Origin of the sequence: Rhizobium sp. SYY.PMSO (assembly GCF_046840415.1) — a bacterium.
Taxonomy (GTDB): Bacteria; Pseudomonadota; Alphaproteobacteria; order Rhizobiales; family Rhizobiaceae; genus Rhizobium.
This window is the reverse complement of the sequence record NZ_CP177350.1, coordinates 1,315,039-1,371,032: the sequence shown is the minus strand read 5'-3', so window position 1 is coordinate 1,371,032 and position 55,994 is coordinate 1,315,039. Positions and strand designations below refer to the sequence as shown.

Annotated in this window: 55 protein-coding genes and 1 pseudogene (2 of these 56 only partly in view); 38 read left to right on the top strand and 18 right to left on the bottom strand. The window is 62.4% G+C overall.

The genetic code is table 11. The features are described 5' to 3' along the window. Positions 1-854, bottom strand: partial view of a LacI family DNA-binding transcriptional regulator gene (locus tag ACJJVH_RS24630; protein WP_412066218.1) — the 5' portion only. 259 nt of this gene lie to the left of the window's left edge; the window shows 854 of its 1,113 coding nt (coding positions 1-854); its start codon is at positions 852-854; its stop codon lies beyond the left edge, outside the window. Positions 855-1,014: 160 nt separating this feature from the next. Between ACJJVH_RS24630 and ACJJVH_RS24625 the strand changes: the two genes are divergently transcribed. The 6 genes from ACJJVH_RS24625 to ACJJVH_RS24600 all read left to right on the top strand — a co-directional run bounded on the left by ACJJVH_RS24625 (position 1,015) and on the right by ACJJVH_RS24600 (position 7,053). Continuing rightward, entirely contained in the window at positions 1,015-1,881 is an 867-nt protein-coding gene (locus ACJJVH_RS24625) for an ABC transporter substrate-binding protein (RefSeq protein ID WP_112798350.1), read from the top strand. A 54-nt stretch (positions 1,882-1,935) separates the two neighbouring features. After that, complete coding sequence (locus ACJJVH_RS24620; protein WP_412065408.1) at positions 1,936-2,877, top strand: amino acid ABC transporter permease; 942 nt, start codon at positions 1,936-1,938, stop codon at positions 2,875-2,877. Then, positions 2,874-3,635, top strand: coding sequence for an amino acid ABC transporter ATP-binding protein (locus ACJJVH_RS24615; protein ID WP_113434966.1), 762 nt, complete (start codon positions 2,874-2,876; stop codon positions 3,633-3,635). The genes ACJJVH_RS24620 and ACJJVH_RS24615 overlap by 4 nt, the downstream gene beginning before the upstream one ends. An 11-nt stretch (positions 3,636-3,646) precedes the next feature. Then, complete coding sequence (locus tag ACJJVH_RS24610; protein WP_412065407.1) at positions 3,647-4,594, top strand: ornithine cyclodeaminase; 948 nt, start codon at positions 3,647-3,649, stop codon at positions 4,592-4,594. 481 nt (positions 4,595-5,075) lie between these two features. Further along, positions 5,076-5,342 carry a hypothetical protein gene (locus tag ACJJVH_RS24605; RefSeq protein ID WP_412065406.1) on the top strand — a complete coding sequence of 89 codons (267 nt, stop codon included), beginning with the start codon at positions 5,076-5,078 and terminating at the stop codon, positions 5,340-5,342. Positions 5,343-5,361: 19 nt separating this feature from the next. After that, a complete protein-coding gene (locus ACJJVH_RS24600) occupies positions 5,362-7,053 on the top strand; it encodes a dihydroxyacetone kinase family protein (RefSeq protein ID WP_412065405.1) in 1,692 nt (563 codons plus the stop codon). A gap of 99 nt (positions 7,054-7,152) precedes the next feature. On the opposite strand, the gene ACJJVH_RS24595 is transcribed toward ACJJVH_RS24600, so the two are convergent. Together ACJJVH_RS24595 and ACJJVH_RS24590 are read right to left on the bottom strand one after the other, a co-directional pair. Next, positions 7,153-7,761: a DUF2026 family protein gene (locus ACJJVH_RS24595; RefSeq protein ID WP_412065404.1), complete on the bottom strand. Its 609-nt coding sequence runs from the start codon at positions 7,759-7,761 to the stop codon at positions 7,153-7,155. 277 nt (positions 7,762-8,038) lie between these two features. After that, on the bottom strand, positions 8,039-8,236 hold the full coding sequence (locus ACJJVH_RS24590; protein ID WP_113404310.1) for a hypothetical protein: 198 nt from the start codon (positions 8,234-8,236) through the stop codon (positions 8,039-8,041). A 414-nt stretch (positions 8,237-8,650) separates the two neighbouring features. Here ACJJVH_RS24590 and msuE point away from each other — a divergent pair, with 414 nt between their 5' ends. From msuE to ACJJVH_RS24570, 4 genes are all read left to right on the top strand, one after another. After that, positions 8,651-9,211 (top strand): FMN reductase, encoded by a 561-nt coding sequence (gene msuE, locus ACJJVH_RS24585; protein ID WP_112798337.1) that lies wholly within the window; start codon positions 8,651-8,653, stop codon positions 9,209-9,211. A 76-nt stretch (positions 9,212-9,287) separates the two neighbouring features. Further along, positions 9,288-9,464, top strand: a complete 177-nt coding sequence (locus tag ACJJVH_RS24580) for a hypothetical protein (protein WP_412065403.1) — start codon at positions 9,288-9,290, stop codon at positions 9,462-9,464. A 59-nt stretch (positions 9,465-9,523) separates the two neighbouring features. Beyond that, entirely contained in the window at positions 9,524-10,108 is a 585-nt protein-coding gene (locus tag ACJJVH_RS24575; protein ID WP_113370756.1) for an alpha/beta hydrolase, read from the top strand. A 116-nt stretch (positions 10,109-10,224) separates the two neighbouring features. Continuing rightward, positions 10,225-10,884 carry a peroxiredoxin gene (locus tag ACJJVH_RS24570; RefSeq protein ID WP_113370757.1) on the top strand — a complete coding sequence of 220 codons (660 nt, stop codon included), beginning with the start codon at positions 10,225-10,227 and terminating at the stop codon, positions 10,882-10,884. A gap of 63 nt (positions 10,885-10,947) precedes the next feature. Here the strand turns inward: ACJJVH_RS24570 and ACJJVH_RS24565 are convergent, their stop codons facing one another. Then, entirely contained in the window at positions 10,948-11,850 is a 903-nt protein-coding gene (locus ACJJVH_RS24565) for a LysR family transcriptional regulator (RefSeq protein ID WP_113502541.1), read from the bottom strand. 182 nt (positions 11,851-12,032) lie between these two features. Between ACJJVH_RS24565 and ACJJVH_RS24560 the strand changes: the two genes are divergently transcribed. Next, positions 12,033-13,067 (top strand): aldo/keto reductase, encoded by a 1,035-nt coding sequence (locus ACJJVH_RS24560; protein WP_412065402.1) that lies wholly within the window; start codon positions 12,033-12,035, stop codon positions 13,065-13,067. An 81-nt stretch (positions 13,068-13,148) separates the two neighbouring features. Here the strand turns inward: ACJJVH_RS24560 and ACJJVH_RS24555 are convergent, their stop codons facing one another. Then, a complete protein-coding gene (locus ACJJVH_RS24555) occupies positions 13,149-14,180 on the bottom strand; it encodes an aldo/keto reductase (RefSeq protein WP_113392040.1) in 1,032 nt (343 codons plus the stop codon). Positions 14,181-14,437: 257 nt separating this feature from the next. On the opposite strand from ACJJVH_RS24555, the gene recX reads away from it, so the two are divergent. The 3 genes from recX (at position 14,438) to ACJJVH_RS24540 (ending at position 15,902) form a co-directional block, all read left to right on the top strand. Beyond that, the gene (gene recX / locus ACJJVH_RS24550; protein ID WP_412066217.1) at positions 14,438-14,992 is read left to right on the top strand and encodes a recombination regulator RecX; all 555 of its coding nucleotides are present in this window, start codon (positions 14,438-14,440) and stop codon (positions 14,990-14,992) included. 88 nt (positions 14,993-15,080) lie between these two features. Then, positions 15,081-15,656, top strand: a complete 576-nt coding sequence (locus tag ACJJVH_RS24545; RefSeq protein WP_412066216.1) for a DUF922 domain-containing Zn-dependent protease — start codon at positions 15,081-15,083, stop codon at positions 15,654-15,656. Between the two features lie 78 nt (positions 15,657-15,734). Beyond that, the gene (locus tag ACJJVH_RS24540; protein WP_412065401.1) at positions 15,735-15,902 is read left to right on the top strand and encodes a hypothetical protein; all 168 of its coding nucleotides are present in this window, start codon (positions 15,735-15,737) and stop codon (positions 15,900-15,902) included. A gap of 128 nt (positions 15,903-16,030) precedes the next feature. On the opposite strand, the pseudogene ACJJVH_RS24535 reads toward ACJJVH_RS24540, so the two are convergent. The 3 genes and pseudogenes from ACJJVH_RS24535 to araD form a co-directional block, all read right to left on the bottom strand. Continuing rightward, a pseudogene (locus ACJJVH_RS24535) lies at positions 16,031-16,305 on the bottom strand (type II toxin-antitoxin system Phd/YefM family antitoxin). 85 nt (positions 16,306-16,390) lie between these two features. Then, entirely contained in the window at positions 16,391-17,116 is a 726-nt protein-coding gene (locus tag ACJJVH_RS24530) for a ribonuclease activity regulator RraA (protein ID WP_113357663.1), read from the bottom strand. A gap of 18 nt (positions 17,117-17,134) precedes the next feature. Then, a complete protein-coding gene (araD, locus tag ACJJVH_RS24525) occupies positions 17,135-18,871 on the bottom strand; it encodes an L-arabinonate dehydratase (protein WP_113383982.1) in 1,737 nt (578 codons plus the stop codon). Positions 18,872-19,096: 225 nt separating this feature from the next. Between araD and ACJJVH_RS24520 the strand changes: the two genes are divergently transcribed. From ACJJVH_RS24520 to nadC, 5 genes are all read left to right on the top strand, one after another. Beyond that, the gene (locus tag ACJJVH_RS24520) at positions 19,097-19,789 is read left to right on the top strand and encodes a GntR family transcriptional regulator (protein ID WP_113383981.1); all 693 of its coding nucleotides are present in this window, start codon (positions 19,097-19,099) and stop codon (positions 19,787-19,789) included. Positions 19,790-19,899: 110 nt separating this feature from the next. Continuing rightward, complete coding sequence (locus ACJJVH_RS24515) at positions 19,900-20,802, top strand: NrtR DNA-binding winged helix domain-containing protein (protein WP_112798317.1); 903 nt, start codon at positions 19,900-19,902, stop codon at positions 20,800-20,802. Positions 20,803-20,871: 69 nt separating this feature from the next. Further along, positions 20,872-21,837 (top strand): quinolinate synthase NadA, encoded by a 966-nt coding sequence (gene nadA / locus ACJJVH_RS24510; protein WP_412065400.1) that lies wholly within the window; start codon positions 20,872-20,874, stop codon positions 21,835-21,837. Next, positions 21,834-23,375, top strand: a complete 1,542-nt coding sequence (locus ACJJVH_RS24505; RefSeq protein WP_412065399.1) for an L-aspartate oxidase — start codon at positions 21,834-21,836, stop codon at positions 23,373-23,375. The genes nadA and ACJJVH_RS24505 overlap by 4 nt, the downstream gene beginning before the upstream one ends. 1 nt (position 23,376) lies before the next feature. Beyond that, positions 23,377-24,234, top strand: coding sequence for a carboxylating nicotinate-nucleotide diphosphorylase (nadC, locus tag ACJJVH_RS24500; RefSeq protein WP_412065398.1), 858 nt, complete (start codon positions 23,377-23,379; stop codon positions 24,232-24,234). A 66-nt stretch (positions 24,235-24,300) separates the two neighbouring features. Here the strand turns inward: nadC and ACJJVH_RS24495 are convergent, their stop codons facing one another. The 4 genes from ACJJVH_RS24495 to ACJJVH_RS24480 all read right to left on the bottom strand — a co-directional run bounded on the left by ACJJVH_RS24495 (position 24,301) and on the right by ACJJVH_RS24480 (position 26,887). Then, the gene (locus ACJJVH_RS24495; RefSeq protein ID WP_112798309.1) at positions 24,301-24,714 is read right to left on the bottom strand and encodes a type II toxin-antitoxin system VapC family toxin; all 414 of its coding nucleotides are present in this window, start codon (positions 24,712-24,714) and stop codon (positions 24,301-24,303) included. Next, positions 24,711-24,983 carry a type II toxin-antitoxin system VapB family antitoxin gene (locus ACJJVH_RS24490; RefSeq protein ID WP_112798307.1) on the bottom strand — a complete coding sequence of 91 codons (273 nt, stop codon included), beginning with the start codon at positions 24,981-24,983 and terminating at the stop codon, positions 24,711-24,713. The genes ACJJVH_RS24495 and ACJJVH_RS24490 overlap by 4 nt, the downstream gene beginning before the upstream one ends. Before the next feature lie 151 nt (positions 24,984-25,134). Further along, entirely contained in the window at positions 25,135-25,911 is a 777-nt protein-coding gene (locus ACJJVH_RS24485) for an SDR family oxidoreductase (protein ID WP_113392045.1), read from the bottom strand. Between the two features lie 115 nt (positions 25,912-26,026). Beyond that, positions 26,027-26,887 carry a MurR/RpiR family transcriptional regulator gene (locus ACJJVH_RS24480; RefSeq protein ID WP_112798303.1) on the bottom strand — a complete coding sequence of 287 codons (861 nt, stop codon included), beginning with the start codon at positions 26,885-26,887 and terminating at the stop codon, positions 26,027-26,029. Between the two features lie 238 nt (positions 26,888-27,125). Between ACJJVH_RS24480 and murA the strand changes: the two genes are divergently transcribed. The 11 genes from murA to ACJJVH_RS24425 all read left to right on the top strand — a co-directional run bounded on the left by murA (position 27,126) and on the right by ACJJVH_RS24425 (position 41,296). Continuing rightward, positions 27,126-28,382, top strand: a complete 1,257-nt coding sequence (gene murA / locus ACJJVH_RS24475; RefSeq protein ID WP_412065397.1) for a UDP-N-acetylglucosamine 1-carboxyvinyltransferase — start codon at positions 27,126-27,128, stop codon at positions 28,380-28,382. Beyond that, positions 28,379-29,269, top strand: a complete 891-nt coding sequence (locus ACJJVH_RS24470; protein WP_113357654.1) for an N-acetylglucosamine kinase — start codon at positions 28,379-28,381, stop codon at positions 29,267-29,269. The genes murA and ACJJVH_RS24470 overlap by 4 nt, the downstream gene beginning before the upstream one ends. 270 nt (positions 29,270-29,539) lie before the next feature. Then, entirely contained in the window at positions 29,540-30,463 is a 924-nt protein-coding gene (gene murQ, locus ACJJVH_RS24465; protein ID WP_113357653.1) for an N-acetylmuramic acid 6-phosphate etherase, read from the top strand. Between the two features lie 82 nt (positions 30,464-30,545). Continuing rightward, positions 30,546-32,066 (top strand): ABC transporter substrate-binding protein, encoded by a 1,521-nt coding sequence (locus tag ACJJVH_RS24460; protein WP_412065396.1) that lies wholly within the window; start codon positions 30,546-30,548, stop codon positions 32,064-32,066. Between the two features lie 27 nt (positions 32,067-32,093). Beyond that, on the top strand, positions 32,094-33,053 hold the full coding sequence (locus ACJJVH_RS24455; protein ID WP_412065395.1) for an ABC transporter permease: 960 nt from the start codon (positions 32,094-32,096) through the stop codon (positions 33,051-33,053). Beyond that, positions 33,053-33,892 (top strand): ABC transporter permease, encoded by an 840-nt coding sequence (locus tag ACJJVH_RS24450; RefSeq protein WP_112798291.1) that lies wholly within the window; start codon positions 33,053-33,055, stop codon positions 33,890-33,892. Before ACJJVH_RS24455 ends, ACJJVH_RS24450 begins: the two co-directional genes overlap by 1 nt. After that, positions 33,889-35,628, top strand: a complete 1,740-nt coding sequence (locus ACJJVH_RS24445; RefSeq protein WP_412065394.1) for a dipeptide ABC transporter ATP-binding protein — start codon at positions 33,889-33,891, stop codon at positions 35,626-35,628. Before ACJJVH_RS24450 ends, ACJJVH_RS24445 begins: the two co-directional genes overlap by 4 nt. Before the next feature lie 36 nt (positions 35,629-35,664). Then, a complete protein-coding gene (locus tag ACJJVH_RS24440) occupies positions 35,665-36,666 on the top strand; it encodes a serine hydrolase domain-containing protein (RefSeq protein WP_412065393.1) in 1,002 nt (333 codons plus the stop codon). A gap of 10 nt (positions 36,667-36,676) precedes the next feature. After that, entirely contained in the window at positions 36,677-37,792 is a 1,116-nt protein-coding gene (locus tag ACJJVH_RS24435) for an anhydro-N-acetylmuramic acid kinase (RefSeq protein ID WP_112798286.1), read from the top strand. A gap of 107 nt (positions 37,793-37,899) precedes the next feature. After that, entirely contained in the window at positions 37,900-38,850 is a 951-nt protein-coding gene (locus ACJJVH_RS24430) for a lytic transglycosylase domain-containing protein (protein ID WP_412065392.1), read from the top strand. A gap of 175 nt (positions 38,851-39,025) precedes the next feature. Further along, positions 39,026-41,296, top strand: a complete 2,271-nt coding sequence (locus ACJJVH_RS24425; protein WP_412066215.1) for an FdhF/YdeP family oxidoreductase — start codon at positions 39,026-39,028, stop codon at positions 41,294-41,296. 102 nt (positions 41,297-41,398) lie between these two features. Here ACJJVH_RS24425 and ACJJVH_RS24420 read toward each other — a convergent pair whose 3' ends face one another. The 6 genes from ACJJVH_RS24420 to ACJJVH_RS24395 form a co-directional block, all read right to left on the bottom strand. Beyond that, positions 41,399-42,472, bottom strand: a complete 1,074-nt coding sequence (locus ACJJVH_RS24420) for a sn-glycerol-3-phosphate ABC transporter ATP-binding protein UgpC (protein WP_112798283.1) — start codon at positions 42,470-42,472, stop codon at positions 41,399-41,401. Position 42,473: 1 nt separating this feature from the next. After that, the gene (locus ACJJVH_RS24415) at positions 42,474-44,405 is read right to left on the bottom strand and encodes a glycoside hydrolase family 127 protein (protein WP_412065391.1); all 1,932 of its coding nucleotides are present in this window, start codon (positions 44,403-44,405) and stop codon (positions 42,474-42,476) included. Between the two features lie 25 nt (positions 44,406-44,430). Further along, the gene (locus tag ACJJVH_RS24410; RefSeq protein WP_112798279.1) at positions 44,431-45,294 is read right to left on the bottom strand and encodes a carbohydrate ABC transporter permease; all 864 of its coding nucleotides are present in this window, start codon (positions 45,292-45,294) and stop codon (positions 44,431-44,433) included. Beyond that, positions 45,291-46,208 carry a carbohydrate ABC transporter permease gene (locus ACJJVH_RS24405; protein ID WP_112798277.1) on the bottom strand — a complete coding sequence of 306 codons (918 nt, stop codon included), beginning with the start codon at positions 46,206-46,208 and terminating at the stop codon, positions 45,291-45,293. Before ACJJVH_RS24405 ends, ACJJVH_RS24410 begins: the two co-directional genes overlap by 4 nt. A gap of 66 nt (positions 46,209-46,274) precedes the next feature. After that, the gene (locus tag ACJJVH_RS24400; RefSeq protein WP_412065390.1) at positions 46,275-47,513 is read right to left on the bottom strand and encodes an ABC transporter substrate-binding protein; all 1,239 of its coding nucleotides are present in this window, start codon (positions 47,511-47,513) and stop codon (positions 46,275-46,277) included. A gap of 44 nt (positions 47,514-47,557) precedes the next feature. Next, the gene (locus ACJJVH_RS24395) at positions 47,558-48,514 is read right to left on the bottom strand and encodes a LacI family DNA-binding transcriptional regulator (RefSeq protein ID WP_412065389.1); all 957 of its coding nucleotides are present in this window, start codon (positions 48,512-48,514) and stop codon (positions 47,558-47,560) included. Between the two features lie 535 nt (positions 48,515-49,049). Between ACJJVH_RS24395 and eutB the strand changes: the two genes are divergently transcribed. The 8 genes from eutB to ehuA form a co-directional block, all read left to right on the top strand. Beyond that, complete coding sequence (eutB, locus tag ACJJVH_RS24390) at positions 49,050-50,036, top strand: hydroxyectoine utilization dehydratase EutB (protein WP_412066214.1); 987 nt, start codon at positions 49,050-49,052, stop codon at positions 50,034-50,036. After that, positions 50,033-51,049: an ectoine utilization protein EutC gene (eutC, locus tag ACJJVH_RS24385; protein WP_412065388.1), complete on the top strand. Its 1,017-nt coding sequence runs from the start codon at positions 50,033-50,035 to the stop codon at positions 51,047-51,049. The genes eutB and eutC overlap by 4 nt, the downstream gene beginning before the upstream one ends. Beyond that, positions 51,046-52,224 (top strand): ectoine hydrolase DoeA, encoded by a 1,179-nt coding sequence (gene doeA / locus ACJJVH_RS24380; protein ID WP_113392058.1) that lies wholly within the window; start codon positions 51,046-51,048, stop codon positions 52,222-52,224. The genes eutC and doeA overlap by 4 nt, the downstream gene beginning before the upstream one ends. Positions 52,225-52,233: 9 nt before the next feature. After that, complete coding sequence (doeB, locus tag ACJJVH_RS24375; protein WP_113357645.1) at positions 52,234-53,253, top strand: N(2)-acetyl-L-2,4-diaminobutanoate deacetylase DoeB; 1,020 nt, start codon at positions 52,234-52,236, stop codon at positions 53,251-53,253. Positions 53,254-53,355: 102 nt separating this feature from the next. Then, positions 53,356-54,213, top strand: coding sequence for an ectoine/hydroxyectoine ABC transporter substrate-binding protein EhuB (gene ehuB / locus ACJJVH_RS24370; RefSeq protein WP_412065387.1), 858 nt, complete (start codon positions 53,356-53,358; stop codon positions 54,211-54,213). A 93-nt stretch (positions 54,214-54,306) separates the two neighbouring features. Beyond that, on the top strand, positions 54,307-54,972 hold the full coding sequence (gene ehuC, locus ACJJVH_RS24365; protein ID WP_112798267.1) for an ectoine/hydroxyectoine ABC transporter permease subunit EhuC: 666 nt from the start codon (positions 54,307-54,309) through the stop codon (positions 54,970-54,972). Next, positions 54,969-55,661, top strand: coding sequence for an ectoine/hydroxyectoine ABC transporter permease subunit EhuD (gene ehuD, locus ACJJVH_RS24360; protein ID WP_112798265.1), 693 nt, complete (start codon positions 54,969-54,971; stop codon positions 55,659-55,661). Before ehuC ends, ehuD begins: the two co-directional genes overlap by 4 nt. Further along, positions 55,658-55,994, top strand: partial view of an ectoine/hydroxyectoine ABC transporter ATP-binding protein EhuA gene (gene ehuA, locus ACJJVH_RS24355; protein ID WP_112798263.1) — the 5' portion only. It continues 428 nt past the right edge of the window; the window shows 337 of its 765 coding nt (coding positions 1-337); the start codon lies at positions 55,658-55,660; its stop codon lies off the right edge, out of view. Before ehuD ends, ehuA begins: the two co-directional genes overlap by 4 nt.

Genomic DNA, 55,994 nt, shown 5'->3' with positions numbered 1-55,994 from the left:
GCCGACATCAGGCCATCGGCGGTAAACAGCGCGGTCGGCCGCTCGGGCAACTGCAACATGCGGCGTGTCTCCATCCGTGCCGCGTCGGCCGAATAGATGCCGACGCGGCCGATCAGCGCGCGGTCGACAGGCAGGCCGGCATCGCGATGTGCTTCGAGATAGCCGTAGAGGCGCTGCCAGCTCGGGAAGAGGGCGAGGGGATCGATACTGCCGTTTTCCAGTGCATCCATGAACTGGTCGAGGCCGCCGCGCTGCCACCGTTCGAGCTCGGCGACGAGGCCGATGCGACGATGCCCGGCGGCAATCAGCCGCCCGATCGCATCGCGCGAGGCGGTGCGATTGTCGACGGCAACCGAATCGGCGTCGAGCTTCTCGACGATGCGGTCGATCAGCACGACGGGACAACCGTCATGGATCGCCGCATGCAGATGCGGTGAGGCGACGGGATCGCAGGGGGCGATAATCAACCCGTCGACCTGTTTCTCGCGCAGTAGCTGGACTGCTTCCAGCTCGCGGTCGAGCCGCTCGTCGCTGTTCGTCAGCAGCACACCGAAGCCGGCATTGCGGGCGACGTCGGCGATACCGCGCAGGATGCTGGCATAAAAGGGGCTCTGAATGTCGCCGGCGACGACGCCGATTGTCTTCGTCTTGCCGGTGATCAGGCCCCGCGCGAGCAGGTTGGGCCGGTATCCGAGCTCGTCGGCCGCCTGACGGACCTTGTCCTTGATTTCCTGCCGGGAATAGCCGTAGCCGCCGAGCACACGGCCGGCGGTCGCCGTACTGACGCCGGCGCGTTTCGCCACATCGGCAATGGTGATCTTGCCCGTTCCCCGGTCCGCCATGGTTGCCCTCATCATGCTTCATTCTTCCCGCGGAATTTCTCCCTTGACGAAAAAGAAAAAGCAATGCGTATAATGTGAGAACGTTCGCACACGTCGAAGCGCAAGGCAATACCACCCGACAGACACGGATACCGAACGAACCAAAAAACAGGGGAATGGGAGAATGAGGCAGATGAGCTACAGATCGAAGACGATAACCTGGCGTGCAGCACTTCTTGCCGGCGCCATGGTCGGCTTTTCCGCAAGCGCGCATGCCGCCGGCGCCGACAAGGCCCTGCACGACGCCTTGCCCGCCAATTATCAATCCGGCGGCGTCAAGGTCGCCGTCTTCAACGACTGGCCGCCGGACGAATTCGTCGAGAACGGCGAGCTGAAGGGCTGGAGCGTCGACATGGCAAAGGCCATGTCCGAAAGGCTCGGCGTTCCCTTCACCTTCGAGGGCACCAGCTTCGACGTCATCATTCCGGGGCTTGCCAGCAAGCGCTACGACGCCGGCTTCTCCTCCTTCGGCGTCACGGAAGAACGTTTGCAGGCACTCGATTTCATCCCGCAGCGCAAGGAAGGAACCGGCTATGCCTTCCTGAAGGCGAAACCGCTGAAGATCGCGGCGGAAAAGGATCTCTGCGGCCACAGCGTCGCGTTGCTGACCGGCGCCTGGGACTTCCAGTACCTGACCAAGGTCAGCGCCGAACAATGCGCTGGCCGGAAGCCGATCGACCTGCAGCAGTTCACGACGGAGAATGCCGCCGAACTCGCCGTCTCGTCCGGGCGCGTGGAGATCGTCGCCGCCGGCTCTGCCAAGCTCGCCTATCTTGCCAAGCAGACCGGCAAGTTCGACATGGCGCCCTTCGTCAGCAATGCCGTCTACAACGGCATCGGCGTGCGCAAGGGCGATCCGCTGGGGCCGGCCCTGAAAGGCGCCCTGCAGGCCATGATCGATGATGGTTCCTACAAGAAAATCATGGCAAAGTGGGGCGTCGACGGCGCAGGCATGCTCGACAAGGCCGTCCTCGTGACCAAGGACAATCCGAAACCCTGATCGGTCATTCGGCCCGGATACCGGCTCCGGGCCAATTCCACAGAAAGGGCGAGCATGGCTCCCTCCCGCGACAAGATGCCGGCCGGGCGACCCGACATCCACTCGGTCAAGCCAATGGAAGTCTTCCACCCGTCCTGGTGGATCGGTGGCGCCATCCTGCTGATCCTGGTGCTTGCCTTCTCGCACCTGCTCGTCACCAATGAGAATTTGCAGTGGGGCGTCGTCTGGCAATATCTGTTCAGCACCGAGATTATCGCCGGCCTCGGCCGGACGCTGATGCTGACTTTTCTGTCGATGATCCTCGGCCTCGTCATCGGCACGATCGTTGCCGTCATGCGCCTGTCGCGCAACCCGGTGTTCCGCTCGGCGAGCTGGGTCTGGATCTGGTTTTTCCGCGGCGTGCCGCCGCTGGTGCAGCTTGTCTTCTGGTACAATCTCGGCCTGCTCATTCCGGAGGTCTCGATCGGTATTCCCTTCGGTCCGCAATTCTGGACGGGCGAGACAAACCAGCTGATCACGCCGCTCAGCGCCGCCCTGCTTGGTCTCTCCTTCACCGAGAGCGCCTATGCCGCTGAAATGATCCGCGCTGGCATCCAGGCCGTCAGCGCCGGCCAGACGGAGGCGGCCGCCACGCTGGGCATGACGCAGGCGCAGATCCTGCGCCGCATCGTGCTGCCGCAGGCATTGCGCATCATCATCCCGCCGATCGGCAACGACACGATCTCGATGCTGAAGTTTACCTCGCTGGTCAGCGTTCTGGCGCTGCCGGACCTGCTCTATTCGGCACAGATGATCTATTCGCGCACTTATCAGACCATTCCGCTGCTGATCGTTGCCACGTTCTGGTATCTCGTACTGGCCACCATCCTCACCGTCATCGAGCATTATATCGAGCACTCGCTAAAGGACGAGGCCCCTCTCGACTGGAGGGGGATGCTCAAGTCGCTGTTCAAGAGCAAGTTCTGGGGCCTGCGCCGCGGCGAGGTGATGCCATGATGCCGCTTCTCAACGTCGAGCGTCTGTCGAAGAGCTTCGGTACGCATCAGGTGCTGAATTCCATCGATTTCAGCGTTCGGGCCGGTGAGGTCACATGCATCGTCGGCCCTTCGGGCTCAGGCAAGAGCACGCTTCTGCGCTGCCTGAATTTCCTGGAAGTGCCGACGTCCGGCGTCGTCTATCTCGAAGGCGAGCCCGTCGGGCTTCGCTGGAAGCGCGACAGGCTCTATCGCATGTCGTTCAACGAACTTGCGATGCAGCGCCAGAAGATGGGCATGGTCTTTCAGGGCTTCCATCTCTTTCCGCATATGACGGCGCTCGAAAACGTCATCGAGGCCCCGGTTATCGTCAAGGGCAGGAGCCGGGCTCAGGCGCTGGAGGAAGCGATGGCGCTGCTCGAGAAGGTCGGGCTCAGCGAACGGGCACATTATTATCCGAAGCAGCTTTCCGGCGGCCAGCAGCAGCGGGTGGCGATCGCCCGCTCGCTTGCGATGCAGCCGGCACTCATGCTCTTCGACGAGCCCACCTCGGCGCTCGACCCGGAACTCGTCGGCGAAGTATTGACCGTCATGCGCAAGCTCGCCGAAGAGGGCATGACCATGGTGGTCGTGACCCATGAGATGAGTTTTGCCCGCGATGTCGCCGATCATCTCGTCTTCATGGACGGCGGCGTGATCGTCGAGGCCGGCGATCCGCGCGAGGTGCTTTCCAATCCGCGGCACGCACGCACGCGGGCCTTCCTGTCGCGCGTTCTCTAAAGGAAATTCCGATGCGCTATCTAGATGCGGGCGAAGTCCATCGCCATCTCGCTTATCCGGGTCTCGTCGAGGCGCTGCGCGCCGCCCATCGAGACGGCGGCATGCCGCAGACCGACGTCAAGGTGCTGAGCGACAGCGCGAACGAGGGCAACAAGTTCGTTTCGCTGATTTCCTGGGCGTCGGGTGACTCAATCGCCGTCAAGATGGTCGGCGTCTTTCCCGGCAATGCCGCGCTTAAGCCCCCGGTTCCCTCCGTTCAGGGCCTTGTCGTGCTGTTCGACGGCAAGACGGGTGTGCCGGTTGCCAGCTGCGACGGTGCGGCGCTGACCTTCCGGAAGACGGCGGCCGATTCCGCGCTCGGAGCCGATATTCTGGCGCGCGCCGATGCGGAAGTGCTCCTCGTCGCCGGCGCCGGCGGCCTCGCCCCGCATGTCATCGATGCCCATACCAGCGTGCGGCCTGGCATCCGCAAGGTGTTCATCTGGAACCGCAACCCGGAAAAGGCGCAGGCGCTCGCCACCCGCTATGCTGGCTCCGGTCGCGAGGTTGCAGCCGTCGCCGCGCTGGAAGATGCGTTACCTCAGGCCGATATCGTATCATGCGTAACCATGGCGACCGAGCCGCTGGTGCGTGGCGCACTGTTGAAGCCTGGCGCCCATGTGGACCTGATCGGCGCCTATATGCCCGAGATGCGCGAGGCCGATGACGACACGGCGCGTCGCGCCGGCCGCATCTTTGTCGATACCCGCAGCAACAGCGAAAACTCCGGCGATATCGCCGGGCCGCTTGCCGCCGGCATCATCGAGCGCAAGGATATCGTCGCCGACCTTTTCGACCTCTGCTCCGGCCGCCATCCCGGCCGGGAGTGCGCCGATCAGATCACCCTCTACAAGAATGTCGGCGGTGGTCATCTCGACATGTTTACGATGCAGTATCTGGCATCCCGGCTGGAAATCTGATGGCGGGATCGCAGGTTCGGGAATAACGGGATCGTTCCCGGCGCGGCCAGCTGCTTGGCATGATCGCATCGAAAGTGCAGCACGGTCCTCGGGAAGGATCTCAATGCGAAGCGGAGTCGAGCTCATATCCGCTTTCCGCCTAGAAATCGAAAACCAGGGCAGTTCCGGGAAACGTCCGCAGCGGTTTTTCGCGCGCGATTGTGTCAAACCGAAGAGATAGAGTGGTTTCGCAATTCCATGAAGAGACGAACCGCTCGTATGCGGCGCCGATATCGGGATCACCCGCATCAGGGTTTCGATCGTTGATGAGACAGGCGTTTCGCAAAGGACCCGCGCAATTTCGAGGCAGCGAAGCCCTCGTATATCCGGCATTGTCACACAGGCGGTCGATCCGGCCGACTGGTCGAAAACCGCATGGGAGGAATTCGTATCCACAATTGCAATCGAACATCTGGGCAAATCGTTCGGCGCATTTAACGCGGTGGACAATCTCGACCTGATCACCGAGGATGGGGAGTTCGTCGTTTTCGCCGGACCGTCGGGTTGCGGCAAGACAATGGTGATAACGGCGATGCAGATGAACGCGCCCCTGGAAGGCTTCTGCTCAGGCACGACCGGCATCGAGGGCGAAAACATTATCGAGCAGGGTCCTTCCGCGCGAGACGTCGCCATCGTCTTTCATCGAACGAACACCATCCACGTCTTCGACGTTACGAGCGGCCGCTCCGTTCTCGCACATGCTCGATGAGCGCTTTAGGGAGAGAAGTATGAAGAAGCTGATCAACGATCCGTCCACCGTCGTCCGCGACATGCTGGAAGGCGTGGTGGCGCTCAGTCCGGCGGCAATCCTGCTTGCCGATGAAAACGTGGTGATACGGTCTGGTCTTCCCGAGAGCGGGCAACGCAAAGTCGCGGTACTTTCCGGCGGCGGCAGCGGCCATGAGCCGGCTCATGCCGGATATGTCGGCAGCGGAATGCTGACCGCAGCTGTCGCCGGCGACATTTTCACGTCGCCGAGCACCGATGCGGTGCTTGCGGGTATCAAGGCGGCGGCGGGTTCCGCGGGCGCATTGGTGATCGTCAAGAACTATACGGGAGACCGCCTGAATTTCGGATTGTCGGCGGAGCTCGCGCGAGCGGAGGGTATCCCCGTCGAGATTGTCGTGATCGCTGACGACGTGGCGCTGAAGGATACCGTCTCCGCCGATCGGCGGCGAGGCATTGCCGGAACCGTGCTCGTCCACAAGCTCGCCGGTGCGGCGGCGGAACAGGGCCTCCCCCTCGCCGACGTTGCCCGGATTGCGCGATCTGCCGCCGATAAGCTGTCTTCCATGGGAATTTCGCTGGGTTCCTGCACGCTTCCTTCCGTCGGAAAGCCGGGATTCTTTCTCGGCGAACGGGAGATCGAGGTTGGTCTCGGCATCCATGGCGAGCAAGGCGTGCGCAGAATGCCGATCGCATCGGCTGATCGATTGACCTCGCTGATCCTCGAAACGATTGAGGCGGACGGCAGGATCAGGAACGGGGATCGCGTCGTGCTGCTGGTCAACGGCCTCGGGTCGACGCCGCCCATGGAGCTTTCGATCGTTGCCCGTTCGGCAATCGGATTTCTCGAGCAGAAGGGCATCGCGGTCGAGAGGGCCTGGGCAGGGACCTTCCTGTCTGCGCTGGATATGCCGGGCTTTTCGCTCTCGATCATGCACGTCGATGATGCCGCGCTCGGGCTTATCGATGCGCCGACAGATGCCAGCGCCTGGCCGCGGGGCGGCGCGGTGAACCGCAACCGAGTGCTTCCGTCCACGAAGGAGGCCGAGGACGGCGCGCCATCCGGAGCAAAGACGACGATGGCCGGCGAGCGCCTGAGGCAAACCACCGAAATGCTCGCAAAGGCGTTGATCGCTGCCGAACCGCAACTGACGGAGCTCGACAGTATAACCGGCGACGGCGATCTGGGTGCCAGCATGACGCGAGGGAGCGAAGCCCTCCTGGCGCTTCCGAAGGAAAGTTTCGGTGACGTTTCAAGCGGGCTGATGGCCATGGCGAATGCCATGCGAAAGGCGATCGGCGGCAGCTCGGGGCCTTTCTACGCCACCGGGCTGATGCGCGCCTCTCGCCATCTTGCCGGTCTGGAGCAGCCCACGGCCGCGCAGTTGGCCGAAGCCTTCGTTGCGGCCGTTCAGGCGGTTTCGGAGCTCGGCGGAGCAAAGCAAGGCGACCGGACGATGGTCGACGCGCTGTATCCCGCCGCAAAGACTTTCAAGGATAAGGTGGCCGAGGGGCTTTCGGCTGACGCAGCCTGGCGGGCTGCGGTCGAGGCCGGGATGGCGGGTGCCGAGGCGACCATATCGATGAAGCCGCGCCTTGGCCGCGCAAGCTATCTGGGCGAACGGGCCGTCGGACATCCCGACGGCGGGGCAATCGCCGTCAGCATCTGGCTCAGGGCAATCATGGCGACCTGATCTGGAGAGTCCGCTCCGCTATCGCGGCAGCCGGCGCATGGCCGCCGCGATCAGCGCCGTTCAAAACCGGAGCGCTCGTGCCGGCCGAATATCCGGATGTCACCATCCGCCGGCAAGGGCATTGCCGACAAGCGGTACGGTCCTGGTCTTTCCATGCTGATCGCGAACGGCGATTGATGCCGGTATTTGCTTGGGGGACTTCCGAAACCAGTTCGTGGCGACGGTGGCGAGATCTCCGATCATCGGATGCCTGCGCCAGTCTGCAAAACGCCGGCTCATTGCTTCGGGCTCGTGGAGATAGAAGAAATCTCCTGACCGGCCGAGATCGTTGATAGACGGGGCCATGGCGGAAAGCGGGCGCTGAAACATCTTCGAAGGCAACTTCAGGTCCGGCGCGCTTTCGGAGAATGCCGGCGCCATGAAGTCGATTGCCCAACCATCCGCCTCGACCCAGCAATGAAAGTTTTCCCCGGCGCCGGAGACGTAGCCATCCTCGCGGTGATCTGCGAAAAGGATGTGTTTTCCTTCAAGATTGTAGGCGGCAAGCCCACCCTTCGGCTTTGCGTCCACCTTGTAATGATGTTCGAGGATGAATGCCCCGAATGTGCTGAAATACATAGAAGCCGTGGCGGGATTGGCATTTTCGTTGATCAGCAGGCTGTTGATCACCTTGTAAATCCGATGATAGTCGCTTTGCTTGATCAACATGATCGTATTCCTTGAGCTCGTGGTTTGAGCCACCCCTAGATGACAGGGACGACCGTGTAAACGCCGCGTGCCGGGGTTTGTGGACGCTCGAGCGGTTCGGCGCCTCACGGATCACGGTAGATGACATTCATGATGAGAGGTTGGCGTGGCGTTCGGGAAGGACGGTCGCCGGTCTTGACAAGCTCGTCCCATACGGGCGGATCGGCAGGCCACGCTCCAGGGTCCTGCGAGAGCGGGCGCTGAAAGCTGCGGCAGCATTGAGCTGGGCGAGCCGCTGTTAAAGCTTGTCCTTTCGAGCGCCGGAACCTTTCAGGAATCTCGGAGCATAGATCACGCAGGCGATGGAAGCGGCCAGCATCACAAGCGAAATGGCCAGCTGAACCACATCGTATCGCAATGTGCTTTCCGCAAAGAACCATCCGGCAACGATGCCGGCAATTGCGAAGGGTATGCGCACGACGATGGGAAACCACATGGGAGAATCCTTTTCTGGAGAATTAGCACGCGCTTCGCAGCCGGTCCGGATTGCGCGTACGGAAGGAAAAAGATCCTGCGGCAAGCAGCGGCAACAGGGCGGGCACAAGCAACACTAGCATGTTCTTGCGGTTGATCGGCAAGCCAGATGTTTTCAATGGATGCGCGCTTTTTCGAAACCCCGTCGAACATCGCGGCGGCGCTCGCCCGGCCTGCGGTTTGCAACTGATCTTCCAAAGGCACGCCTCCCGATCCATGCCGGATGGCGTTTCCTGCCGCTCTCTTCAGGTCGCATCGCAGGAAAGAGATTTTCCGTTTCCGGCGTCTGCGGAGATGGTTGTTCCTTTTAATCTACTATTTTTATGGACAATATTCGCATTATCGAAAACGCATGTGATCTTCGGAAGGGATGAGAATGAGTGCGCCTAAACTCGTCGGTATTGCCGGCAGCTTCAACCGGCCATCGAAGACCTACGCGCTGGTCCAGACCGTCGCAGGTCTGGCAAGCGAGCGGTACGGCTTCGCAAGCAAGGTCTACGACCTGCAGGATGTCGGTGCTTCTCTCGGGACGGCGCAATGGCGCAAGGAGCTCGACGATCAGGCAAAAGGGGTGATTGACGAAATCGTGTCATCCGATGCCCTCATCATCGGCTCGCCGACCTTCAAGGGGTCTTATCCCGGACTGTTCAAGCATCTGATCGACCTTATCGACCCGCATGAGCTGCGCGCCAAGCCGATCATCATCACCGCAACGGGCGGTGGAGACAGGCATGCGCTGATGGTCGAGCACCAGCTGCGGCCGCTCTTCGGCTTCTTCATGGCTCATACCTTGCCGACCGCCGTCTATGCGTCGGATCGGGATTTTACGGACTACAAGGTTTCGTCCGAGCCGCTGGCCGACCGGATCAACGAGGTCGTCGGCGAGCTTGCCGCTTTCTTTCCCCATTCGCTGACGGTGCTGGCGGCTGCGGAATGAAGGGCTGAAACACCATCGCGCCCAGGCGCCGGGACACGCACACACCGGATTTTTTCTCAGCGGAATGGAGGGTTTCATGAAATGGAATGTCATTGGCCGCCTGAAGGCGTTTTTTGCTGTTCCCAGATCGCAGAGGCTGGACGTTTCCACCCTGTCGCTTGACCGGACCGGGTTCGCCGAGCGGGATCGGGAGCTCTCTGCCCGCGACTACGAGATCTATTACTGGTGTTCCACGCCGGCGCCCTGGTACTGAAAGGATGCGTCGTTGGTTTCATATCGCGAGATGAGCTTGCCAGCTCGTGTGAGGCATCCATGACCAGAGTGCTGATTGTACCGGGCCTTTTCGGCTCCGGGGAAGGGCATTGGCAGCGTTACTGGCTGCGTGACCATCCCGATGTCCGGCTTGTCGAGCAGGATGACTGGAATTTTCCCAATCTCGGCAGCTGGATGGAAAGGCTGGAGGAGGCGCTGGAAGAGGCAGGCGAGGCTTATATCGTCGCCCACAGCCTGGGCTGCGTGCTGACGGCGAGATTGGCCGGCCGTCCGGCCGCGCGAAGGGTCAAGGGCGCGCTGCTCGTTGCGCCCTGCGATATTCCCGTGACCGAGACCCTCCATACGGGCCATCTATCCTTCGGCACGATGCCGACCGAAGCATTGCCTTTTCCCAGCATGACTGTCGGCAGCCTGAACGATATTTACATGACGCTCGACCGGTTGACCTTGTTCGGGCGCCTCTGGAATTCCGATGTCCGCAATATCGGCCTTGCGGGGCATATCAACATCGCCAGCGGCTTCGGGCGCTGGCCGAGCGGCTATGGATTTCTGGAAACCCTGAAGATGCGCGCGAGACATCGGCGGGCGCGGGAGTTTTCGAGCGCCATCGCAGCACCCATTTAAAAGAAAGGCTTTTCATATCGAACGTTCGACGCCATTGTGCGGCGGATTTTTTGATCCCGTCCTTCGGCCGCCCCTTCAGGTGCGAGACCCGGTCGGATTTTTCAGGAGGTAAGACAATGAGTTTGCGTATCAACGACATCGCTCCGGATTTTGCGGCGGAGACGACGCAGGGCAAGATTCAGTTCCATGACTGGATCGGCGATGGCTGGGCCGTCCTCTTCTCGCATCCGAAGAATTTTACGCCGGTCTGCACGACGGAACTCGGCGCGATGGCAGGCCTTGAAGGCGAATTCCGCAAGCGCGGCGTCAAGATCATCGGCATCTCCGTCGATCCGGTCGAAAGCCACAGCCGGTGGAAGAACGATATCAAGACGGCGACCGGTTTCGACGTCGACTATCCGCTGATCGGCGACAAGGACCTCAAGGTCGCCAAGCTCTATGACATGCTGCCGGCGGGCGCCGGCGAAAGCTCCGAGGGCCGTACGCCTGCCGACAACGCCACGGTACGCTCCGTCTTCGTCATCGGTCCCGACAAGAAGATCAAGCTGATCCTCACCTATCCGATGACGACGGGCCGCAACTTCGGCGAAATCCTCCGCGCGATCGATTCGATCCAGCTGACGGCCAAGCATCAGGTCGCGACACCGGCAAACTGGCAGCAGGGCGACGATGTCATCATCACCGCCGCCGTCTCCAACGAGGACGCCATTACCCGTTTCGGCTCGTTCGATACGGTATTGCCCTATCTGCGCAAGACCCGGCAGCCTTCCGCCTGAGCGGCGTGGAGGACTGATGTTCCGCGAACGATGCGATGCGGCCCCAATGGCCGCATCGCTTTTTCATAGCCTTACATTGTCGCGCAAAAATTCCAGCAATGCGCGCACGCGGGCAGGCAATGGACCGCCCTGGCCGATGTAGACGGCGTAGAATTCCTCGACATCGCCTGGATTGAGTTCTTCCAGCACCGGCAGCAGACGACCGGTCGCGATATCCGATTTGACGGTGAAGGCGGCGAGACGTGCAAGGCCCGCTCCATTGAGCGCGAGGTGACGCATGGCCTCACCATCGCTCACCTGCAGGCTGCGGATTGCGGGGATCGTCGCAATCTCATCGTCGATCCGCAGTGGCCAAGCTTCGATCGCCCGGGAATAGGCAAAGCCGATGCGGCAATGCTTCTCCAGTTCGGCGGCGGAGCGGGGCGAACCGTGCCGCCGCAGGTAATCCGGCGAGGCGACGATGACCTTGCGGGTCGCTCCGAGCTTGCGGGCCGTCAGGCTGGAGCTTTTCAGCGGCCCGGCGCGTATGGCGATATCGGCTCGTTCTTCCATCAGATCGACGATCCGATCCGTATGGAAAACTTCCAGCGAGACGTTCGGGTGCAGCGCCATAAAGGCGGGAACAAGCGGAGCCAACACATGATTGCCGAAGGAGCCGCTGGTATTGATGCGGATATGTCCGGCGACCTGCTCTCCCGCCGAGGCATGGCGTTCGGCCTCGGCGATATCGGCAAGAATGGCAAGGCTGCGTTCGAAGAAGACGCAGCCCTCGGGGGTAAGCTGCAGCCGCCTTGTCGAGCGGTTGATGAGGCGGGCACCGAGGCGTTTTTCCAGTCTCGTGACAAGCTTGCTGACGGCGGAAGGCGTCATGCGGCAGGCCGTGGCCGCGGCGGTAAAGCCGCCGAGCTCCACTGCGCGCACGAAAACTTCCATTTCACCGGATCGGTTGATTTCCTGGCGGCTCATGATGAATTGAAATCACAAATCAGTTTCTCTACGGCAATCTATATCATCCTTATTGATGGGTCTATGTCTCTGAAAAACCCGGAGCGGTTCGGGAGGGTGACTTTGTGAACCGCTTCATTCTGTTGTTTTACGCAAGTCCCGACGAACCGTCACATGCCGGGATTGCATCAAGGAGACGGACGATGGAATACAGAAATCTCGGTGCTTCCGGCCTGCGCGTCCCCGTGCTCGGTTTCGGCGCCGGCACGTTTGGCGGTAGCGGACCGCTGTTCAGCGCCTGGGGCTCGACGGATGCGACGGAAGCGCGGCGTCTGGTCGACATCTGCCTGGAGGCGGGCGTCAATCTCTTCGACACGGCCGACGTCTATTCGGCCGGTGCCTCGGAGGAGGTGCTCGGCCAGGCAATCCGCGGCAGGCGGGATGCCGTGCTGATTTCGACGAAGACGGCTCTTCCCATGGGCGACGGTCCGGCAGACTGGGGCGCTTCGCGCTCGCGGCTGATGAAATCGGTCGACGCCGCTTTGCGCCGCCTTGGCACCGATTACATCGATTTGCTGCAACTGCACGCTTTCGACGCTTCGACGCCGGTCGAGGAAACGCTCTCGACACTGGATGCCCTCGTGCAGGCGGGCAAGATCCGCTATATCGGCGCCTCGAATTTCTCCGGCTGGGAATTGATGAAATCGCTCGCCGTTGCCGAGAGGCATTCCTACGTGCGTCCCATCGCTCATCAGGTCTACTATTCGCTTGCCGGCCGCGATTACGAATGGGAACTCATGCCGCTCGGCGCGGATCAGAATGTCGGGGCGCTGGTCTGGAGCCCGCTGGCATGGGGCAGGCTCACCGGCAAGATCCGCCGCGGGCAGCCGTTGCCGGAGACAAGCCGGTTGCACGAGACGGCAACCTTCGGCCCGCCCGTGGAAGACGAAAAGCTGTTCGATATTGTCGATGTGCTGGATGAAATTGCAGGCGAGACCGGCAAGAGCGTGCCGCAGATCGCGATCAACTGGCTTCTGCACCGGCCGACGGTCGCAAGCGTCATCATCGGCGCGCGCAATGAAGAGCAGCTGCGTCAGAACCTCGGGGCTGTCGGCTGGACACTTTCCAGGCAGCAGGTCGAGAGGCTGGACAAGGTCAGCGAGTTGACGGCGCCCTATCCCTATTTTCCCTATCGGCGCCAGGAAGGCTTCGCCAGGCTCAATCCGCCGCTGGTCTGATGCGGCGGCCATGCATCCGGCCGCTGCCGGACGAAGGGGTTGCGAGCGGCGGAGCAGGCAATTGCTCCGCCGCCAGGCGTCTCAGCGCCCGCCTTCGATCTTGCGATGGCGCTGGTTCCTGCCGCCTTCGCCGTACGGATAGGCTGCGGGCTGCGGTGCGCTGATCTCGTTCAGCCGGTCCATCTCCGCCTCCGTCAGCTTTAGCTCCGCCGCACCCAGATTGTCGGCAAGCTGCTCGGATGTCCTTGCGCCGAGAATGACCGAGGTGACAGCCGGGCGGGCTGCCGTCCAGGCGAGCGCGACCCGCGCCATGCTGACGCCGCGAGCCTTGGCGATCTCGTCGACCGCCTCGATGATCCCCCAGGTGCGTTCCTGCGCATTGCGGGCCGCATAGGACTCGCTGCCGCGATTGGGGTTCTCGCCAAGCCGGGTGGCGCCGGTCGGCGTTTGGTCGCGCTTGTATTTGCCCGTCAGCCAGCCGCCGCCGAGCGGCGACCAGGGAAGCAGGCCCATGCCGGCATCCTGGCAGGCATCGACGATCTCGAGCTCGATGTCGCGAACGAGCAGATTGTACTGGGGCTGCAGCGTGACCGGCCGCGTATAGCCGCGGGCCCTGGCGATCTCGACGGCCTTGGCGATGTGCCAGCCGACATAGTTGGAGAAGCCGTAATAGCCGATCTTGCCGGCGCGCACGGCATCGTCGAGAAACCGTAGCGTCTCCTCGATCGGTGTCAGGGCATCCCAGGCATGCATCTGATAGAGGTCGATATGGTCGATGCCGAGACGGCGCAGCGAGTCGTCCAGCGCTTGCCCCAGATGCCGGCGCGAGAGGCCGAGGTCGTTCGGCCCCTTGCCCATCGGGAAACGGCCCTTGGTGGCGATGACGGCCTGGCGAGCCTCGGTCGGACGGGACTTCAGCCAGCGGCCGATGATCTCCTCCGATTTGCCTGCGCTGTAGACGTCGGCGGTATCGATGAAATTGCCGCCCCATGCGAAATAATCGTCGAGAAGCTTGTGCGACGCGGCCTCGTCGGCTTCCGCGCCGAAAGTCATGGTGCCAAGGCAATAGGCCGTGACGACAGCCCCGCTTGGGCCGAGCTTGCGATAGTCCATTCCTGCCTCCTCTGAACGGAGCGCTGGTGCCCGATCGGCAGAACGGTCGGGAAAGCCGCAGGCTCCGTGATCCATAGCAATGTGATGCTTGAGACGGCCTCCACCGTCGATGGGGGTTCGACGCTCGGCATTTTATTGCCACGGCCGCAGGCATACCATAGCCAATCATCCCATGATTACCAAGCGCATTCGTTGCCTGGATATCGCGGCTCGCGTAAAACTCTCCGTGATGATTCCCTTTTTGCCGAATGCCTTTCCTGATGGATGAAACGCCGACAAGCCGCATGCTCTCCTGGGCACGCAACTCCACCATCTATCGCCTCGAACGCCGGATGATGACCGAGAAGCAGCTGTCCGATGCGATCGCCAAAAAAGCGAAACAAAAGTTCGAGGATATCAGCGATGCGCAGATCAAGGCGCTGGCCGATTTCGCCGTCAAATTCGCCTATGAGCTGAAAGTGCTCGATGATGTCGCCTATGCCGAGATCAGCACACGCTCGGCGGTTCGCTCCGGCAAGTCGAAGAAAGCCATCGCCTTCAGGCTGGCGTCCAAGGGCATAGATGGCGAAACCGTCGTCGCGGCGGTGGGGGAGGTCGATGATCTGCATTCCGCCGTCATCTTTGCCAGAAAGCGTGGCTTCGGTCCTTTCAGGCGCGGCGACCTCGATGAGAAGCGCAAGGCAAAGGAACTGTCCGCCTTTGCCCGCAACGGCTTCAGCTTCGCCATCGGCAAAAGGGTGTTCGATATGGAGCGGCAGGATGCGGAAGACGTATTGCAATCGACTTCGGCATTCTGCCCCGGTTCTCATTGAAATGGCTGACGGCACTCGTTAGCTTTGCCGCGCTTGACAGTGGCTGGGCATGGGGACGTTCGTGAAATCAGATATTGTATTGCGCATGATGGCGTTGGGGATCGTTTTTTCGCCTGCTGCCGCTCATGCCGATTGGCAGCCGGTCGAAACTATCAAGACCTACGTAATCACGGGCAGATCCGGCGCCGAGCTTTACGATTCGATCGGCGAGCGGGGTCCCCTGCTCGGACCGAAGGTGAGGGCGATCGCCCATACCGATTTCAAGCTCACCTGGACCCGGAAATACGAGCCGCAGGCGGACGGCGCCTGCACGATCACCGTCAACATCCCAAAACTGATCATCACCTACACCTTGCCCAAGCCCTCGGGGCAATTGCCGCCCGCCACCCGCAAAAGCTGGCAGAAATTCATTGCCGGCGTCGAGGCCCATGAGCGGGTGCATGGCGGTTATATCAAGGACATGGTCAAGGAGATCGAGGCCATGAGTGTCGGTTTCTCCGTGCCCGATGATCCGAAATGCAGCAAGATCCGCGTCGAGCTCACCAAGCGGCTTGGCGAGATTTCCAAAAGAGAGCGGCAGCGGAACGTCGATTTCGACAAGGTCGAATTCAGCGACGGCGGCAATCTTCAGCAGCTCGTGCTCAAGCTGGTGCGCGAGGAATAGGCTGCGGGAACTGCAAACGGGTGATGGTGTTGTCGCCTGGTCGGCGGGAGGTTCAACTTTCACGCCTAAAGGTTGGAAATGCTTGATGTTCTTGGTGACGACCGTAAGATCGTAGATGCGAGTGGTTGCCGCTATGACAACATCGCCAAGGCCGGGATGCTGTCCCTTGGCGTTGGCCGCATCGCCTATCGCTCCGACAATCCGCGTGACAACGGGGTCCATATTCAGGATACGATCCCGGAATGATTCCAGCATGAAATCAAGCCATGCGTTCAACCGCTTGGCACGGTCGACCCCACCCCGGCTGTGAAGGCTGCGCATCCCCTTTTCGAGGGGAAAACTTGCTGATGATAGTCGTATCGAGAAGGAAGCCGTTATTCAAAATCGATTTCCCGCATGGCGGAAGGATTTTGCTCCAGTTCGGCAGGACCGGGATAGGTCATGAGAAATTCGCCGAAGTTCGGCCGGGGGTCTTCAGCGCCTTGCTGGCGACCTTGGCAGCCTCCACCGACACGATCACGGCAGCGGGCTTGCCGTGGCGTGTCACGGTGACGAATTCACCATTTGCGGCTTCCTCGACATAGGCCGAGAAACCTGCCTTTGCAGCTGCCTCCAGAAAGGCAGTCCATAATGCTGAAAAACCCGAAATCCTATCGCGGCGACCGGCAAGCCTTTTTTTGGGGGGCTTTTGGAGCGCTTAGAGGAGCTTCCCGGCCGCGCATCGCAATACCGGATCAACGGCCCTTCCGTTTCCGCCATTCGGCAAATTTCAGCTTCGGAGCGTCGCTGGTCGCCGGGTAGAGGCCGATGATGGTGGCGCCGTTCATGACCTCTTCGGTGACGAAATCCTCATAGGCCGTCATTTCCACCGTCTCATCGGCAATTTCGTCGGCCAGATGCGCGGGGATGACGATGACGCCCTCATTGTCGCCGACGAGTACGTCGCCGGGGAAAACCGCCACATCGCCGCAGCCGATCGGGCCGTTGATTTCGATGGCCTGATGCAGGGTCAGGTTGGTCGGCGCGGAGGGGCGATGATGATAGGAGGGGATGTCGAGGGCGGCGATTTCAGGGCTGTCGCGGAAGCCGCCGTCGGTGACGACGCCGGCTACGCCGCGCACCTGCAGCCGCGAGACGAGGATGGAGCCGGCGGAAGCGGCGCGCGCATCCTTGCGGCTATCCATGACCAGGACGAAGCCGGGCGGGCATTGCTCGACGGCGGCGCGCTGCGGATGCTCCGGATTGCGGAAGACTTCGAGCGTGTTCAGGTCTTCGCGCGCCGGAATATAGCGGAGCGTGAAGGCCTGACCGACCATGTTCGCCTTCTTGGGCGAAAGCGGGCGCACATCCTGGATGAACTGGTTGCGCAGGCCGCGCCGGAAAAGCGCCGTGGCGATTGTCGGCGTGGCGACGCCCATCAGCTTGTTGCGCGTTTCGGTGCTCAGCACGTAGTTGCTCATGCGATCTATCCTTTGCGATCAATAAATATCGGGCTCGCCCGGCGTCGGGCCGAAATCGGTCTCCAGAAAGTCGAAATCGCAGCCGGTATCGGCCTGCGCGACATGACGCGAAAACATCCAGCCATAGCCGCGGCCGAACTTTTCCGCCGGCTTGACCCAGGCGTCGCGCCGCCGCTGCAATTCGTCCTCGTCGACCAGCATGTCGATGCGGCGCGCTTCGAGATCGAGGCTGATGATGTCGCCGTTGCGCAGCAGCGCCAGCGGACCGCCGACGTGGGATTCGGGTGAGACGTGCAGGATGCAGGCGCCGTAACTCGTGCCGCTCATGCGGGCATCGGAGAGGCGGAGCATATCCCTGTGGCCCTTTTTGAGGAGCGCTTTCGGGATCGGCAGCATGCCCCATTCGGGCATGCCGGGGCCGCCCTGCGGGCCGGCGCCGCGCAGCACCATGACATGATCGGGCGTGATGTCGAGATTTTCATCGTCGACGGCCGCCTTCATCTCCGGGTAGCTGTCGAACACGAGCGCCGGTCCCTGATGCTTGTGGAAGCGCGGATCGCAAGCGGCGGGTTTGATGACGGCACCCGTCGGCGCAAGGTTGCCCTTCAGCACCGCCAGCGAGCCTTCGTGATAGACTGGATTGTCGAGCGAGCGGATGACGTCGTCATTGTAGCACTTCGCCCCCTCCAGCGTTTCGCCGAGGGTGACGCCCGATACGGTGAGCGTGGAGAGGTCGAGCTTGGCGGAGAGCTTTGCCATCAGCGCCCGCAGGCCGCCAGCATAGTAGAAATCCTCCATCAGATAGGCTTTGCCTGTCGGCCTGATATTGGCGAGAACCGGCGTCGTGCGCCCGGCCTTGTCGAGATCGTCGAGCGAAAGATTGATGCCGGCGCGCCGCGCCATCGCAATCAGATGCACGACGGCGTTGGTGGAACAGCCCGTTGCCATCGCCACGGCCACCGCATTGTCGACGGCGGCTTGCGTGACGATCCTGGAGGGCACCAGATCTTCCCAGACCATCTCGACGATACGCCTGCCGACAGCCGAAGACATGCGGATATGGTTGGCGTCGGGGGCGGGAATTGAGCTTGCGCCGGGCAAGGTGAGGCCCATTGCCTCGGCGATCGCCGTCATGGTGCTCGCCGTGCCCATGGTCATACAGTGACCGTAGGAGCGAGCGATACCGGCCTCGACATCGACCCATTCCTTCTCCGTGATTGTGCCGGCACGACGCTCGTCCCAGAATTTCCAGGCATCGGACCCCGAGCCCAGATACTCGCCGCGATAATTGCCGCGCAGCATCGGGCCGGCCGGCAGGTAGATCATCGGCAGGCCCATGGAAAGCGCGCCCATGACGAGGCCGGGCGTCGTCTTGTCGCAGCCGCCCATCAGCACGGCGCCGTCGACCGGGTGCGAGCGCAAAAGCTCCTCCGCCTCCATCGCCAGCATGTTGCGATAGAGCATGGTCGTCGGCTTCACATAGCTTTCCGAGAGCGAAAGCGCAGGCAGTTCCAGGGGGAAGCCGCCGGCCTGCAGAATGCCGCGCTTCACGTCCTCGACCCGGTGCTTGAAATGGGCATGACACGGGTTGGCGTCGGACCATGTATTGAGAATGGCGATGACCGGCTTGTCCACCCACTCTTCAGGGGCATAGCCCATCTGCATGGCGCGCGAGCGATGCCCGGAGCTTCTGAGATCGTCCGGCGCAAACCATCTGGCGCTGCGCAGTTCCGACGGCTTTTTCCTGCTGTTCATTATCGTCGAGCCTTGTTTTCGCATTTGCATCGAGGTGAGCATTGTTGCGCGGGGTCGCCTCCGTCTGCCTGCTTTGCAGGCCCTTGCGCCCGATGGCCCATCCTCCCGATTGATCCAACCCGGCGAAGCGGAGTTGGCAAGACCGGACTAAAGCACTAATGTATCAGTGCATCAAGTCACAAACTGTGCTTGATCAACCGAGATTTGCGATGAGAAAGGCCGCCGGTGAAGCTCAATCCGAAAGAATTCGCGCTGGATCGCTCCCGTCAGGTGGCTCCGCAGATCCTGGAGATCCTGAGATCGCGCATTCTTTCCATGAGCTTGCCGCCGACCACCGTTCTCTCGCGTCTATCGCTGCAAAGCGAATTCAACGTCAGCCAGACCCCCGTACGCGACGCGCTGATCCGGCTGGAAGAGGAAGGGCTGGTCGAGGTCTATCCGCAATATGCGACCGTCGTTTCGCGGATCGATATCCGCAACGCCACCGAAGCGCATTTCCTGCGGCTATCGATCGAAGTCGAGGCTGTCCGCCGGCTGACGCTCAATTCGCCGGAGGAAACGGCAGCGGCTCTGGACGCGGCCCTGATCCGGCAGAGGCATGTGATGTCGCCGGAAACCTACGATCTTTTCGATTCGCTCGACAAGGATTTCCATCGGGTGCTTTACGAGCGGGCGGATATTCTCGGCCTGTGGTCGGCTGTGAGGCGCCAGAGCGTGCATCTTGACCGTCTGCGGATGATGAACCTGCCGATGCCCGGCAAGCTGGAGCAGATCGTCGCCGATCATCAGGCGATCGTCGATGCCGTGCGCCGCGGCGATGCGGAGGCGGCCGTGGCCGCCCTGCGCAAGCATTTGTCCGGCACCCTGTCGATCGTCGATTTCATCTGCGAACGGTATCCCGATTATGTAAGCCGCTAATCTAGCGGCTTTTCCGGCGGCCGCGAGATGTGGAGCGCGCCAATGCCCGCATTGGCTTGCGCCTCGCTTCATGCGACAAGGTTCATGGGCAAACAAATCATGGAGTTCGCTTGACCATCGGGCTTGCGCATGCCGAGCTGATCGCAGTTCTGACGGCTGTTACGGGCAGCGATCCAAGAGTGATGACGGTGCGGTCGGGCGATGCCTTGCCCTCCGGCCCGTTCGAGCTTGGTCATCGCACGCTGCAGAGCGGATTGCGCGAATGGGTTCAGGAGCAGACCGCCCATCCCGTCGGCTATCTCGAGCAGCTTTATACGTTTGCCGATCGCGATCGAAACAATGAAATTCTCGGCGGGCGCACGATTTCCATCAGCTATCTGGGGCTTGTGCGCGAGCAGGCGGCACCCGGCGGCGGAATGCCGGGCTGGCATGGCTGGTACGAATATCTTCCCTGGGAAGATCATCGAAGCGGCCGGCCGGCCATTCTCGACGAGATTGCCGTGCGCCTTGCGCCATGGATCGACGAGGATGCGATGCGGCGCGGCCAGCGTCGCCGGCGTGCCGATTTCACCTTTGGACTGAACGATGCGGCATGGAACGAGGATCTCGTCCTGCAACGCTATGAACTGCTCTATGAGGCGCGGCTCGTCGCCGAGGCGGGATGCGACCTCAAGTACAATGTCGGCAGATCGATGTTTGCCGACCATCGCCGCATCCTTGCGACCGGCATGGCGCGGCTGCGCGCCAAGATCAAATACCGGCCCGTCGTCTTCGAACTCATGCCCGAGACCTTCACGCTGCTGCACCTGCAGAAAACCGTGGAGGCGCTGGCAGGGCTGACGCTGCACAAGCAGAACTTCCGACGGCTGATCGAGCAGCAGGAACTGGTCGAGGAGACCGGCGGCACGGAAAGCGAGACCGGCGGCCGCCCGGCCAAGCTCTTCCGCTTCCGCCGGGCCGTGCTTGAAGAACGCGAATTCGCCGGAACGAAATTACCGCTCTCCCGCAATTGACATATGCTCATACTGAGAATATCTATTTGCGCATGATATACTCAAAATGAGTATAATAAGGAGCCGGTCATGAACCTTCCCGTATCCTCCCTCTACGATCGTGTCAGCCGCGTCATCCCGAAAGCCGAGTGGCTGGCGTTTCAGGATGATGTCGAGGCGATCCTCGAATTGAAGCGACGTCATAACGCCGTCATTCTCGCCCATAACTACCAGACGCCGGAAATCTTCCATGGCGTTGCCGATATCGTCGGCGACAGTCTGGCGCTTGCCCGCAAGGCGGTGGACGTCGATGCCGACATCATCGTCCTTGCCGGCGTGCATTTCATGGCGGAGACGGCCAAGCTGCTCAATCCGGAAAAGACGGTGCTGATCCCCGACATGGAGGCCGGCTGCTCGCTGGCGGAATCGATCACGCCTCGGGATATCGCGCTGTTGCGGCAGGCGCATCCGGGCGTTCCGGTCGTGACTTACGTCAATACGTCGGCGGCCGTGAAGGCGGCCTCCGATATCTGCTGCACTTCGGGCAATGCCCGGCAGGTGGTGGAATCGCTCGGCGTGCCGAAGGTGCTGATGCTCCCCGACGAATATCTGGCGCGCAATGTCGCGCGCGAAACCGATGTCGAGCTTATCGCCTGGCATGGGCATTGCGAGGTTCATGAGCTCTTTACGGCAGACGATATCCGCCAGCTTCGCGAGAATTATCCCGGCGTGACGGTGCTTGCCCATCCGGAATGCCCGCCCGACGTCGTCGCGGCAGCGGATTTCGCGGGCTCGACCGCGGTCATGTCCGACTACGTTGGCAAAGAGCGCCCGTCGCGCGTTGTGCTTCTGACCGAATGTTCGATGAGCGACAATGTTGCCGTGCATCACCCGGACGTGGAATTCATCCGGCCCTGCAATCTCTGCCCGCATATGAAGCGCATCACGCTCGGCAATATCCGCAAGGCTTTGGAAGAGGGCCGGCATGAGGTGACGGTCGATCCGGCGATTGCCGCCGACGCCCGCCGCGCGGTGGAAAGGATGCTGGCGATATGAGCGAGATCCTTGAAGATCTGAGCGGCCGCACCGTCATCGTCGGCAGCGGCCTTGCCGGGCTGATGACGGCGCTGACTCTCGCGCCCGAACCTGTGGTGATCGTCACCCGCGCCCTGATCGGCGCGGAGACGTCGAGTGCCTGGGCGCAGGGCGGCATCGCCGCCAGCATCGGCAAGGGCGATAGCGCTGCCCTGCATCTTGCCGATACGCTCGCGGCCGGTGACGGGCTTTGCGACGCGAGGGTGGCGGCAGGGATCGTCGCGGAAGCGCCGGCTGCCATCGCCGCCCTGGAACGGGCAGGCGTCGAGTTCGATCGCGATGATGCGGGGCAATTGTCCCTCGGCCTGGAGGCCGCGCATTCGCGTCGGCGGATCGTGCATTCCAGGGGTGACGGTTCGGGTGCGGCCATTGTCCGCGCTCTTGTCGAGGCGGTCGCCCGCACGCCGTCGATCACCGTGCTTGAGGGCTATCAGGCGCAGCGCCTGTTACTGGATGACGGTCATATAGCCGGCCTTCTCTGCCTGACAGGCAAGGGCGGCGTCGTGCTGCCGTCTTCCCGCATCGTCCTTGCCACGGGCGGCATCGGCGGTCTGTTCGACGCTACGACCAACCCGGTCGGCAATTTCGGACAGGGGATTGCCCTCGCGGCGAGAGCTGGAGCGCTTCTGGCCGACATGGAGTTCGTGCAGTTTCACCCAACGGCGCTCGATAGCCGGCGGCGTCCCCTGGCGCTTGTCAGCGAAGCGGTTCGCGGCGAGGGCGCGCTTCTCGTCAACGAGCGCGGCGAGCGCTTCATGGCCGAGGTGGAGGGTGCCGAGCTTGCGCCGCGCGACGTCGTTGCGCGCGCCATCAGCGCCGAAATCGCCCGCGGCGGCCGGGTTTTTCTCGATGCACGCCAGGCACTCGGCGGCGGGTTTGCGGCGCGCTTTCCGGTCATCGCCGCGCTTTGCCGCGAAGCGGGCGTCGATCCGGCGACTGATCCCATTCCGGTGCGTCCGGCCGTTCACTATCACATGGGCGGCGTGGCGACCGACGAGAATGGCCGCAGTTCGGTGCCCGGCCTATGGGTCGTGGGCGAAGCGGCTTGCACCGGCCTGCACGGAGCCAACCGTCTTGCCAGCAACTCCCTGCTGGAAGCGGCAGTCATGGGCATGAAGGCTGCTCATGATATTGCGGGCACGAACGCAAGTCCGGCAAGACTGCCGCCCCGCTTTCCCGAGGCGGTCGTGCCGGATCCGTCGCTCGTCCGGCCGATCGTGTCGCGGCATCTCGGCGTGTTGCGCAATGCCGGCGCCATTCATGGCGCAATCGCGGCTCTGCTGCCGCTGTGCGAGAGCCAAGGTCCGGCGACCGATCCGGGACTGGTCGCATTGCTGATCGCCGTCTTTGCGAGCCTCAGGACGGAATCGCGCGGCGCCCATGCGCGCACGGATTTCCCGCTGAAGCTCACCCATGCGCAACGCCGCATGATGCATCTGTCCGACGCGCTCGATATCGCCCGCTCGGTCATCCCCCATACCGTCGCAAGGAGTGCCTGACATGACGCTTGCTTCCCTCCCGCGCCTGATCGTCGAGCCGCTGGTGCGCAATGCGCTTGTGGAAGATCTCGGCCTTGCCGGCGACGTCACATCCACGGCGGTCATACCCGCAACACATCGCTCGCGCGTGGCCATGGTCGCTCGCCAGCCGGGCGTCGTTGCCGGTCTCGATGCGTCCGAAATCGCCTTCCAACTGGTCGATCCCGCCATCGTCATGACCCGTCATATCCCCGATGGCGGGAAGATTGCTGCGGGAGAGGTCATCGCAACGATCGAGGGGCCTTCCCGCGGTCTGCTGACGGCGGAGCGGACCGCGCTCAATTTTCTCGGCCATCTCTCAGGCATCGCCTCCGTGACCGGCGGCATCGTCGAGGCGATCGCCGGCACGAAGGCGTCGATCGTCTGCACGCGCAAGACGACGCCGGGTCTTCGGGCTTTGGAGAAATATGCCGTGCGCGCCGGCGGCGGCATGAACCATCGTTTCGCGCTTTACGACGCGGTTCTCATCAAGGACAACCATGTCGCCATTGCCGGCGGCATCACCGAAGCCATCCGCCGCGCCAGGGCCGGCGTCGGGCATATGGTCAAGATCGAGGTCGAGGTGGATACGCTGGCGCAGCTGCGCGACGCCATGCAGGAGGGCGTCGATGCCGTGCTACTCGACAATATGACACCCGATCAGCTGCGCGAAGCGGTCGATATCGTCGGCGGGCGGGCGATCACCGAAGCATCGGGCCGCATCACCCCGACAACGGCCGCCGCGATCGCCGCATCCGGCGTCGATCTCATATCCGTGGGCTGGCTGACCCATAGCGCGCCGACGCTCGATATCGGGCTGGACTGGAAGGCGGCGGCTTGAGGCAGAACGGGGTTTCGCATTTTTGGAGAACGCAAGGCCATTGGCTCTTAGGCCTCCGATAGTCATCTACCTCGTCAATGCGGATTGCACGTCGGTCAAAGCAAAATCATCTCCGACATACAGCAGAGGGGCTGAATGCTGTTTGGCAAGGGCATAGGCGAAGCAATCACCGAAATTCAGCCCGCCGCGCGTACCGAAACCCTTGCCGTATTCCACACGGGCCTTCATCGCGGCTCGCGCGAGATTCTCGTCTATCGGGGCAATCTCGATGCGAAACTCGGCCAAAAATTCGTCCAGATCGGCAATCGCTTCGCGCCGGTCTCCCTCTTTGATCCTGCCCGCCATGACCGTGCCGGCTTCGACGTAATTCACAGCCGATATGAGACGAAGACTATCGGCCTGAAGAGCCATCATGCAGTCGGGAGCTTCTGCCTCTTCGAACAGGATGGCAATGATGGCGGACGCATCAACGATCATCATTGAGGGAAATCGAATTCTTCAGCTGTATCACCGACCGCTTCATCCCATTCCTGTTTCGTGACAGGTCGACGGTCGTAGCGGTTGGCACGCCCGCGAACGAACGCTTTCATACGGGCAATGTAATCGCCCTGTCCCTCCTGCTCGGCACGCAGCCTTTCAAGCCGCTCGCGCATGGCCCGGGTAATGGCGTCGGTCATGGTTTCGCCAGTCAGCCGGGACAATTCCCGTGCCAGCCGATCCGCTTCTTCGGTCTTGATGCTCAATGCCATGGTCGCCGTCTTTCTAGATGGTTAATCTAGATAGCATGCATATATCGCTTCTTCAACGGAAAAGGGTTGCGATCAAGGCGAGCCTGGTGAACATGCCGGCCAAAGTGACTCTTTGACGTGACTCTGATGCGATCAAGTCGCTGCGCAGCTTTCACACCACGACCGGCACCTGTGCGCCGTCCATGTTGATGATGACGCCGGTGATATAGCTCGCCTTGGCGGAACTCAGGAAGACCGCGGCATTGGCGATGTCGGCCGGATCGGCCATGCGGCCGAGCGGGATGCGCTTCAGGGCATCGGCAAGCGCTTCCTCCTCGGTCGAGCCTGCCACCTTCGCCGCCGCCTTCAGGCCTTCGGCGACGCGGTCCGTTTCCGTCAGACCAGGATTGAGGCCGACCACGCGCACGCCTCGGCCGGCATAGGCATTGGCAAGCCCGACGCTTGCGAGCATGAGTGCGGCATTGGCCGACCCTCCGGCCAGATGGAAGGGCGAGGCGATCTTGCCGCCATTGCCGATGATGTTGACGACGACGCCCGAACCGCGTGCGCCCATGCGCTTGATGACGGGATCGATGGCGTTGATATAGGAGAAATACTTCGCATCCATCGCAGCGCGCCAGACGGCAGGCGTCAGTTCGTCGGCCGGCGTACGTGCTGCGGCACCGGCGCTGTTGACGAGAATGTCGATCGGGCCGATATCCGCCTCGACCTTGTCCACGACCGCGAGCCCTTGTTCATCGGATGTCAGGTCGGCGGCATAGCCACGCGCGCCGGGAAGCCTGGAAAGAGCGGCATCGATATTGGATTGGGAGCGTGAGCAGATCGCAACCTGCGCGCCTTCCTGCAGGAAGAGTTCGGCACAGGCATAACCGATGCCCTTCGAACCGCCCGTGATCAGAACCACTTTATCCTTGAGGCCAAGGTCCATGAGAATCTCTCCACTGTGATTTGCAAGGGGCGCCAAGCTACGGTCCGAAACCACCGTCGTACAGGGCGGCCATCGTCACGGTTTGGTTACCGGATGCCGGCCCTCCGGCTTGCCTCTATGAAAGGCGCTTGGCCTTCAGCACGGAAACGGCCGTTTCGCTGTTATGGACATAATCGTTGGCATCGGGTTGGCGCTGCACCAGCAGGATAAACAGCAGGTCGGTCAGCATCAGTTGCGCGTCGCGAGCAGTGATCGCCGACGAGCGGACGCGATCTTCGTCGCCGACGGTATGAAGACGGATATCGGCGACACGGGCAAGCGGATTGTCCTGCAGGCCGGTGACGGCGATGACGGTCGCCTGGCGCTGGCTCGCGAGCTCCGCGATCCGCAGCGTTTCAATGCTGGTGCCGGAATAGGACAGAGCAAAGAGCAGGTCGTCCGGTCCCAAGGTCGATGCGTTGGCCATCTGCACATGGCTGTCGCTGTCGTGCAGGACATTGCGGCCAAGCTTCATCAGCTTGTAGGAAAAGTCGCGTGCGACCAGCGACGAGGCGCCGACCCCGGCCAGATGGATGCGCCTGGCGTCGTGAAGGGCTTCGAGCGCCTTTTCGATATCGCCTTCGTTGTTCACCGATATGGTCTGTTGCATGGCCTGCAACTTGCTGCCCAGCAGTTTCTGCAGGATTGTCAGATAGCTGTCGCCCACTTCGATCGTGCCGTGGATCATCCCGACCGGCGCCGGCCACTCCTGGGCCTTCGCCTCGCTGACGGCAAGCTTCAGTTCCTGATAGCCGGCATAGCCGAGCTTCTGGCTGAACTTGACGACGCTCGACTGGCTGCGTCCGGTTTCCACCGCCAACGCCGCCGAGGACAGGCGCAGCATCTGGTCCGGGTTATCGATGATGAACTGCCCGATCTGACGATCGGCGGGTGCCATGGTGTCGAGCTGAGCGCTGATTTTTCTTAAGATAGACATTGGTCCTTTCAGGGATCCTTCGAGGTCGCCGAGGCCGGTTCACGCATGGATATGAGCGCATCCAAAATAACATCCGGTTCAAGGTCGGCAACCTCGCCCCCGTGCGGAGCGACATTATCACAGCAAATTGGAATAAAAAATTCCAAATTCCGTTGACAGGATGGAATGGCCGATTAGTCTTCGGAAACAGCCTAGGGCGTCCTGGTGATCCTGCCCTTTTCATCGACGGATTTTCTTCATGGACAGACTTCGCATCTCCGGCGGCAGACGGTTGCAGGGCGCAGTGACCATCGCCGGCGCCAAGAACGCCGCATTGCCGCAGATCGCGGCAGCCCTATTGAGCCCGTTTCCGCTGGAGCTGACGAACCTGCCCTCGGTCAGCGATGTCGAGAACATGCTGGGCGTCATCGCCCTTCATGGCGCGACGATCACCCGCGGGGCGCACGGCACGACGATCGATGCGGGCGATATCGTCTCGAAGGAGACCTCTTACGATACTGTCAGGCGCATGCGTGCGACCGTTCTGGTGCTCGCGCCGCTGCTGGCCCGTTTCGGCCATGCGCGTGTTTCGCTTCCCGGCGGCTGCGCCATCGGCGCGCGGCCGGTCGATATGCACATCAAGGCGCTGGCGAGCCTGGGCGCCGATATCGCGATCGAAAGCGGCCTGATCGTCGCTTCGGCCTCGAACGGGCTTAAGGGCGGTCGGATCGTGCTGAGTTCGCCATCCGTCGGCGCGACGGAAACGGCCATGATGGCCGCCTGCACGGCCAAGGGCGAAACCGAGATCCTCAATGCCGCCCGCGAGCCGGAAGTTGCCGATCTGGCGGCTTGCCTCGGTGCCATGGGGGCGCGGATCGAAGGGGCGGGGACGCATCGTATTCTCATCGACGGCGAGACCGCCTGGCGTCCTGCCAGGCATCACGGCATTCCCGACCGCATCGAGGCCGGCACCTATGCGGTGGCGGCCGCGATCACCGGCGGACAGCTCGAGCTCATTCATGCCCGCCTGGAAAATCTCGCTTCGGTCGTGCAGGCGCTGGAAGCCATGGGGGTCAGCGTCTGGCCGAGCGATCGCGGCCTTGTGGTTTCGCGAGACGGCCCGCTGAAGGGCGCCGATCTCACCACCGAACCCTATCCCGGCTTTCCGACGGACCTGCAGGCGCAATTCATGGCGCTGGCCTGCTGCGCCGAAGGCGCTTCGCTGATCCGCGAGACGGTCTTCGAAAACCGGTTCATGCATGTGCCGGAACTGATGCGGCTGGGCGCCAACGTCACGCTGCAGGGCACGACGGCGCTGGTTCGCGGCGGTGCGCCGCTCAAGGGCGCGCAGGTGATGGCAACGGATCTGCGCGCGTCCGTTTCGCTGGTGCTGGCCGCGCTGGTGTCGAAAGGCGAAACGATCGTCAACCGCGTCTATCATCTCGACCGCGGCTACGAGCAGCTGGATCGCAAATTGCGTCTCTGCGGCGCCGATATCGAACGGCTGACGTCATGAGTTCATCATCGCAAGACGCCGCTTATTTCCTGGGCATCGATGGCGGCGGCACCGGTTGCCGGGCGCGCATCGAGGATGCGGAAGGCACGGTTCTGGGACAGGGATTGTCCGGGCCGGCAACGACCCGGCTCGGGATCGCCGAAGCATGGGCATCGATCGCGCGGGCCTTCGACGCCGCCATCGAGGAGGCGGAGCTGAGCGCTGGCGATCTTGGCCGCATCCATGCCGGCGTCGGATTGGCGGGGATCGGCCGCAAGGGCGCGCTTGCCGCGCTCAGGGCGATAGAACATCCCTTTGCCAGCATCGATTTCATCAGCGACGGCGAGGGCGCATGCCTCGGCGCACATTCCGGCCGCGACGGTGCCATCGTCATCGCCGGCACCGGCTCCATCGGGCTCGGCCTTGTCGAAGGGCGGCAATTGCGTGTCGGCGGCTACGGGTTTCCGATTTCGGACGAGGGCAGCGGCGCCTATCTCGGCCTGAAGGCCGTGCAGCTTGCATTGCGTGCCCATGATGGCCGCGAACAGAACACGGCATTGCTGGCCGAGATCATGCAGCGCTTCCAGAGCGAGCCGATGGAGGCCGTTGCCTGGATGGATCGCGCTTCGGCCACGGATTACGCGACGCTTGCGCCCATGGTGCTTCGCCACGCCGACCAGGGCGATGCCGTCGCGCGACGGATCGTACAGAGTGCGGCAGGCCACATCGATACGCTGGTTCGCACCCTGTTCGAGAAGGGCGCGCCGCGCGTCTGCCTGCTCGGCGGTCTCGCAAGCCCGCTCGAGCCGTGGCTTTCGCCCGACGTTCGCCGCCGCTTGAAACCCGTCGACGGCGATGCGGTGTCCGGTGCGATCATTCTGGCAAGAAGGGCTGTCGGCGCAGACTGACGGCAAAATCGGAGCCGCCGACCGATCACGGGCAGCATGGAATATTTTATTCCTTATAGGATTGACGATAGGAATAAACGGACATACTGTTAACCAAGGTAAACAGGGAATGGACGGGGAACGAAGCCGCAAAGGCCATCCTGCGTCCCGGGCGGCTTTGGTCGTCCGTCTTGCTGAAAACCAATCTTTGCTGCGGTGCGCCCGATGTCAAAATGATCGAGCTCGCCACTTTGACCTATTGATATCGAAGCGTTATTCGCGAGCAGGCCCATGACAGAGCAGAAGTTGATATCCGAGCTGGAGCAATTGGTTTCCGAGGGCCGCAATCCGAATACGATGCATATCGACCTGCTGCCGACCTTCGATATCCTGCGGGAAATCAATTACGAGGATCAGACGGTGCCGCTCGCCGTCGAGAAGGTGATCCCGGCCATTGCCGCTGCCGTCAACCAGGTCGTCGCCGCCTTTCAGAAGGGTGGCCGGCTGATCTACATGGGCGCTGGAACCAGCGGCCGGCTTGGCGTGCTCGATGCGTCCGAATGCCCGCCGACCTTCAGCGTGCCGCCGGACATGGTCATCGGCCTGATTGCCGGCGGCCCGGACGCGCTGCGCCGCTCGATCGAAGGTGCGGAGGACGATCCGGAGCAGGGACGCCAGGCGCTGGAGGGCATCAATCTGACCGATGCCGACGTCGTCGTCGGCATCGCCGTCAGCGGCCGCACGCCTTATGTCATCGGCGGCTTGAACTATGCCAAAAGTGTCGGCGCCTTTACGGTCGCGCTGTCCTGCAATCCGAATTCCATCATAGCAGGCATTGCCGATCTGGCGATTTCGCCGGTTGTCGGCCCCGAAATCCTGACGGGATCGACCCGCCTGAAATCCGGTACGGCGCAGAAACTCATTCTCAACATGCTGACGACGGCGAGCATGATCCGCATTGGCAAGAGCTATCAGAACCTGATGGTCGATGTGAGCGCGAGCAACAAGAAGCTGGTGGCGCGTGCCTCACGCATCGTCATGCAGGCGACCGGCTGCACGCCGCAGGAGGCCCGGCGCGTGCTCGATCTGACGGGAAACGACGTCAAGCTTGCCATTCTCATGGAAATTACCGGGATGGATATTGAAGAAGCCCGCGTGGCATTGCAAAACGCTGATGGATTCCTGCGCAAGGCCATCAACGCCAGAACCGCCTGAGACAATCATCGCGGCGTGCCGCGACAGCAATCAATGGGCCAAAATCGGCCGGGGACATTTAAAAAAATTCGGAGGACCGGGAATGAAGGGCAATTTTGGAAAGAGGATGATTTCGGGAGCGGCGCTGGCTGTGGGGCTTGGTCTGGCGGCCGTTGCGATGCCGGTCGAGGCCGCGACGCTGCGCATGGCGTGGTCGCAGGACGCGACCGGCCTTGACCCGCACAAGCAGACGGCCTTCTCCTCCATCCGGCTGCTGGAATTGATCTACGAGCCGCTCGTTCGCCTCGACGGCAATTTGCAGATCGTGCCCGGCGTCGCCGAAAGCTGGCAGTTTTCGCCCGACGGCAAGCAGTTGACATTCAAGCTCAACGCCAAGGCAAAGTTCCAGAACGGCGCGCCCGTGACCTCGGCCGACGTCAAGGCCTCCTTCCAGCGCATTCTGGATCAGGCGACGGCCGCCGTCGCCCGCGCCAATTTCCTGTCGATTGCCAGCATCGATACGCCCGATGCCGGCACCGTGGTCTTCAACCTGTCGCAGCCCGACGTTCCGCTTCTGACGGCAATGACGAGCCTCAATGCCGCGATCGTTCCGGCAAGCGAAATCACCGCCGGCACGATCGGCACGAAGGCGATCGGCTCCGGCCCGTTCAAGCTTGACAGCTGGGTTCCGAATTCCAAGGAAATGCTGAGCGCCAACAAGGACTGGGCCGGCGGCCCTGTCGGTGTCGATGGCATCGACATCAGCGTTCTGCCCGACGAGACCGCGATCCTGGCGTCGCTGCGCACCGGCCAGATCGATTTCGCGCTGCTGAACGATCCGCTCGTGGCGACGCTGGTGCCGAAGGAGCCGAAGCTGCAGCTCACCCGCACGCCGGTTCTGTCCTATAACGTCCTGCAGCTCAATCCCTCGCGCAAGCCGATGGATCAGCTGGCCGTGCGTCAGGCGATCTCCTGCGCCATCGATCGCAAGGATGTGCTCGATACCGCCGCTCTCGGCGAAGGCAAGGTGACGGGGCCGCTGACGATGCCGCTCTACGCTACCGATCCGAGCCAGCTTTTCTGCTATACGCGCGATGTGGCCAAGGCGAAGACGCTGATGGCCGATGCCGGCTTTGCCAACGGCTTTTCGGCGACCGTGATTGCCGCAACCGGCGAGCCGCCGACCGCAACGGCCGAAGCGCAGGTCATCCAGTCGCAGCTCGCCGAAATCGGCATCAAGCTCGATATCAAGGTGATGGAACTGAACGTCTACGTCGATACCTGGCTGAAGGGCAATTTCGACATGGCGGTGGCGCTCAACGGCGGCAGTGCCGATCCCTATTCGATGTATAATCGCTATTGGACGAAGACCGGCAACCTCCAGAAGGTCGCCAACTACATCGACGATACGCTCGACAGCCTGATGCAGCAGGGCCGCGCCGAAACCGATCCGGCCAAGCGCAAGGCGATCTTTGCCGAATTCGAGAAGCATCTCGCCGAGGTTTCGCCCTGGATCTGGCTCTACACGGCCTATGGCTATACGGCCGAACAGAAGAACGTCGAGGGCTTCGTGCCGACGCCGACCGGCTCGCTGTTCGGCCTCGCCAAAGTCTCGATCAAGTGACGGCAATCGAGACCTAGAGGACATGCAATGGCATACCTGACGCGCCGGCTGATGATATTCCCGCTGATCATGCTGGGTGTGTCCATCTTCGTCTTCGTTGCCATCCGGCTGGTGCCCGGCGATGCGATCACGGCGATGCTCGGAACGAATGCGGGCCTGCTGACGCCAGAGCAGCGGCAGACTCTTTCGGCTTATTTCGGCATCGACCAGTCCTGGTTTACGCAATACTGGCATTGGCTGTTCGGCGTTTTGCAGGGCAATCTCGGCATATCCGTCACCTACGGCAAGCCGGTGCTCGACATCATTCTCGAACGTTTTCCGCTGACGCTGGAGCTTGCTCTGCTTTCGATGGTGATCGCGCTCGTCATCGGATTGCCGGCGGGCGTATTTGCCGCCACGCGAAACGAAAAACTGTCCGATCTTGCCGTGCGCATCGTCGCCATGATCGGACAGTCCACCCCGAACTTCGTGCTCGGGCTACTGTTGATCTATGCCCTGTCGGCCGGTTTCGGCGTCCTGCCGACCATGGGCGCCTTTACGCCCCTTTGGCAGAACCCGCTCGAAAATCTCGGCCAGATGATCCTGCCGGCGCTGACGCTGGGTTTTGCTTTTGCTGCCTCCGTGACGCGTGTCGTGCGCTCCGCCATGCTCGATGTCTTGAGCGACGATTATGTCCGCACGGCCCGCAGCCGCGGCGTGCCGGCACGCGGCGTCATCTGGCGGCATGCCCTGCCGAATGCGCTGATCCCGGTGGTGACGCTCAGCGGCGTCGAGTTCGGCTACTTGCTGGGCGGCGCCGTGCTGGTCGAGCAGATCTACGCGTTGCCGGGATTGGGCCGCATGGTGCTGGATGCCATCCTCCAGCGCGACTATGCGCTGGTGCAGGGCAGCGTTTTGTTCATTGCCTTCAATTTCATGGTCGTCAACCTGCTCGTCGATCTCGCCTATGTCGCGCTCGATCCGCGCATCCGCCTGGGAGAGAGCTGATGCGGATCGTCAGGGCTATTTTCGGACATATGAGCGGCCGGATCGGCGGCGTCATCGTCCTCATCTATATTCTCCTTGCCGTTCTCGGTACGCTCGGCGTGACGCCGCACGATCCGCTGACGCAGAACCGGATCGATCGTCTCCACGCCCCAAGCCTCACCTACTGGATGGGAACGGATCTTTTCGGCCGCGATGTCGCGAGCCGGCTGATGCAGGGTATCGGCGAATCGTTCACCGTCGCCTTCCTGTCGGTGGCCGTCGCAAGCCTGATCGGCACCGTGCTCGGCTTGACCGCGGCCTGGTCGGGCAAACGCTGGGACGGCGTGATCATGCGCGCGATGGACGTGCTGCTCGCCTTCCCGGCGATCCTGCTGGCACTGCTGATCATCGCCATCGTCGGGCCCGGAACATGGACCAGCGTCGCTGCGATCGCGATCGTCTATACGCCGATCTTTACGCGGATCGTGCGCGGTCCGGCGCTGTCGTTGAAGGGCCGCGATTTCGTCGATGCCGCCCGTACCTTCGGCAGCAGCCGGTCCTACATCCTGACGCGGCATCTCCTGCTCAATCTCGTCGCGCCGCTGACCGTGCAGGTGACGCTGGCGCTCGCCTGGTCGCTGCTGACGGAAGCGGGCTTGAGCTTTCTCGGCTTGGGAACCCAGCCGCCGGCCTCGTCGCTCGGGTTGATGCTGAGCGACAGCCGCAACCTCATGGAAACGGCACCCTGGCTGCTGATCTTTCCCGGCGTCACCATCATGATCTCCATTCTCGGCTTCAACCTGCTTGGCGATGCCCTGCGCGATATTCTCGACCCGAAGATGCGGAGGTCCACAATATGACGCCGCTCCTGTCGGTCTCCGATCTGCGTGTCGGCTTCGGACGAAATCCCGATGCCAATCCCATCGTCCGCGGGATCAGCTTCGATCTCGATGCCGGCGAAACGCTGGCGATCGTCGGCGAGAGCGGCTCGGGCAAATCGGTCACGGCGCTTTCGATCAATCGCCTCGTCGATTTCGGTGGCGGCCGCATTACCGGCGGGTCGATCCGCCTGAAGCGCGCCGACAACAGCGTTCTCGACCTGACCGCGGCAAGCGAGGCGGAGCTGACGAAGATCCGCGGTGCGGAAATCGGCATGATTTTCCAGGAGCCGATGACCTCCCTCAACCCGGTTCTGACCATCGGCACGCAGATCGAGGAATCCTTTCGGCTGCATCGCGGACTGACGGGAAGCCAGGCGAAGGCGGCGGCCAAGGATGCGCTGGATCGCGTGCGCATTCCCGATGCGGCGCGACGGCTGACCTATTGCCCGAACCAGCTTTCCGGCGGCATGCTGCAGCGTGTGATGATCGCGACGGCGCTTGCCTGCAATCCGCGTCTTCTGATCGCCGACGAGCCGACGACGGCGCTCGACGTCACCGTGCAGGCGCAGATCATGGCGCTGCTTGCCGAGTTGAAGCGCGAGACTGGCATGTCGATGATCTTCATCACCCACGATATCGGCCTCGTCGCCGGCATCGCCGACAAGGTGATGGTGATGCAGGCCGGTGAGGCGGTCGAGCAGGGCGAACTCAACCAGATCCTCGATCATCCCGCGCACCCCTATACCCGGCATCTGCTGCATTCGGTTCCGCATTTTGCGTCGGGGCAGGCTGCACGCACCGATTTCCAGCGCGACGAGGCATCATCCGGGCCGGCGCTGACAGTGGAGGGCCTGACGGTCCGCTTCCCGGTGAAGGGTGGTTTCCTGCAGCGGTCGACCGGCGCCGTGCACGCGGTCGAAGGCGTCGGTTTCGACCTGATGCCCGGCGAAACGCTGGCGATCGTCGGCGAAAGCGGCTCGGGCAAGTCCACCACAGCAAGGGCAATCCTCGGACTCGTCAAGTCGACCCGCGGCACCTTGACCGCCGGAGGCGGCAAGGCGGCCGGTCGCGGCAGCGCCGTGCAGATGGTCTTCCAGAATCCCTACGCCTCGCTCAATCCGCGCCTTCGCGTCGACAGCATCCTTGCCGAACCGGTGATCGCGTCGGGCGCGCGGGTTTCTGCCGAAACACGCGCGCGCATGCTCACGCTGCTGAAGCGCGTGGGGCTGCCGGAAAATGCGCTGGAGCGCTATCCGCACGAGTTTTCCGGCGGTCAACGCCAGCGGCTGTGCATCGCGCGCGCCCTGATGCTGAACCCGTCGGTGCTGGTGCTCGATGAGGCGGTTTCGGCGCTCGACGTCTCCGTCCAGGCGCAGGTTCTGAGCCTGCTGATCGAACTTCAGCGCGAATACGGGCTTGCCTATCTGTTTATCTCGCATGACATGGCTGTCGTGGAGCGCATCGCCCATCGCATAGCCGTAATCTATGCCGGGCAGATCGTCGAAATCGGTGATGCCGCCTCCGTCTTGTCGGAGCCCCGGCATTCCTATACCAGGCGGTTAATCGCGGCGGTTCCGACGGTTGCGCGGCGCAAGGAGAATTTCACGCTCGACACGCGCCAGGTTCCGTCCTTGGTGCGTCCGCCGGGCTTCGAGCCGATCACGCCCGAGTGGCGGCGTTTCGCGCCGGACCACATCGCTCTCGCGGAAGCCTGAGCATCGCGAAGAGCCGAGATGGAAGCAGGGGGAAGCATGCAGTTTGAGGAGCGTTTCGATCGGGCCTTTGCGCCGCTTGAGCAATCGGTCGCCACGGCTCGCATTCCCGGCGGCGTGCTTGGCATGGTCGATCTCGACGGCAACCGGCAGGTCCGCGCCATCGGTTCGGCGCAGAAAGTGCCCGATGTCAGGCCGATGCTGGTCGATACCTGGTTCGATCTCGCCTCGCTGACGAAAGTCATTTTCACCACGCCGCGCATTCTGGCCCTGGCGGAAGCCGGTACGATCGATCTCGACGCGCCGCTGACCGTGCTTCTGCCCGATCTGCGCCAATACAGCGCCGAAGCCTGGGAGCGGAAGGTGACGTTTCGCCAGTGCCTCGGACATCAGACGCCGTTCCCGGCGGTCGAGCCGATCTACACCTATGGCCGCGATCCGGAGCTTTTGCGCGCCTTCATCCTGCAGCGCGAATGGCGCGCCGGCCCGCCGGTCTATTCCGACATCAACTTCATTCTCCTCGGCTTCGCGCTGGAGCGGCTGGCCGGGCAGACCATTCGCGCCATGGACCCGGGGCCGGGTTTTGCCTTTTCCGCTTTGCCGGAACTCGCCGCCGCGACGGAGGATTGCACCTGGCGGCACCGCATCCTGTCGGGCGAGGTCCATGACGACAATTGCTCCGCGTTGCAGGGAGCCGGGCATGCCGGCCTGTTCGGAACGGCGGCCGCGATCCTCGACTTCGCAAAAGGGCTGCTGGATGGCAGCGGCGCGTCGGCGCGATCGATCGCCCTGATGCGCGAACCGCTTTCGGCGACGCGCACGCATGGCTGGGAGCGGCCTTACGAGGGCTGGTCCGGCGGTTCATCATGCCCGCCCGGAACCATCGGCCATACTGGCTTCACCGGCACGGCACTCTGGATCGATTTCGACAAGGGCAGGGCCTGGACATTGCTTACCAACCGCATTCATCCGACACGCCACTTCGACAGCGGCATACTGGCGCTTCGTCAAACGGTCGGCGATCTCGTCAACGCAGCATAGGAGCCTGACCATGCAACCAATCTGGGCAGTCGGTCTGATGACGGGAACCGTCCTCGACGGCAATATCGATGTCGCCATGCTGAAGACGGATGGCGAGCGCATCGAGGAATTCGGCCCCTATGTTCTCGCTCCCTATCCCGACTGGATCCGCAGGCTGCTGGAAGAAACCCTGGCTCGGGCGCGCGTATGGAATTTCGAAGGCCCCGAGCCGGCAATCTTCAAGGAGGCGGAAGAGGCCCTGACGCGAGCGCAATCCGAGGCGGTGAGGGAGCTGGTCGAAAGCAACGGCATGACGATGGCCGACATCGGCGTCGTCGGTTTCCATGGCCAGACCGTGCTGCATCGCGCGCCGCAGAAGGGGCGGCTGGGCCAGACGCGCCAGCTGGGGGATGGCGAACTGATGCGCTCCATCCTCGGCACGAAAGTCGCTTATGATTTCCGTTCGGCCGACATGCGTGCCGGCGGGCAGGGCGCGCCGCTTGCGGCTGCCTATCATACCGCGCTGCTGCGCGGCGCGGGCGCTGCGGGCGAAGCTGCCATCCTCAATCTCGGCGGCGTTGCCAACATTACCTGGTGGGACGGAGAGGGCAATTTCGTCGCCTTCGACACCGGCCCGGCCAATGCGCCGCTGAACGATTTCATCAAATCGCACGGACTCGGCGAGATGGACCGTGACGGTGCGCTCGGGCGCGCCGGCAAGGTCGACGAGGCTCGGCTCGAAAAGCTGCTGCAGCATCCTTATCTCAGCGCGCCCTATCCGAAGTCGCTCGATCGGTTCGACTTCGGCGCCTCCATGGCGGATGGCCTTGGCCCGGAAGATGGTGCCGCGACGCTTTCGGCCTTTACGGCAAGTGCCGTCGGCAAGGCGCTGGACCTTCTGCCGCGCAGACCCACCAAGGTCGTCGTCAGCGGCGGCGGCCGGCACAACCCGACGATCATGGCGATGCTGCAAAGCCGGGCCGGTGTCGAGCCGATCTTTGCCGAAGATCTCGGCTGGCGCGGCGATGCGGTGGAGGCGGAGTGTTTTGCGTTCCTTGCCGTGCGCGTTCTGCGCGGTCTGCCGATCAGCTTCCCCGGCACGACGGGGGCGCCGGCGCCGATGCGCGGCGGCCGGCTGGCAGAATAGCGGCCAGCGAAGCTGCGGTATCGCGCAGAGGTTTTCGCCGTCATTCATCGATGCTATGAAGAGGCCGCGAATTTGCGATCGGTTGATCTCGGACGGATATCGCTTCGATGGCAGGCAGGCATTATCGGGCAGGCTTCGTCGGCATCATTGCCGCCTTTATGATTGCGTGCGCCATCGGGCTTTCAGCGTTTCGTCCGGCAATCGCGCAGCCGGAATGGAGCGTCGCGCCGCCGGCCTGCGTCTCCGGACCGGTGACGACGGAGACGGGCGAGACGCTCTGCCTGCGCAAGGACAGCTACAACCGCGATCTCTGTACGGCTATCGAATATTTCGCCGGCGCCAACCACTTGCCGCCGGATTATCTGGCGCGGCTGGTCTGGCGCGAAAGCCTGTTTCGCTCCGATGCGGTCAGCCCCAAGGGCGCGCGCGGCATCGCGCAGTTCATGCCGGGAACGGCCAGGCTGCGTGGCGTCCGCGACAGTTACGATGCGCTGGAAGCACTCGGCAAGGCGGCGACCTATCTCGACGAACTGCGCGATCGCTTCGGCAATCTCGGACTGGCCGCCGCTGCCTATAATGCCGGCGAGGCGGGTCTTGCCAACTTTCTGAACTCCGGCGCGCTTCCCTATGAGACGCGCAATTATGTGAGCGCGATCACCGCCCACAGCGTCGAGGAATGGCGCGACGATCCGCCCGATATTGCCGCTCCCGTGCTGGAAAAGGGCAAGCCCTTCGTCGATTCCTGCGTTGCGCTCGCCCAGAGCCGCCGCCTGAAGCCCACCGCTCTCGAGCAGGAGCGGCCCTGGGCGCCGTGGGGCGCGCAACTGGCCGAGCATTTCCAGCTGGATGCCGCGCGGCGCCTGTTCGCCGCGAACATAAGAAAATTGCCGTCTCCGCTGAACGCGGAAAAACCTTTGATCGTGCGTCAGCGCAATGCCGATTTCGGCCGCCGGATCCGCTATGCGGCGCGCATAGGGCGGCAAACGCGGGAAGAGGCGGACGCGGTTTGCACGCAGGTTCGCCAGCAGGGCGGCTCCTGCCTGGTCTTCAAGAATTAGATGTCTGCAATTCGCAACAGCCGGGATGGAAGGCCACGTCCATGGCTTTGTCTTATATGGCCGGTACTTGATCTTCCGCTGACGGTTTGTGCTTTACATCCCTGATGTCACAAGCTTATTCCTTACGGACCCGGCCTTTGGGAGGAAGCCGTTCGGGTAGCCAAAGGAGCGTATGATGGCGCAGAAGCGCGAAGTCCCCGGTATCCGTCCCTACAACAGCCCGGCCGGCGGCTGGGGCGCGTTGAAAGCCACTGCCAATGCGGTGCGTGAGCAGATGGACATCACCGAAGCGCCCGGCCTTCTCCTGCGCACCAACAAGCCCGCCGGCTTCGATTGCCCCGGCTGCGCATGGCCCGACAAGGAGCATACCTCCACCTTTCAATTCTGCGAGAACGGTGCCAAGGCCGTTACCTGGGAAGCGACCAACAAGCGCGTGACGCCGGAGTTCTTCGCCGAGCACACGGTCAGCGAGCTTCTGAGCTGGAGCGATTACGATCTCGAAAACGCCGGCCGACTGACTCATCCGATGGTCTACGATCACGCGTCCGATACCTATAGGCCGATTGCCTGGGAGGATGCCTTTGCCCGTATCGGCGAGGTCATGCGCAGCATGCCGGACCCGGATATGGTCGAATTCTATACCTCTGGCCGGGCCTCCAACGAGGCGGCTTTCCTTTTCCAGATTTTTGCGCGCGAGTACGGCACCAACAATTTCCCCGATTGTTCGAACATGTGCCATGAGGCGACGAGCGTCGGCCTGCCGCAATCGATCGGCATCGGAAAGGGCACGGTTTCCCTCGACGATTTCGATGAATGCGACCTGATCATCTCCATGGGACACAATCCCGGCACCAATCATCCGCGCATGATGGGCACGCTGCACGAATGCTCGCGCCGCGGCGTGCCGATCATCGTATTCAATCCGTTGAAGGAACGGGCGCTGGAGCGCTTTGCCGATCCGCAAAGCCCGATTGAAATGGCAACCTTCAGCTCGACGCGGATCGCCTCCTCCTATTATCAGGTCAAGATCGGCGGCGATGCCGCAGCGCTCAAAGGCATCATGAAGGCGGTTCTGGCGCTCGCCGAAACCTCGGACGACGTTCTCGACCGCGCTTTCATCGCCGAACATACAACGGGCTTTGATGCGCTCGTTGCCGATCTCGATCAGACGGAATGGGCGGACATCGAGCGGGTGTCGGGTCTTGCCCGCGCCGATCTGGAACGGGTTGCCGCCATCTATGCGAAATCGAAGGCGACCATCGTCGCCTACGGCATGGGCATCACGCAACACGCCAGGGGAACGGCCAATGTGCAGCAGATCGCCAATCTGTTGCTGCTGCGCGGCAATTTCGGCAAGCCGGGCGCCGGCATCTGCCCGCTGCGCGGCCATTCCAACGTGCAGGGCAATCGCACGGTCGGGATTACGGAGAAGCCGACGCCGGCGCTGATCGAGGGTATCGAACGGGCCTTCGGTTTCACGTCGCCGGCCCACCATGGTCACGATGCCGTCGCCGCCATGCAGGCGATGGCGGAAGGCCGTTCCAGGGTGCTGCTTTGCCTCGGCGGCAATTTCTCGATCGCGCTTCCCGATCCGGAGTTGTGCGCCGAAGGCATGCGCAGGCTCGATCTCGCCGTCCACATGAACACCAAGCTCAATCGCTCCAATCTGCTGATCGGCAAGGAATCCTTCCTGTTCCCCGTGCTTGGCCGGACCGAGCAGGACATTCAGGCGACCGGCGCGCAATCGGTGACGATCGAGGATTCGATGTCGATGGTGCATGCGTCGCGCGGCAGGCTGAAGCCCGCTTCCGATCAGTTGCGCTCCGAGCCGGCCATCGTTGCCGCCATGGCGCAGGCCGCGCTGCCGGATAGCAAGGTCGCCTGGATGGACCTCGTCACCGATTACGATCTGATCCGTGACAAGATCGAAATCGTTTATCCGGATTTCGCCGGCTACAACGAGCGCATCCGCGTGCCGGGAGGCTTCCGCCTGCCGATCGGGCCGACGGAGCGCGTCTGGAAGACGCCCACCGGCAAGGCTGAATTCAAGCTGTTTTCCGGCCTCAACGAGGACATTTCTCTGTCCGACCCCAATATTCTGAAACTTGCGACCATCCGCAGCCACGATCAGTACAACACGACGATCTACGGCCTCGACGACCGCTATCGCGGCGTATTCGGCCGTCGTGACGTGCTGTTCATGAATGACAGGGATCTGAAGGCGAAGGGCCTGGAGCATGGCGATCTCGTCGAGATCGAGACGGCACTTCCGTCAGGCGTCCGGCGATTGCTGAAGCTGACCGCGATTTCATACGATATCTCGCAGGGTTCGGTTGCCGCCTATTATCCGGAGGCAAATTGCCTGATCCCGATCGATTATCAGGACAAGGAAAGCGGTACGCCCTCTTATAAATCCATTCCGGTGCGCATCAGCAAGGCGGCATGATTTTTCATGCAGGCATCCAGCCATCGGTCGGTATCCTGATGGCCGGATGCGGGCATAGCGGCGGGGTCGTGGAAAGCTTGCGGCCGGTCGTATGGAGGGGGTCTAGCGCAGCCTTTCTCCCTGCTTGTCGAAATAGCGGCGACGTTCCGGCGGGCAGTGCAGATGAAGCGTATCGCCGCGCTCGATCTCCGGCCCGTCGCGATATTCTGCGATGAGGGACTGGCCGTCCTCGGTCTGACAATAGAGATAGCGCGTGCCGCCCAGATATTCGGTGACGTCGACCTTGACCCGCAAGGCGTCGTCCGCCCCGGACGCGACGACGAAATGCTCGGGGCGCATGCCGAGCAGGATCTTGTCGCCGGCTGATGGCGCGTGCCGGGCAAGATCGACCTTGACACTGCCGTTGCCGACGTTCGCTAACCCGTCGCCAGACCATATGGCTTCGATCATGTTCATCCGCGGCGAGCCGATGAAGCCGGCGACGAAGCTGTTGGCCGGGTCTTCGTAAACTTCGCGCGGGCTGCCGACCTGTTCGATCCTGCCGTCCCTCAGAACGACGATCTTGTCGGCGAGCGTCATGGCCTCGGTCTGGTCGTGGGTCACGTAGATCATCGTGTTGCCGAGCTCGCGGTGAAGCCGGGCAATCTCGATGCGCATGGAAACGCGCAGTTCGGCATCGAGATTGGAGAGCGGTTCGTCGAAGAGAAAGACGTCCGGCTCGCGAACGATGGCGCGGCCGATAGCGACGCGCTGGCGTTGCCCGCCAGAGAGCTGTCCCGGCCGGCGGTCCAGCAGATGGTCGATCTTGAGAATGGCGGCGGCGGAGCGCACGCGCCTTTCGATCTCGGACGCATCGGTTCGCGCCATTTTCAGCCCGAAGCCGAGATTGTCGCGAACGCTCATGTGCGGATAGAGCGCGTAGGACTGGAAGACCATGGCGATCCCGCGCTCGGACGGGTCGAGATCGGTCACGTCGCGGCCTTTGATGGCAATTTCGCCATCGCTGACTTCCTCCAGCCCGGCGATCATGCGCAGCAGCGTGGATTTGCCGCAGCCGGACGGGCCGACGAAGACGACAAAAGCGCCCTCCGCTATATCGAGATCGATGCCGTGAATGACCTCCAGCCCGCCGAAGCTCTTGCGGACGCCGGTGAGGCGCATGCCGTTCTTGCCCATGTCAGTCTCCGAGCTGCATCCGGTCGGCGCGGAGCCAGACCAGCATTTCGCCCGGTTCGCGATTGTCCCAGAGGTGATAGGGCACGAAACGGGCGGTGGAGGCAGCGCTTTTCGGCGGAGTCGTCCGATAAAGATCGGCGCCCCAGTCGGCCGCGTCGCGCATGACGGGAACATCGAGCGCTACGGCGCCTTCCAGCTCGGCAATCTCCGCCGTACCTGCGGATGCCGGATCGCCGGCGAGCGAAATGCCGTTGAGATCGCCGCCATTGTCCGTGGTCTCGACGCAATAGACGAGGGGACCGCGCATCAGGGCGGCGCGCCCGGCATCCTGGCGCACTTTCGGATTGGCAAACAGGGTGCGCGGGATCAGCGGCAGGGTGAGGTTTACGGTGTCGCCTGCCTGCCATTGCCGCTCGATACGAGCGTAGCCATCGACAACGATCGTCGAGAGGTCGACCGGCGTGCCGTTGATGGCGAGCGTGGCGTCGTCGGCCCATGCGGGAATGCGCAGGGACAATGCAAATTCGGCGTTGCGATCGGGATTGACCTCGAAGCGGATCGCGCCGTCCCAGGGATAGCGGGTTTGTTGCGCAACCTCGACGGTCACGCCACCCGCCAGCGGAACGCGGGCCTTGCTTTCGCCGTAGAGGTGGACGGCGATCTCGTTGTCGGCGGCCGCATACATGTAGGAACCGACGGAGGCGAGCAGGCGGGCGATGTTGGGTGGGCAGCAGGGGCAATGATGCCAGGTCCAGCGGTGATGCTTGCCGGCGCTCTCCAGCGGATTTTCGTAGAAGAAGGTCTTGCCGTCCTGCGACAGCCCCGCCATGGCGCCGTTGTAGAGCGCTACTTCCATGATGTCTGCGTAGCGGCGGTTCGGCCCGCGGCCGAGCATGCGGTTGGCCCAGAAAACCAGCCCGACGGAGGCGCAGGTTTCGGCATAGGCGCTTTCGTTCGGCAGGTCGTAATAGTCGGTAAAGCCCTCGTTCGCAGCGGCGGGTCCGATACCGCCGGTCACATACATCTGCTTGGTCGTCAGATCGTCCCACAGCGTCTCGAGCGCGGAAGTCAAAGTGTCGTCGTTGTACTCGGTGGCGATATCGGCCATGCCGGAATAGAGATACATCGCGCGCACGGCATGGCCGACCACCTTGGTCTGTTCGCGCACGGGCAGATGCGACTGGCTGTATTCGTAGGTCTTCTGTACGAAGTTTTCCGGATCGCGGCCGTCGCGAAGCGCTTCCTCGGTGAAGAAATGCGGCTCGCGGCCACGCTCGTCGATGAAGTATTTGGCAAGGTCGAGATATTTCTTCTCAGCCGTGACGCGGGCGAGCTTGACGAGCGCGAGTTCCACTTCCTCATGGCCGCAATAGCCGCGCAACTGCCCTTCGCCATGGCCGAAGACGGTGATCATGTAGTCGGCGAAGCGGCTCATGATGTCGAGCAGCTTGCGCTTGCCCGTCGCCTGGTAATAGGCGACAGCCGCCTCGATCAGATGGCCGGCGCAATAAAGCTCGTGATGATCGCGCAGGTTGGTCCAACGGCGGCCGGGCTGGACGCGCTGAAACCAGGCGTTCAGATAGCCGTCTTCCTGCTGCAGTTTCTCGTACATATCGATGATGGCATCCGCACGCGCCTCCAGTTCCGGATTGGGGCGGCGATAAAGCGAATAGGCGATGGTCTCGATCGATTTGCCAAGATCGCTGTCCCAGAACATCTGCGTGGAGCCCGACCAGGTCTGCAGCGGAATGACGATGCCGGGGCTCGGCTGGCTGACGTCGATCGCCTGGATCATGCCGGCCTCGACGCAGCGGTCGAGCAGGGTCGCCGCCGTCGAATTGCAGATTGCATCCTGCCGGGAACCGAAGAGCCCGGCGAGCTCGACATTGGGAACGGGCAAGGGGCGAAACTGGCGGTTTTGCTTGTCAGACATGTCTTTGATCCGTTTGTTCGAAGGGTCATTTCACCGCGCCGGCCATCAGCCCGCGCATGTAGTAGCGTTGCAGAAGAAGGAAGACGATGACGCAGGGGATGGTCATGACGGCGATGCCGGCCTGGACCGCGCCCCAGTTGACGGCGCCGAGGCGACCGGTCCTGACGGCGATCATCAGCACCGGCAGGGTGAACTTCTCGTTGCTCGACAGCAGCACCAGTGCCGCCAGGAACTCGTTCCATGCATTGAGGAAGGCGAAGATCGCAACCGTCGCGACCCCCGGCAGCACCAATGGAAAGAGAACGCGAAAGAGCAGCCTGAGATCGCGCGCGCCGTCGATGCGCGCAGCCTCCTCGATCTCCTTCGGCACGGCGTCGAAGGCGTTGCGCATCATGAAGACCGAAAAGGGAAGCTGCAGCGTCACGTAGACGAGCGTGAGGCCGGTCAGCGAATTGTTGAGGCCCAGCTTCGCCAGGATGATGAAGAGCGGCGTCAGGATCGACTGAAAGGGGATCATCAGCGTCGCGATGATCAGGATGAAGAGGGCGCCCTTGAAGCGAAAGCGATAGCGCGAGAAGCCGTAGCCGGCGAGCAGGCTGACGACGACGGTCAACACCACCGTGGCGACCGAGACGAAGAGCGAGTTCAGCGTATGCCGCACGACGCCGGCCCCGAAGCCATCGAGCGCGCGATAGGCATCGAAGCTGAAACCGGTCGTCGGCCAGGGCGGCAGCGGCGGAAGGCTCGCCTCGGTTCCATGCCGGAACGACGACAGCAAGGCGATCGCGAACGGTGCGAAAAAGAAGATGACGATGACGACGCCGATGCCGTGAAAGCCGATGCCGCCCCAGAGCTTGCGCCGTGCGCGGCGCTCCTTTGCGCTCGTCATGGCCGGTCCTCCCCGACGCGCAACAGCCAGAGCTGAACGATGCTGATCAGCACGAGGATGACGAGCAGCGCGATCGAGAGCGCTGCGCCGTAGCCGAGATTGAAGGACACGAAGGACTGGTTGAAGATGTAGTAGACGACCGAAATCATGCGGTTCTGCGGGCCGCCGCTGGTCATGATGTAGAACTGGTCGAAGGCTAGCACCGAGCCCGTGATGGAGATGATCAGCGCAAGCGCGATCGTGCGGCGCATCAAGGGCAGGGTGAGATGCCGGAAGCGCTGCCAGCGCCTTGCGCCGTCGATGCGGGCGGCTTCCGTCAATTCGGAGGGGATCGCCTGCAGGCCGGTCAGCAGGATGATCATGGTAAAGCCGGCGATCTTCCAGACGACCATGACGATGATGGTCGCGAAAGCCATGTCGAAATCGGCAAGCAGGTTGGGTCTTTTGTCGACCAGGCCGAGCGCCAGCGCCACCGGCGCGAAGAAGCCGCTGTCGACATTGGCAAGCCAGACCCAAAGCAGCGAGGCCGTTGCAAGCCCGACGACAACAGGAAGGAAGATGATCGTTCTGTAAAAGCCGACGAACGGTCGTTGCTTCTCGACATACAGGGCGAGCGGGAAGGCGACGGCGAAGATCGCGATGGTCACGATGACGGTATAGTAGGCGGTAAAGCGCAGCGCCGCCATGAAGCGCATGTCGGAAAACATGCGTATATAGTTGCCGAAGCCGATCCAGCGCGGGTTGCCGAGCAGCGGCCAGTTGTGAAAGCTCATCCAGACGGTGAACAGAACCGGCAGAACGAAGAAAACGATGACGAGCGCCATGGCCGGCGCGATGTAGAGAAACCCGTGCCAGCCGGCACGCCTGCGACGTTTTCGAGGACGCGCGGTTGCGATAGCTCCAGGGCCAGCCATGGAATGCTCCCGATATTGCGATTGAGGAACCGGGAAGCGTAAGGCTTCCCGGCGTTCAAGGATCGACTATTGCTGCGCGTTGTCGATGATCGACTGCATCTCCGACTGCGCATTGGCGAAGGCGGCATCGACATCGCTTCCGAAGATGGCCGCGTTGGTAAAGCCCGCCCAGGGACCGTTGGCGCTGTTGATCAGGTCATTGAACTGCAGCGTGTAGGGTGTCTTGGCGATCGAGATCGCCTTCAGCCCGACCTGCATGCGCGGGTTCAGACCCTGAAGGACCTGCTCGGCGATATCGCCGCGCGTCGGCAGGCTGCCGTACTTCGCCATGATCTTCTGTCCTTCGAGCGAATAGGTGTATTCGAGGAACTTCTTCACGGCCTCCAGCTTCTTCGTGCCCTTGGAGATGACGAAATTGTCGCCGCCGGCAAAGGAAGACGGCTTGCCGTCGACGCCCGGGATCAGCGTGACGCCGAAATGGATGTCGGGATATTGCGTGATCAGCGTGCCGATCGAGAAGGCGCCGATGCTCTGCTGGCCGATCTTGCCATTGCTGATGCTGAGGAAATTGGCGCCGGTATCGCTTGCCGCGCCTGCCGGGACGAGATCCTTCTTGACCATGTCACGGTAGAAGCCGACCGCCTTGCGCATCTGCGGGGTATCGAGCGTCGCGGTCTTGCCGTCGGCCGAGAGAATGTCGGCGCCCGCGCCCCAAACCAGCGGCGTGAAGGTGAAGATCATGCAGCCGCCGCAACCACCGCCGGAGAAGTAAAACCCGTAGGTGTCGCCGCCGAGCGCGCGGATCTTTTCGGCATTGTGCTCGATCTCTTCCCAGGTAGTCGGGGCTTTTTCGGGATCGAGTCCGGCCTTTTTGTAGAGATCCTTGTTCCAGGCGAAGACCGATGTCTCGACGGAAAGAGGCAGGCCGTAGATGTGGCCGTCATAGGTGCCGAGCTTCACATGCGAGGGCGACAGGGAATTGAAATAGGGCAGGCTCTTTGCCCAGTCCGTCAGGTCCTCAAGTTGCCCGGCGGCGGCAAAGGCGGGCGTGTAGATGAGGTCCATCGACAGGGCGTCGGGGGCCTGTCCGCCGGCAATCGCCGTCGCATATTTCTGCACGAGTTCGGCAAAGGGCACTTCCGTCAGCGTCACCTTGTCGTCGTGCCCGGCATTATAGGCCTCGACGACCTTCTTGAAGGAATCGCCGATGCCGCTGCGCACCCACATGGAGATGTCTTCAGCGGACGCACCGGAAGCAAGCATTAAAGATATGAGGCCGGTCGCGGCCAGAAATCGCTTCATCATCTTCTCCTCCCATGGGGCCACTCCCATCAGCCCCTTTTCCTCAATCAACGATCAGGGTTTCCCCCGCACGATTGCCGCACGATCAGTTCGCACGGCAAGGTTCTGATGCCAGGCTCGATGCTGCGGCCTTCCGCCAGCGCGAGAACCGTCAGGCCGGCCTCGCGCCCGAGCGCTTTGAGATTCATGTCGACCGTCGTCAGCGGCGGGCGCGTCTGGGCGGCGACGATCTCCCAATTGTCGAAACCGACCACGGAGACATCTTCCGGCACCCGCACGCCACGTTCGCGCAAGGCATCGATGACCGCGCGGGCGATCTGGTCGTTGCCGCAGAAGATGGCGTCCGGCCTCGGTCCCGGCATGCTCCACAGCTGGGCCACCGCCTGATGGCCCCATGCCTCCGACCACATGCCGTACAGAACCGGCAGATCGTCTCCGGCAAGATCGCGATAGGCCCTGACGCGCTCGCGCACCGAAACGAAGCTGTCGGGGCCGGTCACATGGGCAATCCGGCGCCGGCCAAGCCCCTGCAGCCATTCCACGGCAAGCGTGGCCCCTTGAAAGTCGTCGGCGCAGAAGGTGACGCTTTCCGGCGTGCCTTCCGTGAAGGCATAGACGACGGGGACGGGCAGGTTGGACAAATCCACCGGCAGCCGGCGGTCGATTCGCTTGCCCGAGGCGATGATGCCATCGACATGCTTGTCCAGCAGCGCGTCCACATGAACCTTTCCAAGCGCCGGATCGTCCTCGATGGTGCAGAGGAAGACCGAAACTCCGTGATCGACGAGCGCTTCCGTGATGCCGGCCATGACCGGCAGCGTGAAGCGGCCATATGTATCGTTGGTCAGAAGACCAATCGTGAAGGTGCGATTGCTGAGCAGTCCCTTGGCCAGCGCATTCGGTCGAAAACCGATTTCGGCGGCAGCGCGCTTGACCCTTTCCCGGGTTTCGTCGCCCATGCGGCCGGTATTGTTCAACGCCTTGGATGCCGTCGAAATGCTCACACCTGCAGCCGCCGCAACGTCGTGAATCGTTGCGCGTCCACTTTTCGCACGCTGATTTACCAGATGCCTTCTCCCGTTCAATTTTCTTGAGAAAAGCTTTTCTCAGTAGCAGAGTCAATATGAGAAAAGCTTTTCTCAAAATTTTCCGAGCTTTTGGGAGGGGGACCTGAGAGAGGTGAGTTTCCTGGCCGGGCAGATGCCGGGCATAGGCTTAAACCCGCACCCGCCGGCGTCTCTCCGCATGCCGTTTCGGATGGCGGCGGTTTCATCTCTCCGCCCAAAAAATGGTTCAACGAATGCGGGGTCTTTACCGGGAGCGGTCTTTGAAGATCATCGCGCCGGCGGGGAACTTACCCTCATCCGAGCACCCGGCTTGCGATATGGGAGGTTGTGCCGTTATAATTGTAATGAAACAATATACAGATTGACATGATCCATTGTCTCTCTCACGCTGCTGTTCAGAGCTTACAAGCGAGAAAGAGATGAGTATCGTGATGATATCGGTCCCGCCGGTTGAAACGCATCGGTGCGCGCCATGACAATGATGGTGACGCTGGAGGATATCGAAGCGGCGCGGCAACGCATCGGCGGACATGTTGTGCGCACGCCGCTGCGGCATTCGCAGGCCCTATCCCGGTGCGCGGACATTCCCGTTTACCTGAAGCTGGAAAATCGCCAGCAGACCGGCAGTTTCAAGTTCCGCGGCGCGACCAATGCGCTCCGGTGTCTGGACGGGCGGGCCCGGTCGCGCGGATTGGTAACGGCGTCCACCGGCAATCATGGTCGGGCGGTTGCCCATGCCGCCGGGACGATGGGCGCGCGCGCGACCGTATGCCTGTCCGCTCTCGTTCCGGCCAACAAGGTCGAAGCTATCCGAAGCCTCGGGGCAGACGTTCGCATCGTCGGGCGTTCGCAGGATGACGCGATGCTGGAGGTCGAGCGTCTGGTGCGGGAAGAGGGCATGTGCTTCGTTCCTCCCTTTGACGATGCCGCCGTCATTGCCGGTCAGGGCACGCTCGGGCTCGAGGTTGCCGACGACCTGCCCGAGACCGCGCTCGTTCTGGCGCCGCTGTCCGGCGGCGGGCTGGCTTCGGGCGTTGCGGCCGCGATCAAGGGCCGACTGCCCGCCGCGCGGATAGTCGGCGTGTCGATGGAGTGCGGTGCGGCGATGGCGGCAAGCCTGGCGGCCGGTCGACCGACGGACGTGCAGGAGGTCGAGACCCTGGCGGATTCGCTCGGCGGCGGCATCGGCCTCGACAATCGCCTGACTTTCCCCATGTGTCGCGCACTTCTGGACGGGGTGATCCTGCTCAGCGAGGAGGAGATTGCCGCAGGCATCCGCCATGCGGCCCGGATCGAGGGCGAGACCGTCGAAGGTGCGGGAGCCGTCGGGATCGCGGCCCTGCTTGCCGGCAAGATCGTATCCGATGGTCCGACGGTGATTGTCGTTTCCGGGGGCAATATCGATCCGGCAGTCCATCGTGCGATCGTCGACGATCGCGATGCGGGAGTGGCGTCATGACCCGTGTGCTGATCCTGACGGAAACCGATCTGCGCAAGATCGTTCAACTCGACATTGACGCCGTCGATTGCGTCGAACAGGCCTTCGCCGCACTGGCGACCAAGGCCGTGGGAATGCCGCCCATCATGCGGCTGGATATTCCCGCGCATCGCGGCGAGGTTGATGTGAAAACGGCGTACGTTCCGGATCTCGACAGCTTCGCGATCAAGGTCAGCCCCGGCTTTTTCAACAACCCGTCGCTCGGCCTTCCCAGCACCAATGGATTGATGATGCTGCTGTCGGCGCATACCGGGCTGGTCGAGGCGCTTTTGCTCGACAACGGCTATCTGACCGATGTGCGCACCGCCGCTGCCGGCGCGGTGGCGGCACGACACCTTGCCAGGCCGGATGCCCGGATTGCCGCCATTCTCGGTGCGGGCATGCAGGCCCGGCTGCAATTGCGCGCGCTCACGCTCGTCCGGCCGATCGAGACAGCCCGGATTTGGGCGCGGGATCTGGCAAAGGCCGAAAAGCTTGCCGGGGAACTGACGGCGGAACTCGGCTTTCCCGTTTCGGCGGAGGCCGATGCCGAGCGCGCCTGCCGCGGCGCCGATATTATCGTGACCACGACCCCCTCGAGCCGGCCGGTCCTCGATGCCGCGTGGCTGCGGCCGGGCCAGCACGTCACGGCCATGGGCTCGGACGCGGAGCATAAGAACGAGATCGATCCGGCCGCCATTCGGCGAGCAGCCCCCTATGTCGCCGACAGCCTGAAGCAGACGCGGCGGCTTGGCGAGCTTCATCATGCCATCGCCGCCGGGCTTGTGAGCGAGAGTGCCGATTTCCCCGAACTCGGCGCCATCGTCTCGGGCCAGGCCGCCGGCCGCCGGTCGCGCGAGGCCATCACGCTTTGCGATCTGACCGGAACAGGCGTGCAGGATACCGCCATTGCCACGCTTGCCTATCGCCGCGCCGTATCGGCCGGCGCGGGACAGGCGATTGAAACGACACAAGCATCAGGAGACCCAGCGTGAGCGAACCGACCCTCAATTTCACCCGCGCCGAATATGCCGAGCGGCTTGCCAAGACGCGCCGTGCCATGGAAAAGGCCGGTGTCGATCTCGTCATCGTCACGGACCCGTCCAATATGCACTGGCTCACCGGCTATGACGGCTGGTCTTTCTACGTGCATCAATGCGTGCTGGTGCCCGGCTCCGGCGAGCCGATCTGGTATGGCCGCGGCCAGGATGCCAATGGCGCCAAGCGCACCGCCTATCTGGCCCATGATAATATCGTCGGCTATCCGGATCACTACGTGCAGTCCAACGAGCGCCATCCGATGGATCTGCTGTCGAAGCTCATCGAGGAGCGCGGCTGGTCGAATGCCTCGATCGCCGTCGAGATGGACAATTACTGGTTCACCGCCGCAGCCTATGCCTCTCTCGTCAAGCACTTGCCGAATGCCCGTTTCAAGGATGCCCGGGGGCTGGTGAACTGGCAGCGGGCCGTCAAGAGCAAGACCGAGCTCGACTATATGCGCAAGGCCGGGCGCATCGTCGAGGCCATGCACCAAAGAATTATTGAAAAGGTCGAGCCGGGTATCCGCAAATCCGATCTCGTTGCCGAAATCTACGATGCCGGTATCCGCGGCGTCGACGGCTTCGGCGGCGACTACGCGGCCATCGTTCCCCTGCTGCCGTCGGGCGCCGATGCCTCCGCCCCGCATCTGACCTGGGACGACAAGCCGATGAAGAACGGCGAGGGGACCTTCTTCGAGATTGCCGGCTGCTATCGCCGCTATCATTGCCCGCTGTCGCGAACCGTTTTTCTCGGCAAGCCGACGCAGGCTTTTCTGGATGCGGAGAAGGCGACGCTCGAAGGCATGGAGGCAGGTCTTGCCGCCGCCAAGCCGGGCAATGCCTGCGAGGATATCGCCAACGCCTTCTTCGCGGTCCTGAAGAAATACGGGATCGTCAAGGACAACCGCACGGGTTACTCGATCGGTCTTTCCTATCCGCCGGACTGGGGCGAACGAACCATGAGCCTGCGCCCCGGCGACCGTACCGAATTGCAGCCAGGCATGACCTTTCATTTCATGACGGGACTCTGGCTTGAAACCATGGGCATGGAGATCACGGAGAGCATCGTCATCACCGAAAGCGGTGTCGATTGCCTCTCCAATGTTCCCCGGCAGCTTGTCGTGAAGTGATTGCCTGAGATGAACAGCATGAGCATTGTCACACGGCCATCGCCGATCGTTCCGACAGTCGACTTCGATCGCGATGGCATTCAGCACGGCCACCTGCGGCTTCCCTGGTCGCGCGACGACTCCGCCTGGGGCTCGATCATGATCCCGGTCTGCGTCATCAAGAATGGCGAGGGACCGACGGCGCTGCTGACGGGCGCCAACCATGGCGACGAATATGAAGGCCCTGTCGCACTTTTCGATCTCGCCCGGACTTTGAAGGCCGAGGAGATCAACGGAAGGATCATCGTCGTTCCGGCGATGAACTACCCGGCCTTTCAGGCGGGAACCCGCACGTCTCCGATCGACAGGGGCAATCTCAACCGCAGTTTTCCCGGTCGGCCCGACGGCGGCGTCACCGAGAAGATCGCCGACTATTTCACCCGCCATCTGCTGCCGCTGGCCGACATTGTGCTCGATTTCCATTCGGGCGGCCGGACGCTTGATTTCCTGCCGTATGCCGCCGCTCACGCATTGGCCGATAAGAGGCAGGAGAAAGCCTGTTTCGATGCGGTCGCCGCATTTTCCGCACCCTATTCCATGCGGATGATCGAGATCGATGCCGTCGGGATGTACGACACCACGGCGGAGGAAATGGGCAAGGTCTTTGTGACCACCGAGCTTTCGGGCGGTGGAACCATATCGGCGCGCACGGCTTCCATTGCAAGGCGCGGCGTTCTGAACGTCTTGAAGCAAGCGGGCATCGTCGCCGGTACGCCGCAGATCGAAGCGACGCAATGGCTCGATATGCCGTCGTCGGATTGCTTCGTCTTTGCCGAAGCGGACGGGCTTTTCGAGCCGACAAGGGATATTGGCGACACGGTCGCGCGCGGGGAGGTGATCGCCAGAATCCACCCGATCGGCCGCACCGGGTCCACGCCCTCCGATTATCGCGCGGCGCTGGACGGTATCCTGGCCGCCCGCCATTTCCCCGGTCTCATCAAGACCGGCGACTGCCTGGCCGTCGTCGCGACCTTGACGGCCGGCCCCTGAATTGCCGCGCCGCGACAGCGCGGCGCGGTTCGCAACCCGTTACGGCAAAGATCCGGAAAACCGGACAGCCGATGGCGGAATCCAACCACAGAGGAGTGAACTATGAGATCGAATTTTTATCGCAGTCTTGCCGCCGTGGGTCTGACGGTCGGCCTTGCAGCATCCGCCCATGCCGCCAGCCTCGAACAGATCAAGAAGGATGGCTATATCCGCGGCGCCAGCGCCAACGAGGTTCCCTACAGCTACATGGACGAGAGCGGCGCTGCCAAGGGCATCGGTCCCGACGTTGCCGCTGCCGTCCTGAAGTCGATGGGCGTGAAGGAGGTCGACTGGACGGTGACGCCGTTCGGATCGCTCATTCCCGGCCTGAAGGCTAGGCGCTTCGATTTCGTGGCCGCCGAGCAGAACATTCTGCCGGAGCGCTGCAAGCAGGTGCAGTTCACGACGCCGAACTCCAGCTACGGCGAGGGACTGCTGGTGCCGAAGGGCAATCCGAAGAACCTGCATTCCTATGAAGACATCAAGAAGGATCCGTCGCTCAAGGTCGCTATCGTCTCGGGTGCCGATCAGCTCGATTTCTTCCATGGCCTTGGCATCCCGGACTCCCAGATCGTCATGATCCAGGCGAACGCCGATGCGCTGTCCACGATCCAGACCGGCCGCGCCGATGCCTATGCCGCAACCGAGCTCACCGTCGCCAAGCTGGTCCAGGGCAGCACGAATGTCGAGCATGCCGAACCGTTCACCGATCCCGTGATCGCAGGAAAATCGGTCCGCAGCTATGGCGGCTTCGATTTCCGGCCGGAAGACAAGGATCTCTACAAGGCGTTCAATACAGCCCTTGTCGCCTTCAAGAAGACCGACGACTACAAGAAGATCCTGATGTCCTATGGCCTGAGCGCTGAAAGCGTCGAGGCTGCGCGGACGAAGAGCACCGAAGACCTGTGCGCGGGCAAGTGAGCCTGTCGACAGTCGATATCGGCCTGACGGCGGTCTTCGAACCGCCGTCAGGCCGGTTGGCCCCTTCCATCTTGCGACGGAGGTGACCCGGACATGAGCTGGACACATTATCTTCCGGCATTGCTGAAAGGCGCGGAGGTGACGGCCGTCATCGCCATCGCCTCGATGCTGCTTGGCGCCGTCTTCGCCTTTGCAGCCGGTCTTGCGCGCTTTGCCGGAGGGCGTCTGCTTTCCTGGATTGCAATAGTCTATATCGAGATATTTCGCGGCACATCGCTTCTGGTGCAGCTCTTCTGGCTTTATTATGCGCTGCCGTTGATCGGAATATCCTTCGATCCCGTAACGACAGGCATTTTCGGCCTGGCGCTCAACATCGGTGCCTACGGGGCAGAAGTCGTGCGCGGTGCGTTGCAGGCTGTTCCCGACACGCAGCACGAGGCGGCGCGGGCGCTGAATTTCAAGCATGGGCAGACGCTCTTCCACATCGTCCTGCCGCAGGCCGTGGTCGAAATGATGCCGGCCTTCGGCAATCTTGCCGTCCAGAACCTGAAGGACACGGCCCTGGTATCGCTGATCTCGATCAGCGATCTGACGTTTCAGGCGCAGCAATTGCGCAATATCACCCTGGACAGCGTTACGATCTACTCGCTGACGCTCATCGGATATTTCATCATGGCACTCATTCTGGTTGCCTTCATGCGCTGGCTGGAGACGATCCTCCGCCGTGGCGTCGCATTCCCGGGGAGGGCGCCGGCATGATGTATGGCTTCACCTGGGACACGTCCACGACCCTGTCCTTCGCGCTGTCGATCCTGCCGATCCTCGGTATCGGGTTGATCGTCACGCTGGAGGCGGCCGCCGCCGGATTTGCGATCGCGCTCGTTCTCGGCCTGATCTTCGCTTTGCTGCGGCGCAGCCGCTTCGTGGCGATCTCGTGGCCGACGGCTTTCGTCATCGAGTTCCTGCGCGATACGCCGCTGCTCGTGCAGCTCTTCTTCCTCTACTATGTACTGCCGGTCTACGGCATCGTTCTGCCCGCCTTTCTCACCGGCGCGCTGGCGCTGGGGCTTCAATATTCGGCCTATACGTCGGAAGTCTATCGAGGCGGGCTGGACGCGGTGCCGCTCGGCCAGTGGGAGGCCGCGACGGCGCTGAACCTCGGTCGCGGCCGCACATATTGGGATATCATCATCCCGCAGGCGATCCCCCGCATCGTTCCGGCCATGGGCAACTACCTCGTCTCGATGCTCAAGGAGACGCCGGTCCTGTCCGTCGTCACCGTGGTCGACATGCTCAATCTCGCCAATCTCATCGGCGACCGGACATTCGAATATCTGGTGCCGCTTTCCCTCGTCGGCCTGATCTTTCTCATCCTCACGCTCGTCTGCTCGGCGGCCATTCACTGGCTCGAAAAGACGTTGCCGAAAAACGGAATTGCCCTCAGATGACGCAACCCCTGATCCGCTTCCAAGATGTCACCAAGCGCTACGGCGATTTCACCGTGCTCGACAATTTCTGTTTCGATGTCGCACCCGGCGAGAAGGTGACGTTGATCGGCCCTTCGGGCTCCGGCAAATCGACCGTCCTGCGCATCCTGATGACGCTGGAACCGTTCCAGGAAGGAACCCTGCATCTGGCCGGAATGTCCTATCATCAGGAGAACGGCCGCGGACGGTTCCTGGCCAGCGAGGCGCATCTGCGCCAGATCCGCACCCATGTCGGCATGGTCTTCCAGAGCTTCAATCTGTTTCCGCACATGACGGTCCTGCGCAATGTCGTCG

What these genes read in the sequence shown, in the direction of transcription:
- ACJJVH_RS24625 (WP_112798350.1), top strand. Translation starts at nt 1,015, where the DNA reads ATGAGCTACAGATCGAAGACGATAACCTGGCGTGCAGCACTTCTTGCC.
- ACJJVH_RS24620 (WP_412065408.1), top strand. Translation starts at nt 1,936, where the DNA reads ATGGCTCCCTCCCGCGACAAGATGCCGGCCGGGCGACCCGACATCCAC.
- ACJJVH_RS24615 (WP_113434966.1), top strand. Translation starts at nt 2,874, where the DNA reads ATGATGCCGCTTCTCAACGTCGAGCGTCTGTCGAAGAGCTTCGGTACG.
- ACJJVH_RS24610 (WP_412065407.1), top strand. Translation starts at nt 3,647, where the DNA reads ATGCGCTATCTAGATGCGGGCGAAGTCCATCGCCATCTCGCTTATCCG.
- ACJJVH_RS24600 (WP_412065405.1), top strand. Translation starts at nt 5,362, where the DNA reads ATGAAGAAGCTGATCAACGATCCGTCCACCGTCGTCCGCGACATGCTG.
- ACJJVH_RS24595 (WP_412065404.1), bottom strand. Translation starts at nt 7,761, where the DNA reads ATGTTGATCAAGCAAAGCGACTATCATCGGATTTACAAGGTGATCAAC.
- ACJJVH_RS24590 (WP_113404310.1), bottom strand. Translation starts at nt 8,236, where the DNA reads ATGTGGTTTCCCATCGTCGTGCGCATACCCTTCGCAATTGCCGGCATC.
- msuE (WP_112798337.1), top strand. Translation starts at nt 8,651, where the DNA reads ATGAGTGCGCCTAAACTCGTCGGTATTGCCGGCAGCTTCAACCGGCCA.
- ACJJVH_RS24580 (WP_412065403.1), top strand. Translation starts at nt 9,288, where the DNA reads ATGAAATGGAATGTCATTGGCCGCCTGAAGGCGTTTTTTGCTGTTCCC.
- ACJJVH_RS24575 (WP_113370756.1), top strand. Translation starts at nt 9,524, where the DNA reads ATGACCAGAGTGCTGATTGTACCGGGCCTTTTCGGCTCCGGGGAAGGG.
- ACJJVH_RS24570 (WP_113370757.1), top strand. Translation starts at nt 10,225, where the DNA reads ATGAGTTTGCGTATCAACGACATCGCTCCGGATTTTGCGGCGGAGACG.
- ACJJVH_RS24565 (WP_113502541.1), bottom strand. Translation starts at nt 11,850, where the DNA reads ATGAGCCGCCAGGAAATCAACCGATCCGGTGAAATGGAAGTTTTCGTG.
- ACJJVH_RS24560 (WP_412065402.1), top strand. Translation starts at nt 12,033, where the DNA reads ATGGAATACAGAAATCTCGGTGCTTCCGGCCTGCGCGTCCCCGTGCTC.
- ACJJVH_RS24555 (WP_113392040.1), bottom strand. Translation starts at nt 14,180, where the DNA reads ATGGACTATCGCAAGCTCGGCCCAAGCGGGGCTGTCGTCACGGCCTAT.
- ACJJVH_RS24545 (WP_412066216.1), top strand. Translation starts at nt 15,081, where the DNA reads ATGGCGTTGGGGATCGTTTTTTCGCCTGCTGCCGCTCATGCCGATTGG.
- ACJJVH_RS24540 (WP_412065401.1), top strand. Translation starts at nt 15,735, where the DNA reads ATGCTTGATGTTCTTGGTGACGACCGTAAGATCGTAGATGCGAGTGGT.
- ACJJVH_RS24530 (WP_113357663.1), bottom strand. Translation starts at nt 17,116, where the DNA reads ATGAGCAACTACGTGCTGAGCACCGAAACGCGCAACAAGCTGATGGGC.
- araD (WP_113383982.1), bottom strand. Translation starts at nt 18,871, where the DNA reads ATGAACAGCAGGAAAAAGCCGTCGGAACTGCGCAGCGCCAGATGGTTT.
- nadA (WP_412065400.1), top strand. Translation starts at nt 20,872, where the DNA reads ATGAACCTTCCCGTATCCTCCCTCTACGATCGTGTCAGCCGCGTCATC.
- ACJJVH_RS24505 (WP_412065399.1), top strand. Translation starts at nt 21,834, where the DNA reads ATGAGCGAGATCCTTGAAGATCTGAGCGGCCGCACCGTCATCGTCGGC.
- nadC (WP_412065398.1), top strand. Translation starts at nt 23,377, where the DNA reads ATGACGCTTGCTTCCCTCCCGCGCCTGATCGTCGAGCCGCTGGTGCGC.
- ACJJVH_RS24495 (WP_112798309.1), bottom strand. Translation starts at nt 24,714, where the DNA reads ATGATGATCGTTGATGCGTCCGCCATCATTGCCATCCTGTTCGAAGAG.
- ACJJVH_RS24490 (WP_112798307.1), bottom strand. Translation starts at nt 24,983, where the DNA reads ATGGCATTGAGCATCAAGACCGAAGAAGCGGATCGGCTGGCACGGGAA.
- ACJJVH_RS24485 (WP_113392045.1), bottom strand. Translation starts at nt 25,911, where the DNA reads ATGGACCTTGGCCTCAAGGATAAAGTGGTTCTGATCACGGGCGGTTCG.
- ACJJVH_RS24480 (WP_112798303.1), bottom strand. Translation starts at nt 26,887, where the DNA reads ATGTCTATCTTAAGAAAAATCAGCGCTCAGCTCGACACCATGGCACCC.
- murA (WP_412065397.1), top strand. Translation starts at nt 27,126, where the DNA reads ATGGACAGACTTCGCATCTCCGGCGGCAGACGGTTGCAGGGCGCAGTG.
- ACJJVH_RS24470 (WP_113357654.1), top strand. Translation starts at nt 28,379, where the DNA reads ATGAGTTCATCATCGCAAGACGCCGCTTATTTCCTGGGCATCGATGGC.
- murQ (WP_113357653.1), top strand. Translation starts at nt 29,540, where the DNA reads ATGACAGAGCAGAAGTTGATATCCGAGCTGGAGCAATTGGTTTCCGAG.
- ACJJVH_RS24460 (WP_412065396.1), top strand. Translation starts at nt 30,546, where the DNA reads ATGAAGGGCAATTTTGGAAAGAGGATGATTTCGGGAGCGGCGCTGGCT.
- ACJJVH_RS24455 (WP_412065395.1), top strand. Translation starts at nt 32,094, where the DNA reads ATGGCATACCTGACGCGCCGGCTGATGATATTCCCGCTGATCATGCTG.
- ACJJVH_RS24450 (WP_112798291.1), top strand. Translation starts at nt 33,053, where the DNA reads ATGCGGATCGTCAGGGCTATTTTCGGACATATGAGCGGCCGGATCGGC.
- ACJJVH_RS24445 (WP_412065394.1), top strand. Translation starts at nt 33,889, where the DNA reads ATGACGCCGCTCCTGTCGGTCTCCGATCTGCGTGTCGGCTTCGGACGA.
- ACJJVH_RS24440 (WP_412065393.1), top strand. Translation starts at nt 35,665, where the DNA reads ATGCAGTTTGAGGAGCGTTTCGATCGGGCCTTTGCGCCGCTTGAGCAA.
- ACJJVH_RS24435 (WP_112798286.1), top strand. Translation starts at nt 36,677, where the DNA reads ATGCAACCAATCTGGGCAGTCGGTCTGATGACGGGAACCGTCCTCGAC.
- ACJJVH_RS24430 (WP_412065392.1), top strand. Translation starts at nt 37,900, where the DNA reads ATGGCAGGCAGGCATTATCGGGCAGGCTTCGTCGGCATCATTGCCGCC.
- ACJJVH_RS24425 (WP_412066215.1), top strand. Translation starts at nt 39,026, where the DNA reads ATGGCGCAGAAGCGCGAAGTCCCCGGTATCCGTCCCTACAACAGCCCG.
- ACJJVH_RS24420 (WP_112798283.1), bottom strand. Translation starts at nt 42,472, where the DNA reads ATGGGCAAGAACGGCATGCGCCTCACCGGCGTCCGCAAGAGCTTCGGC.
- ACJJVH_RS24415 (WP_412065391.1), bottom strand. Translation starts at nt 44,405, where the DNA reads ATGTCTGACAAGCAAAACCGCCAGTTTCGCCCCTTGCCCGTTCCCAAT.
- ACJJVH_RS24410 (WP_112798279.1), bottom strand. Translation starts at nt 45,294, where the DNA reads ATGACGAGCGCAAAGGAGCGCCGCGCACGGCGCAAGCTCTGGGGCGGC.
- ACJJVH_RS24405 (WP_112798277.1), bottom strand. Translation starts at nt 46,208, where the DNA reads ATGGCTGGCCCTGGAGCTATCGCAACCGCGCGTCCTCGAAAACGTCGC.
- ACJJVH_RS24400 (WP_412065390.1), bottom strand. Translation starts at nt 47,513, where the DNA reads ATGATGAAGCGATTTCTGGCCGCGACCGGCCTCATATCTTTAATGCTT.
- eutB (WP_412066214.1), top strand. Translation starts at nt 49,050, where the DNA reads ATGACAATGATGGTGACGCTGGAGGATATCGAAGCGGCGCGGCAACGC.
- eutC (WP_412065388.1), top strand. Translation starts at nt 50,033, where the DNA reads ATGACCCGTGTGCTGATCCTGACGGAAACCGATCTGCGCAAGATCGTT.
- doeB (WP_113357645.1), top strand. Translation starts at nt 52,234, where the DNA reads ATGAACAGCATGAGCATTGTCACACGGCCATCGCCGATCGTTCCGACA.
- ehuB (WP_412065387.1), top strand. Translation starts at nt 53,356, where the DNA reads ATGAGATCGAATTTTTATCGCAGTCTTGCCGCCGTGGGTCTGACGGTC.
- ehuC (WP_112798267.1), top strand. Translation starts at nt 54,307, where the DNA reads ATGAGCTGGACACATTATCTTCCGGCATTGCTGAAAGGCGCGGAGGTG.
- ehuD (WP_112798265.1), top strand. Translation starts at nt 54,969, where the DNA reads ATGATGTATGGCTTCACCTGGGACACGTCCACGACCCTGTCCTTCGCG.